The sequence below is a fragment of the Mesorhizobium sp. B3-1-7 genome (assembly GCF_006439385.1).
Lineage (GTDB): Bacteria > Pseudomonadota > Alphaproteobacteria > Rhizobiales > Rhizobiaceae > Mesorhizobium.
Window position 1 is genome coordinate 1 of sequence record NZ_VFTL01000034.1, and the last position, 55,377, is coordinate 55,377.

57 protein-coding genes (1 of these 57 only partly in view) are annotated in these 55,377 nt (G+C 64.2%); 39 read left to right on the plus strand and 18 right to left on the minus strand.

Annotation, left to right across the window (positions count from 1 at the left end; genetic code table 11):
- The 4 genes from FJ417_RS24980 to FJ417_RS24995 all read left to right on the plus strand — a co-directional run.
- The coding region (locus FJ417_RS24980; protein WP_181183293.1) for a YadA-like family protein at positions 1 to 1,061 on the plus strand (1,061 nt) is incomplete at its 5' end.
- An 8-nt stretch (positions 1,062 to 1,069) separates the two neighbouring features.
- Positions 1,070 to 1,639 (plus strand): invasion associated locus B family protein, encoded by a 570-nt coding sequence (locus tag FJ417_RS24985; protein ID WP_140785268.1) that lies wholly within the window; start codon positions 1,070 to 1,072, stop codon positions 1,637 to 1,639.
- 12 nt (positions 1,640 to 1,651) lie between these two features.
- Entirely contained in the window at positions 1,652 to 2,377 is a 726-nt protein-coding gene (locus FJ417_RS24990) for a hypothetical protein (RefSeq protein WP_140785269.1), read from the plus strand.
- A gap of 109 nt (positions 2,378 to 2,486) precedes the next feature.
- Complete coding sequence (locus tag FJ417_RS24995) at positions 2,487 to 2,903, plus strand: DUF4189 domain-containing protein (RefSeq protein ID WP_246687541.1); 417 nt, start codon at positions 2,487 to 2,489, stop codon at positions 2,901 to 2,903.
- 68 nt (positions 2,904 to 2,971) lie between these two features.
- Here FJ417_RS24995 and FJ417_RS25000 read toward each other — a convergent pair whose 3' ends face one another.
- Positions 2,972 to 4,006: a LacI family DNA-binding transcriptional regulator gene (locus FJ417_RS25000; protein WP_140785271.1), complete on the minus strand. Its 1,035-nt coding sequence runs from the start codon at positions 4,004 to 4,006 to the stop codon at positions 2,972 to 2,974.
- Positions 4,007 to 4,187: 181 nt separating this feature from the next.
- Between FJ417_RS25000 and FJ417_RS25005 the strand changes: the two genes are divergently transcribed.
- The 10 genes from FJ417_RS25005 (at position 4,188) to FJ417_RS25050 (ending at position 13,354) form a co-directional block, all read left to right on the plus strand.
- A complete protein-coding gene (locus tag FJ417_RS25005; RefSeq protein ID WP_140785272.1) occupies positions 4,188 to 5,234 on the plus strand; it encodes a sterol desaturase family protein in 1,047 nt (348 codons plus the stop codon).
- Between the two features lie 128 nt (positions 5,235 to 5,362).
- Entirely contained in the window at positions 5,363 to 6,295 is a 933-nt protein-coding gene (locus FJ417_RS25010; protein WP_140643663.1) for a sugar ABC transporter substrate-binding protein, read from the plus strand.
- Positions 6,296 to 6,503: 208 nt separating this feature from the next.
- Positions 6,504 to 7,448, plus strand: coding sequence for an ABC transporter permease (locus FJ417_RS25015; protein ID WP_246683221.1), 945 nt, complete (start codon positions 6,504 to 6,506; stop codon positions 7,446 to 7,448).
- Positions 7,448 to 8,467 (plus strand): ABC transporter permease, encoded by a 1,020-nt coding sequence (locus FJ417_RS25020; protein ID WP_140785313.1) that lies wholly within the window; start codon positions 7,448 to 7,450, stop codon positions 8,465 to 8,467. The genes FJ417_RS25015 and FJ417_RS25020 overlap by 1 nt, the downstream gene beginning before the upstream one ends.
- Positions 8,468 to 8,543: 76 nt before the next feature.
- Complete coding sequence (locus FJ417_RS25025) at positions 8,544 to 9,377, plus strand: ATP-binding cassette domain-containing protein (protein WP_140658831.1); 834 nt, start codon at positions 8,544 to 8,546, stop codon at positions 9,375 to 9,377.
- A 90-nt stretch (positions 9,378 to 9,467) separates the two neighbouring features.
- Positions 9,468 to 10,472, plus strand: coding sequence for a Gfo/Idh/MocA family oxidoreductase (locus tag FJ417_RS25030; protein WP_140785314.1), 1,005 nt, complete (start codon positions 9,468 to 9,470; stop codon positions 10,470 to 10,472).
- A complete protein-coding gene (locus FJ417_RS25035) occupies positions 10,469 to 11,428 on the plus strand; it encodes a sugar phosphate isomerase/epimerase (RefSeq protein WP_140785274.1) in 960 nt (319 codons plus the stop codon). The genes FJ417_RS25030 and FJ417_RS25035 overlap by 4 nt, the downstream gene beginning before the upstream one ends.
- A gap of 10 nt (positions 11,429 to 11,438) precedes the next feature.
- Positions 11,439 to 11,747, plus strand: a complete 309-nt coding sequence (locus tag FJ417_RS25040) for a MocE family 2Fe-2S type ferredoxin (RefSeq protein ID WP_140785275.1) — start codon at positions 11,439 to 11,441, stop codon at positions 11,745 to 11,747.
- A gap of 1 nt (position 11,748) precedes the next feature.
- Positions 11,749 to 12,531 carry a hydroxypyruvate isomerase family protein gene (locus tag FJ417_RS25045; protein WP_140785276.1) on the plus strand — a complete coding sequence of 261 codons (783 nt, stop codon included), beginning with the start codon at positions 11,749 to 11,751 and terminating at the stop codon, positions 12,529 to 12,531.
- Positions 12,532 to 12,541: 10 nt separating this feature from the next.
- Entirely contained in the window at positions 12,542 to 13,354 is an 813-nt protein-coding gene (locus tag FJ417_RS25050; RefSeq protein ID WP_140785277.1) for a 3-methyl-2-oxobutanoate hydroxymethyltransferase, read from the plus strand.
- Positions 13,355 to 13,415: 61 nt separating this feature from the next.
- Here the strand turns inward: FJ417_RS25050 and FJ417_RS25055 are convergent, their stop codons facing one another.
- The 3 genes from FJ417_RS25055 to FJ417_RS25065 all read right to left on the minus strand — a co-directional run bounded on the left by FJ417_RS25055 (position 13,416) and on the right by FJ417_RS25065 (position 15,708).
- Positions 13,416 to 14,255 carry a 3-keto-5-aminohexanoate cleavage protein gene (locus FJ417_RS25055; protein WP_140702878.1) on the minus strand — a complete coding sequence of 280 codons (840 nt, stop codon included), beginning with the start codon at positions 14,253 to 14,255 and terminating at the stop codon, positions 13,416 to 13,418.
- Between the two features lie 130 nt (positions 14,256 to 14,385).
- Positions 14,386 to 15,036 carry a LysE family translocator gene (locus tag FJ417_RS25060; protein WP_140785278.1) on the minus strand — a complete coding sequence of 217 codons (651 nt, stop codon included), beginning with the start codon at positions 15,034 to 15,036 and terminating at the stop codon, positions 14,386 to 14,388.
- A 48-nt stretch (positions 15,037 to 15,084) separates the two neighbouring features.
- Complete coding sequence (locus FJ417_RS25065) at positions 15,085 to 15,708, minus strand: FMN-binding negative transcriptional regulator (RefSeq protein WP_140785279.1); 624 nt, start codon at positions 15,706 to 15,708, stop codon at positions 15,085 to 15,087.
- Between the two features lie 76 nt (positions 15,709 to 15,784).
- Between FJ417_RS25065 and FJ417_RS25070 the strand changes: the two genes are divergently transcribed.
- On the plus strand, positions 15,785 to 17,212 hold the full coding sequence (locus FJ417_RS25070) for a PLP-dependent aminotransferase family protein (protein WP_140785280.1): 1,428 nt from the start codon (positions 15,785 to 15,787) through the stop codon (positions 17,210 to 17,212).
- A gap of 12 nt (positions 17,213 to 17,224) precedes the next feature.
- Here FJ417_RS25070 and FJ417_RS25075 read toward each other — a convergent pair whose 3' ends face one another.
- Both FJ417_RS25075 and FJ417_RS25080 read right to left on the minus strand, forming a co-directional pair.
- On the minus strand, positions 17,225 to 18,046 hold the full coding sequence (locus FJ417_RS25075; RefSeq protein WP_140702888.1) for a L,D-transpeptidase: 822 nt from the start codon (positions 18,044 to 18,046) through the stop codon (positions 17,225 to 17,227).
- Between the two features lie 172 nt (positions 18,047 to 18,218).
- Positions 18,219 to 18,881, minus strand: a complete 663-nt coding sequence (locus FJ417_RS25080) for a haloacid dehalogenase type II (RefSeq protein ID WP_140702890.1) — start codon at positions 18,879 to 18,881, stop codon at positions 18,219 to 18,221.
- 313 nt (positions 18,882 to 19,194) lie between these two features.
- Here FJ417_RS25080 and FJ417_RS25085 point away from each other — a divergent pair, with 313 nt between their 5' ends.
- The 4 genes from FJ417_RS25085 (at position 19,195) to FJ417_RS25100 (ending at position 22,524) form a co-directional block, all read left to right on the plus strand.
- A complete protein-coding gene (locus FJ417_RS25085; protein WP_140785281.1) occupies positions 19,195 to 20,073 on the plus strand; it encodes a branched-chain amino acid aminotransferase in 879 nt (292 codons plus the stop codon).
- Between the two features lie 210 nt (positions 20,074 to 20,283).
- Complete coding sequence (locus FJ417_RS25090; protein ID WP_140785282.1) at positions 20,284 to 20,886, plus strand: superoxide dismutase; 603 nt, start codon at positions 20,284 to 20,286, stop codon at positions 20,884 to 20,886.
- Positions 20,887 to 21,130: 244 nt separating this feature from the next.
- Entirely contained in the window at positions 21,131 to 21,568 is a 438-nt protein-coding gene (locus FJ417_RS25095; RefSeq protein ID WP_140785283.1) for a cytochrome c, read from the plus strand.
- Between the two features lie 8 nt (positions 21,569 to 21,576).
- Positions 21,577 to 22,524: a cytochrome c gene (locus FJ417_RS25100; protein WP_140785284.1), complete on the plus strand. Its 948-nt coding sequence runs from the start codon at positions 21,577 to 21,579 to the stop codon at positions 22,522 to 22,524.
- Between the two features lie 3 nt (positions 22,525 to 22,527).
- Here the strand turns inward: FJ417_RS25100 and FJ417_RS25105 are convergent, their stop codons facing one another.
- Both FJ417_RS25105 and FJ417_RS25110 read right to left on the minus strand, forming a co-directional pair.
- Positions 22,528 to 22,917, minus strand: a complete 390-nt coding sequence (locus FJ417_RS25105) for an SET domain-containing protein-lysine N-methyltransferase (RefSeq protein WP_140658817.1) — start codon at positions 22,915 to 22,917, stop codon at positions 22,528 to 22,530.
- A gap of 97 nt (positions 22,918 to 23,014) precedes the next feature.
- A complete protein-coding gene (locus FJ417_RS25110) occupies positions 23,015 to 25,126 on the minus strand; it encodes a S9 family peptidase (RefSeq protein WP_140785285.1) in 2,112 nt (703 codons plus the stop codon).
- A 133-nt stretch (positions 25,127 to 25,259) separates the two neighbouring features.
- Here FJ417_RS25110 and FJ417_RS25115 point away from each other — a divergent pair, with 133 nt between their 5' ends.
- Positions 25,260 to 25,604 (plus strand): SH3 domain-containing protein, encoded by a 345-nt coding sequence (locus FJ417_RS25115; protein WP_181183294.1) that lies wholly within the window; start codon positions 25,260 to 25,262, stop codon positions 25,602 to 25,604.
- 413 nt (positions 25,605 to 26,017) lie between these two features.
- Entirely contained in the window at positions 26,018 to 26,443 is a 426-nt protein-coding gene (locus FJ417_RS25120) for a MucR family transcriptional regulator (protein ID WP_027164827.1), read from the plus strand.
- Between the two features lie 80 nt (positions 26,444 to 26,523).
- Here the strand turns inward: FJ417_RS25120 and FJ417_RS25125 are convergent, their stop codons facing one another.
- Both FJ417_RS25125 and FJ417_RS25130 read right to left on the minus strand, forming a co-directional pair.
- Positions 26,524 to 26,952 (minus strand): SufE family protein, encoded by a 429-nt coding sequence (locus FJ417_RS25125; protein WP_140643527.1) that lies wholly within the window; start codon positions 26,950 to 26,952, stop codon positions 26,524 to 26,526.
- A gap of 173 nt (positions 26,953 to 27,125) precedes the next feature.
- Positions 27,126 to 27,521, minus strand: coding sequence for a DUF5330 domain-containing protein (locus FJ417_RS25130; RefSeq protein WP_140785287.1), 396 nt, complete (start codon positions 27,519 to 27,521; stop codon positions 27,126 to 27,128).
- A 555-nt stretch (positions 27,522 to 28,076) separates the two neighbouring features.
- On the opposite strand from FJ417_RS25130, the gene FJ417_RS25135 reads away from it, so the two are divergent.
- On the plus strand, positions 28,077 to 29,813 hold the full coding sequence (locus FJ417_RS25135; RefSeq protein ID WP_140785288.1) for a PAS domain-containing sensor histidine kinase: 1,737 nt from the start codon (positions 28,077 to 28,079) through the stop codon (positions 29,811 to 29,813).
- A complete protein-coding gene (locus FJ417_RS25140; protein WP_140785289.1) occupies positions 29,788 to 30,579 on the plus strand; it encodes a peptidoglycan-binding domain-containing protein in 792 nt (263 codons plus the stop codon). The genes FJ417_RS25135 and FJ417_RS25140 overlap by 26 nt, the downstream gene beginning before the upstream one ends.
- Before the next feature lie 21 nt (positions 30,580 to 30,600).
- Here FJ417_RS25140 and FJ417_RS25145 read toward each other — a convergent pair whose 3' ends face one another.
- A complete protein-coding gene (locus tag FJ417_RS25145; protein WP_140702907.1) occupies positions 30,601 to 30,891 on the minus strand; it encodes a type II toxin-antitoxin system RelE/ParE family toxin in 291 nt (96 codons plus the stop codon).
- A complete protein-coding gene (locus FJ417_RS25150) occupies positions 30,884 to 31,144 on the minus strand; it encodes a type II toxin-antitoxin system ParD family antitoxin (RefSeq protein ID WP_181175226.1) in 261 nt (86 codons plus the stop codon). Before FJ417_RS25150 ends, FJ417_RS25145 begins: the two co-directional genes overlap by 8 nt.
- Before the next feature lie 89 nt (positions 31,145 to 31,233).
- Between FJ417_RS25150 and FJ417_RS25155 the strand changes: the two genes are divergently transcribed.
- On the plus strand, positions 31,234 to 31,581 hold the full coding sequence (locus FJ417_RS25155; RefSeq protein WP_140643537.1) for a DUF1491 family protein: 348 nt from the start codon (positions 31,234 to 31,236) through the stop codon (positions 31,579 to 31,581).
- 5 nt (positions 31,582 to 31,586) lie between these two features.
- Here the strand turns inward: FJ417_RS25155 and FJ417_RS25160 are convergent, their stop codons facing one another.
- The 5 genes from FJ417_RS25160 to FJ417_RS25185 form a co-directional block, all read right to left on the minus strand.
- Positions 31,587 to 32,591 carry a DUF2336 domain-containing protein gene (locus FJ417_RS25160; RefSeq protein ID WP_140785290.1) on the minus strand — a complete coding sequence of 335 codons (1,005 nt, stop codon included), beginning with the start codon at positions 32,589 to 32,591 and terminating at the stop codon, positions 31,587 to 31,589.
- 397 nt (positions 32,592 to 32,988) lie between these two features.
- Positions 32,989 to 33,537, minus strand: coding sequence for a DUF1254 domain-containing protein (locus tag FJ417_RS25170; protein ID WP_140643543.1), 549 nt, complete (start codon positions 33,535 to 33,537; stop codon positions 32,989 to 32,991).
- Positions 33,530 to 34,114, minus strand: a complete 585-nt coding sequence (locus tag FJ417_RS25175; RefSeq protein ID WP_140785291.1) for a DUF1214 domain-containing protein — start codon at positions 34,112 to 34,114, stop codon at positions 33,530 to 33,532. Before FJ417_RS25175 ends, FJ417_RS25170 begins: the two co-directional genes overlap by 8 nt.
- A gap of 80 nt (positions 34,115 to 34,194) precedes the next feature.
- Positions 34,195 to 36,351, minus strand: coding sequence for a penicillin-binding protein 1A (locus tag FJ417_RS25180; RefSeq protein ID WP_140658810.1), 2,157 nt, complete (start codon positions 36,349 to 36,351; stop codon positions 34,195 to 34,197).
- A gap of 165 nt (positions 36,352 to 36,516) precedes the next feature.
- The gene (locus FJ417_RS25185; RefSeq protein ID WP_140643549.1) at positions 36,517 to 37,155 is read right to left on the minus strand and encodes a TetR/AcrR family transcriptional regulator; all 639 of its coding nucleotides are present in this window, start codon (positions 37,153 to 37,155) and stop codon (positions 36,517 to 36,519) included.
- A 111-nt stretch (positions 37,156 to 37,266) separates the two neighbouring features.
- On the opposite strand from FJ417_RS25185, the gene FJ417_RS25190 reads away from it, so the two are divergent.
- From FJ417_RS25190 to FJ417_RS25200, 3 genes are all read left to right on the plus strand, one after another.
- Entirely contained in the window at positions 37,267 to 39,678 is a 2,412-nt protein-coding gene (locus FJ417_RS25190) for an FAD-dependent oxidoreductase (protein WP_140785292.1), read from the plus strand.
- A gap of 12 nt (positions 39,679 to 39,690) precedes the next feature.
- Complete coding sequence (locus FJ417_RS25195; RefSeq protein ID WP_140785293.1) at positions 39,691 to 41,244, plus strand: trimethylamine methyltransferase family protein; 1,554 nt, start codon at positions 39,691 to 39,693, stop codon at positions 41,242 to 41,244.
- A 143-nt stretch (positions 41,245 to 41,387) separates the two neighbouring features.
- Positions 41,388 to 41,795, plus strand: coding sequence for a DUF3168 domain-containing protein (locus FJ417_RS25200; RefSeq protein WP_140658806.1), 408 nt, complete (start codon positions 41,388 to 41,390; stop codon positions 41,793 to 41,795).
- Positions 41,796 to 41,809: 14 nt separating this feature from the next.
- Here the strand turns inward: FJ417_RS25200 and FJ417_RS25205 are convergent, their stop codons facing one another.
- Positions 41,810 to 42,196 (minus strand): ester cyclase, encoded by a 387-nt coding sequence (locus FJ417_RS25205; protein WP_140658805.1) that lies wholly within the window; start codon positions 42,194 to 42,196, stop codon positions 41,810 to 41,812.
- A 346-nt stretch (positions 42,197 to 42,542) separates the two neighbouring features.
- On the opposite strand from FJ417_RS25205, the gene FJ417_RS25210 reads away from it, so the two are divergent.
- The 12 genes from FJ417_RS25210 to FJ417_RS25265 all read left to right on the plus strand — a co-directional run.
- Entirely contained in the window at positions 42,543 to 42,842 is a 300-nt protein-coding gene (locus tag FJ417_RS25210) for a hypothetical protein (RefSeq protein ID WP_140785294.1), read from the plus strand.
- 64 nt (positions 42,843 to 42,906) lie between these two features.
- Complete coding sequence (locus FJ417_RS25215) at positions 42,907 to 43,572, plus strand: response regulator transcription factor (RefSeq protein WP_027164846.1); 666 nt, start codon at positions 42,907 to 42,909, stop codon at positions 43,570 to 43,572.
- Positions 43,556 to 44,983, plus strand: a complete 1,428-nt coding sequence (locus FJ417_RS25220) for an ATP-binding protein (protein WP_140659447.1) — start codon at positions 43,556 to 43,558, stop codon at positions 44,981 to 44,983. Before FJ417_RS25215 ends, FJ417_RS25220 begins: the two co-directional genes overlap by 17 nt.
- 128 nt (positions 44,984 to 45,111) lie before the next feature.
- On the plus strand, positions 45,112 to 45,549 hold the full coding sequence (locus tag FJ417_RS25225; RefSeq protein WP_140659446.1) for a hypothetical protein: 438 nt from the start codon (positions 45,112 to 45,114) through the stop codon (positions 45,547 to 45,549).
- Positions 45,550 to 45,653: 104 nt separating this feature from the next.
- On the plus strand, positions 45,654 to 46,790 hold the full coding sequence (gene ccmI / locus FJ417_RS25230; RefSeq protein WP_140785295.1) for a c-type cytochrome biogenesis protein CcmI: 1,137 nt from the start codon (positions 45,654 to 45,656) through the stop codon (positions 46,788 to 46,790).
- 4 nt (positions 46,791 to 46,794) lie between these two features.
- Positions 46,795 to 47,235: a cytochrome c maturation protein CcmE gene (gene ccmE / locus FJ417_RS25235; RefSeq protein ID WP_140785296.1), complete on the plus strand. Its 441-nt coding sequence runs from the start codon at positions 46,795 to 46,797 to the stop codon at positions 47,233 to 47,235.
- Positions 47,235 to 49,226: a heme lyase CcmF/NrfE family subunit gene (locus FJ417_RS25240; RefSeq protein ID WP_140785297.1), complete on the plus strand. Its 1,992-nt coding sequence runs from the start codon at positions 47,235 to 47,237 to the stop codon at positions 49,224 to 49,226. Before ccmE ends, FJ417_RS25240 begins: the two co-directional genes overlap by 1 nt.
- A complete protein-coding gene (locus FJ417_RS25245; protein WP_140785298.1) occupies positions 49,223 to 49,687 on the plus strand; it encodes a cytochrome c-type biogenesis protein in 465 nt (154 codons plus the stop codon). Before FJ417_RS25240 ends, FJ417_RS25245 begins: the two co-directional genes overlap by 4 nt.
- 339 nt (positions 49,688 to 50,026) lie before the next feature.
- On the plus strand, positions 50,027 to 51,583 hold the full coding sequence (locus tag FJ417_RS25250) for a Do family serine endopeptidase (protein WP_140785299.1): 1,557 nt from the start codon (positions 50,027 to 50,029) through the stop codon (positions 51,581 to 51,583).
- Positions 51,584 to 51,950: 367 nt separating this feature from the next.
- Positions 51,951 to 52,625 carry a response regulator transcription factor gene (locus FJ417_RS25255; protein ID WP_040991372.1) on the plus strand — a complete coding sequence of 225 codons (675 nt, stop codon included), beginning with the start codon at positions 51,951 to 51,953 and terminating at the stop codon, positions 52,623 to 52,625.
- An 8-nt stretch (positions 52,626 to 52,633) separates the two neighbouring features.
- Positions 52,634 to 54,115 (plus strand): HAMP domain-containing sensor histidine kinase, encoded by a 1,482-nt coding sequence (locus FJ417_RS25260; protein WP_140785300.1) that lies wholly within the window; start codon positions 52,634 to 52,636, stop codon positions 54,113 to 54,115.
- Positions 54,116 to 54,127: 12 nt separating this feature from the next.
- A protein-coding gene (locus FJ417_RS25265; protein ID WP_140785301.1) for a bifunctional [glutamine synthetase] adenylyltransferase/[glutamine synthetase]-adenylyl-L-tyrosine phosphorylase crosses the window boundary here: on the plus strand, positions 54,128 to 55,377 show its beginning. It continues 1,708 nt past the right edge of the window; the window shows 1,250 of its 2,958 coding nt (coding positions 1–1,250); the start codon lies at positions 54,128 to 54,130; its stop codon lies beyond the right edge, outside the window.

Below are 55,377 nucleotides of genomic sequence, written 5' to 3' on the forward strand. Positions count from 1 at the left end.
CGGTGACCGGAAGCATGTACTTCCACGCCAACTCGACCGCGTCGGACTCGCTGGCGGTCGGCGCCGATTCGGTGGCGATCGGCCCGCGCACGACCGTCAATGGCGACAACGGCATCGGCATGGGCAACGGCGCCATCGTCCAGCAGACGGCGCCAGGCGGCATCGCGATCGGCCAGACCTCGACTGTCAATGCGGCAGACAGCATCGCGCTAGGCACGAACTCGACCGCCAACGGCGCCCAGTCAATGGCGCTCGGTGCCGGCGCCACGGCCAACGAGCCGGGCAGCGTCGCTCTCGGCGCCGGCTCGACGACGGCGGCTGCCGTCGCCACCACCGGCACGACGATCAACGGCGTCGCCTACACCTTCGCCGGAACCAATCCGACGAGCACGGTGAGCGTCGGCAGCGTCGGCAACGAACGCACCGTAACCAATGTGGCCGCGGGCAGGATCAGCGACACTTCCACCGATGCCATCAATGGCAGCCAGCTCTACGCGACCAATCAGGCTGTCGAAGCGGTGCAGGGGAGCGTCGGCAACCTGAATGAGTTCGCCGTTCAATATGACAAGAACCCGGACGGCACCAAGTCGAACTCGCTGACGCTCGTCGGCGGTGACGTGAATGCGCCCGTTGTCATCCACAATGTCGGCGCCGGCACTGCTGACACCGATGCAGTCAACGTGCTGCAGCTCAACAACGGGCTGGCGACAACGTTCGACAACTCCAAGACCTACACCAATCAGGTGGCGGCCACCACGCTGCAGCAGGCCAATGCCTATACCGACTCCAAGCTCAGCCAGCTCAACATGGACATGGGCGAGGCGCGCGGCGAGGCGCGGCAGGCCGCCGCGATCGGCCTGGCAGCCGCCTCGCTGCGCTACGACGACCGCCCCGGCAAGCTGAGCGTCGCGGCCGGCGGCGGCTATTGGCGCGGCGAGGGGGCGGTCGCGTTCGGCGCCGGTTACACCAGCGAGGACGGCCGAGCCCGGGCGAACCTCTCCGGCACGACGGCGGGCGGGCACTGGGGTGTCGGCGCGGGCGTCAGCTTTACACTGAACTGAGTCTGCTGATGACCAGGCAAACAGTCCTTGCCGTAATATCGATGGTTTGCCTCCTTCTGTCCGGCCCGCACGCGGCCGGGCAAGGGGCGGCCCCTGCCTACAGGATAAAACCTTCCGACGTCGCGGTACCTCCGGACGTGAAGCTTGGCGAATATCAACGCATCACGCGTCCGTTCGAGAACTGGACGCTGATCTGCGACGAGAACCTGCAGGCCAGGAAGAAAGTATGCAACATCAGCCAGTCCTTCATCGACCAGGGCCAGGCAATAATCTTCAGCTGGTCGCTTGCGGCCGACGAGAAGGGCAAGCCGTTCATGATATTGCGCGCGCCCAGCGCGGCAGGGGCAGGCAGCAAGCTTTCGCTCAGATTTGCCGGCCGCAAACAGCCGGTCGACGTTCAAATGCAAGGCTGCGACGCGTCGGTTTGCGTCGGTTACCTACCCGTCGGCCCGGTGCTTCGCGAGCAGATCGGCAAGGAGACGATGGTCCAGGTTTCCTATTCCCTGCCGTCGGGAGCGACCGTCAGCCTCGATGCCCCGTTCAAGGGGCTCAAGACCGCGCTGTCGGCCATCAACTAGAAAGACTTTGAGATGACACGCCAATCCATCGAGGACAGAATCCTGACGCACTCCCAGCCGGTCGCGCTGCCGGAGCCGCCGGCAAATGCGCCGCCACAGCGTTCGCCAGGCTGGCGCCTGGTGCGAAACACGGCGCTGCTCGGCGCGTTCGCGGTCTTGGTCGCGTCGGCGGTGATCCTGTCGCTCCGTCTCTATCCCGCGCTCGGCACATTCGTCGCCGGCACGGCTTCCGCGCAAGCACAGGCGCCTGTGCAGGGCGAGCCGGCGCAAGCCGCGCCTGTGCCGGCGGATATCGCGGCGAACAAGAATCCGTTTCAGGCGCATGTCGCTCAGGCGGGCGTGCGCACCTGCGCCAATCTCTTTACCACGCTCGGACAGGCGCTGACGGCAGGATCGACCTATGCGGTGCAGACACAGTGGGACAAAACTTCGCCGGATGCCCATGCGGTGCAGGCCGTGGCCGGGATGAGCTACGATCTGCCGGACTACAAGACGCAGGCCGCGGGCGTCGTCTTTGCTTCGCCCGTCGGCCAGACCTGCGAGGGCGGCTTCGTGCGCGTGGCGCCGTTCCAGCGCTCTTGCCAGGAAGTTGCCGGAACGCTCCCGAAAGGCAGCCTGCTGGCGGACAATCTTTCGAACACGATGCTTTTCAACCTGGCCAACAATGGCGGCCAGGCGCTGCTGGTCCCCACCGGCAATACCTGTGTCGTCGTCTCGGTCGCCCGCATGGGCGGCTAGCGGCCAACCGTGATGGTCGATTCCTGGAGAGCTGCAATTGGGAGCTACGAAAATGCTGATCAACCGTCGCCTCTCATTACCGCTGCTGGCGGCTTTTGTCGGACTGACAATGGCGAGCCAGGCCGCTGACCTGGTGGCGCCGCCGCCGGCGCAGACCGGCGAGGAGAGGGGAATCTGGGGCGCGATCGCCTACTCGCCGGGCGACGGCAGGCACGGCTTCTTCTGGGGCGCCGACAAGCGGCAGGAAGCCGAAGACATCGCGCTCAAGCACTGCGAGAATGCGGACGGCGCGGGCTGCAGGGTGGTCGAGGTGTTTCGCAACCATCGCCATTGGGACGATGATGACGGCACCGGCTTTCCCTATGAGCATTGCGCGGCGCTTTCAGTCGGCAAGAGCCGTGGCCCGGCGACCCGGTTCTGGGGTGTCGCGTCCGCCACGACGCGTCGCGAAGCCGAGGACAAGGCCAAGGCCGAATGCGGCGGTGAGGAGAAGCAGTGCAAGATCCGCGAATGGGTCTGCACCTGAGCGTCGACAACGCTGCAGCCTGCATTAGATGTTCTGCCGCGTGAAGCGGAAGGCAGCGGCCCGCTGCCTCAGATATTCTCCGGTGTGACTATTTCGAAAGGTATCGACCGCTGAAGGGTCGCGAATGGTGCTTGTGGTCCAATGACATCGATCATGGTCTGCACGAGAAGGGCGGAGGTCGCTTCAAGGGGGTGGCAGAGAGCTGCCGTGATCAATCCTTCGGACAATCCTTTGCGCGTCTCGGGCCCAATGTCGCGGCATACCACCTTGATCCCCGATCGCCTCTCGGAAGACACTTCCCTCAAGGCGCGAAGCACGCCTGTGATGCCGCCGCCGACAATTAGAATCCCCACCAGATCGTCCGTCGTCTTCAGCAACTCGGCCACCATGCGGTAGGCCTCGCTCGATTCCTCGTGAGTGGGGCGGCTCTCCTCCACTGTGAGCCGAGGCGCGTGCTCGCGCAGATAGGAGCGGAAGCTGGCGTCCGAGACATCCTGGCATTGGTAGCGATGATTGCCGATGAAAACAGCGATTCGACCAGCCCCTTGGGTCGTTTGCGTGATCAGGAATGCTGCGGTGCGCCCCAGCTTCCAGTTGTCGGTGCCTACATAGGCCGCCCTTTCCGGTGCGGATTGATCTGTGATGTAGGAGACAACCGGCTTACCCATCTCCTTCAGGGAACGGATGGCCTGGCCAATGATCGGGTGATCCGCCGCGACCACCGCCACAGCGTCGCATGCATCGCCAAGCGCGATGAGCCGGCTCGATATCGTCTCCGGCGTCAAAATATCCACGAAGTCGACGACAGGGTCGATGACCTCGTCCCGCCGCTCGCGGCAGGCGGCGACAATCTTCTTCCCAAATAGCTGGTAGAGGTCGCGGGTCGACTGCTGGAGCAGGAAACCCAGCCGGTAATGCGGCGAGATTTTTCGCGCCCGGTCATCGATCGCGCCGATGCCGTAAAAGCCAATTTCTTCCGCGGCGCTTTGCACGCGCTGGACTGTTTTCGGCCGCACGGCAACGGTGCCGCCCAGAATTCTGTTCACCGTCGCCACCGACACGCCTGCCGCGGTAGCAAGATCGTGGATTGTCGGCCGCTTCATGAACGCCCACCCTTCTCTGTATCATCATGATTGAAACTAAATGATACAAATGCAATTTTGATATTATTTCTGCCTTCTCCGAATATCAACCCTCCGATATGAATTGCGCCGAGTGAGGCCTCGATCGGATGTCGAGAGCCCACAGACCCCAGACCGATCCGGGCACGGAGGCGCTGTCACGATGGATGATCTTCAGTATGGAACGCGCGACAAGCGCGGTAACTGGGCACCACATCACCGTGCCGAGCCGGCGCCGATCTGGCACCGTCCGTTCAATGTGAAGAAGGTGGTAGCCTGGATTCCAGAATTCTTCTGGCCGTGGAACACCTTCCACCTCGCCACGTCGCTCATTTGGGTCAACCTGCTGATCCCGAGCTGGCAGAGTCTAGCGAGCCTCTCGCTGCTCAACTACCTTTGGCTGTACGGCCTCAACGCCGCCGGGATCTTTCTTTTCTACGGCTTCTTCGAGCTGCGCTACTACGTCCAGCGCAAGCAACAGAACCGCTTCAAGTACAATCCAAAGTTTCCCTCGGACGCGCCGTCCGACGTGTTCTGGTTTCAAAGCCAGAACGTCGACAATTTCACCCGCTCGTTTTTCGTCACCATACCGCTGTGGACAGTGGTCGAGATCGTGATGCTGTGGGTCTACGCGAACAGCTGGGCTGTCTGGCTGCCCTGGACGACGAACTGGCTATATCTGTCGTTCCTGGTGCTTATCGCGCCTGCGGTGCATGAGGTCTATTTCTTCTTCCTGCACCGGGCGATCCATTGGCCGCCGCTCTACAAATGGGTGCACTCGGTCCATCACAATTCGATCAATCCGAGCCCGTGGTCGTCGCTGTCGATGCATCCGGTCGAGGGCTTCCTCTATCATGCCGAAGCCTGGCTGCACCTGTTGATCCCGTCCAACCCGGTCTGCGCTTATTTCACGCTGCATGGAGCCGGTTTCGGCGCCGTCAACGGCCATCTCGGCTTCGAGACCTTCGAGATCACCGACAAGGTCAATCTCGATAGCCATTCCTACGTGCACTACCTGCACCACAAGTACTTCGAGGTGAATTACGGCGGCGACGGGCTGGTGCCACTCGATAAGCTGTTCGGCACCTGGCACGACGGCAGCAAGGATGCCGACGAGGTCATGAAGGCCCGCTTCCGCAAGAAAAAGGAAAAGGTGCGGAGCCGGCAGGAAGGCCGCGGCGATCCGGCATCCGGAATGCCTGCGGAATAACGAACCAGGCGCCGTTTCGGCTGGGTCCGTGAGGAGTGGGCCCGGAACAGGAAGACTTTTGTTGAAACCCTATGGGGTAATCTGGGAGGAATACCATGAAGCTTTTCAAGACACTCGTCTCGACGGCGATGCTGATCGGGTTCAGCACCGGCGCGACGCTCGCCGCCAACATCTTCGTCGTCGGCGGCAAGCCGGACGATCCGTTCTGGTCGATCGTCAAGCGCGGTGCCGAAGACGCCGGCAAGGTCGTCGAGGCTCAAGGCGGCAAGGTCACCTGGCTCGGACCGCAGAACTACGACAATCTGGGTGTGGACGCCGCAGAGCTGATCCGTCAGGCCATCGACCAGAAGGCCGATGCCATCGTCGGCCCGGACTGGGTGCCGGAAGCGATGGATCCTGCGTTCAAGGCGGTAAGGGACGCTGGCATTCCGCTGCTTATCTACAATGCCGGCGGGTTGAAGGCGGCCGATCGTCTCGGCGCCATGAACTATGTCGGCTCCGATGATTACAAGGGCGGCGTCGCGGCGGGCGAGTACCTTACCAAGGCCGGCAACAAGAAGGGCGTCTGCATCAACACGCTGCCGGGCGCCGCCAACATCGAGGCGTTTTGCGGTGGCTTCAAGGAGGGTATGAAGAACGGTGGTGGCGAAGCCGACGTGCTGCCATTGCCCGCCACATCCTTCGGCTCGGCAACCGCCGTAGCCCAGGCGGTGAAGGCCTATCTGTTGCAGCACCAGGACGTGAACGCTGTCTTTACGATCGGCAACGTCGACGCCAACTCGGCCATGAACGGCATCACCCAGGCCGGCAAGGTCGGAAAGGTGCACCTGTGCGGCATGAATTTTGACGAGACGATCCTGAACAACATCAAGGGTGGCCAGCAGGATTGCGCCATCGACCAGCAGGGTTACCTGCAGGGATATCTCGCCGTGGCGATCCTCAATGGTCACGTCAATTACGGCCTGTCGGTGCCCACCCGCGAGATCCTTACGGGACCAGGCATCATCGACAAGACGAACGTCGACGCCACCATCGCTGGCGTGAAAGCAGGGACACGATAATCCTCCCGCCTGGGCCGCCCGCGTTTTGCGGCGGGCGGCCCTTTTTCCCTTTCTCTGCGGCGGCACATTACGGCCAGCCGCGTGCTCGCGGATTACCCTAATGGCACATCCCGCCGCATCCACATCAACGCCTGCGCTCGAACGCTCGCGGTCCGGACTGGCGCTCGGCCGGTTGGCACGTCGACCGGAGTCGGGCTCGTTCCTTGGCATGGTCGCAGTCCTGCTTTTCTTCGGCCTATTCGGCGGCAGCAGTTTCATGTCGGCAGCCGGTGCGGCAAGCTGGCTGAACATCGCTTCCGAGATCGGGATCATTGCGCTGCCGATAGGGTTGCTGATGATCGCCGGGGAACTGGACATCTCGGTCGGCGCGGTGATCCCCGCGGCGTCGCTCACCGCTGCCATCGTCTCGGGTCACTACGGGCTGCCCGATTGGCTTGGCATAACGGCAGCGCTTGGCCTTGGCCTCGCTGTCGGCCTCGTCAACGGCCTGTTTGTGACGAGGACAACCATCCCGTCGCTTATCATCACTATCGGAACCATGTTCGGCACGATGGGTCTGACGCTGGGCCTCACCGTCAAGATCGCCGGCAGCACCGGCGTCTCGCTCGTGCCGGACCCGCTTACCAAGCAAATCTTGGGTGACTATCTCGGCGGCATGTTCCAGGTCACGATCCTGTGGTGGGTCGTGTTCGTGGTTGGCCTGTTCTGGCTGTTGCACATCTCGCCGATGGGCAATTGGATCTATGCGCTCGGCGGCGACAAGGAGAGTGCGCGCAACGTCGGCATCCCAACCAAGCGCCTGACGATCGGCCTCTTCATGCTGTCCGGCTTCAGCGCCGCGTTCGTCGGGGTCAGCGAGGTGATGGTCTACCAAAGCGCGCAGGTTCTGGCCGGCCAGTCCTTCATCTTCAATTCCATCATGTGCGTGGTCATCGGCGGCGTCTTGCTCACGGGCGGTTTCGGCTCGATCGTCGGCATCGTGTTCGGCACGCTCACCTTCTCGATCGTGAACCAGGGCATCTATTTCACCAGTCTCGATCCCAATGTCGGCAGCGTCATCATCGGTGCGCTTCTCCTGATTGCGGTGTTGACCAACGACACGTTCCGGCAGTTGGCGCTCAGCTATTCGTCGAAGAAGGGAGGACAGTCATGATGGACGCAATCAAATCATCACTGCGCCGTCCCGAAGCCGGATCGGTCCTCAGCCTCATTGGCGTGGTGCTGTTCTTCGTTCTGTTCGGCGGCGCCAATCTGGGCACGCTGGTTGGCGCGGCGAGCTGGGTCAATTTCGCGGCCAATCTCGGCATCGTCGCCATTCCCGTCGGCCTGCTGATGATCGCGGGCGAACTCGACATTTCCATCGGCGCCTTGATCCCCGCCGGTTCGATGACCACGGCAATCCTGACCGGCTACTACGGACTGCCCATAACGGTAGGGATCGCCGGCGCGCTGGCGGTCGGCGTGGCGGTTGGGCTGATCAACGGCCTGCTGACGATCCGCACCTCCGTGCCCTCGCTTATCATTACCCTGGCCACGCTGGTCGCCATGCAAGGGGTGGTGCTCAGCGGGTCGGTGCTTCTGACCGGCAACGCCAGCGTTGCGCTCACTGCGCCGGACTGGGCCAAATTCCTGTTCGGCCAACTGATCGGCGGCAGTCACCAGGTCATCATCGTCTGGTGGGTCGCCTTCGCCGCCATCATGGGTTTCGTTCTGCACAAGACCCGCTATGGCAATTGGCTTTTTGCAATGGGCGGCGACAAGGTCAGCGCCCGCAATGCCGGCATTCCGACGAACCGGATGACCATTGCGCTGTTTGTGTTGTCCGCGGTCAGCGCCACATTCGTTGGCATCTGCCAGGCGATCCTGTTCAACTCCGCCCAGGTCTCCGGCGGCATGAGCTTCATCTTCAACGCGATCGTGTCCGTGGTGGTGGGCGGTGTGCTGCTGACCGGCGGTTTCGGGTCGGTCGTTGGTATCTTCGTGGGAACCGTCACCTTCGCCATCGTCAGCCAGGGCATCTACTTCACCCAGATCGACCGAAACTGGTCGAACCTGATCATCGGCGCGATGCTCCTGCTGGCCGTGCTGATGAACCAGTCGTTCCGCGACCTGGCGCTGTACTTCAGACCGCGGCGCAAGCGAACCGCGCCGCGGGAGCCAGCCAACCCATGAGATGAGTTTGAGATCACTTCCCGCTTCGGTGAAGGCCACCCTGGCGCAGTCGAATTGCAGATGAAGAGATGACGCCATGAACGACAAACCTGCCATTCTCGAACTGAGGAACGTCAACAAGTCCTTTGGACCGATCGACGTGCTGCACGATATCTCGCTAAGGGTGCGCGCCGGCGAAGTGCTTTGCCTGCTCGGCGACAACGGCGCCGGCAAGTCTACCCTCATCAAGACCCTGGCCGGGGTCCACAAGCCAACCAGCGGCCAGATATTGATGGATGGTCAGCCCGTTACATTCACCGGCCCAAGCGATGCGCAGGGGCGCGGAATTGCCACCGTGCATCAGTTCGGCGGCACGTTTCCGCTGATGAGCATCGGGCGGTCTTTCTTCGTCGGCGTCGAGCCGACCAAGGGTTGGGGGCCGTTCAGGATCTACGACCGCAAGCGCGCCAACGAGATCGCGGTGAAAGCGGTCCGGGATTTCGGCATCACCCGCATCGACGACGGCGACCGGCTGGTGGGAGGCCTGTCGGGCGGCGAGCGCCAGTCGCTCGCGATTGCCCGCGCCGTGCATTTCGGAGCGCGCGTGCTGATCCTGGATGAGCCGACCGCGGCACTCGGCGTCAAACAGGCCTCGCATGTGCTGCGCATCGTCAACGAGGCCAAGAAGCGCGGCCTGGCGGTGGTCTTCATTACCCACCAGGTCATGCACGCCATGACCGTCGGCGACCATTTCGCGGTGCTGATCCGCGGCGCCATCGCCGCCGATTTCCGCAAGGGCGAAAAGTCACGCGAGGAGATTACGGATCTGATGGCAGGCGGCGAGACCATGGCCGACCTCGAAGCCCAGGTCGAAGGCTACATGGAAACCCATGCGGGCCATCCGCCGTCCCTGATCCCAGCCGCTCACTAGACTTTCCTTGGGAGGTTATCCAGTCCGCGCGTGGCTTCATCTCGCCGCTCACCGCGATCCGGTAAACCCGAAAAGCAAAACAGGACAGAAATGACAATTCGCATTGCAGTGATCGGCGCCGGCCTCATGGGCGCGGATCATGCCAGGATAGTCGCCGAGGAACTGCCAGGCGCAAGCCTCCAATTGGTTTGCGACATGGATGAGCAGCGCGCTCGTTCCGTCGCCGATGCATGCGGCGCCAACGACATTGCCACCGACCCCAAGGGCGCCATCGCGCGTCAGGATGTGGACGCCGTGATCATCGCCAGCCCCGATTTCACGCACGCGCCGCTGTCGATGGCCTGCATTGGCGCCGGCAAGCGGGTTCTATGCGAAAAGCCCCTTTCACAAGCCCCGGCCGACTGCATTGCGGTGATGGCAGCCGAACAGAAGGCCGGAGCGAAATTCGTCCAGCTCGGCTTCATGCGCCGGTACGACCGCTCCTACCAGGAGATGAAGCGGGCGCTGGAAGACGGCCGTCTCGGCCGGGCGTTGATGGTGCACAATTTCCACCGCAACGTCGAAACGCCGGCCGCCGATTTCACCGGCGCGATGGCCATCACCAATTCCGCCCCGCACGAATTCGACGTTGTGCGTTATGTGCTCGGCACTGAATACACCGCCATCTCCGCATTCCAGCCGAGACGCTCGGACGCGCGTGTTGCGCCCGTCGTCATGGTGTTGGAAACCGTGGATGGCCAGCTGGTCAACATCGAGATCAACAACAACGCCGCCTATGGCTATGACGTGCGTGCCGAACTGGTCGGCGAACGGGGCACTGTTGCGATCAACAATGTTGCCTATACCCGCACTGAGTCCGCGCTTACCCAAAGCACCACCTGCGACGCCGACTGGCGGACCCGGTACTACGATGCCTACCGCCGCCAGAACCGCGACTTCCTGCGCTTCGTCATGACTGGCGATTTTCCCGTGACAGCGTCGGATTGCTGGGACGGCTATTGCGCCGCCGTGGTTGCTGAAGCTGGCGTGGTGGCGCTGAAGGAAGGCCGTCGAACGCCTGTCCGGATGATTGCAAAGCCGGAGTTCTACGCGTGAAGCTCGGTTTCGTTTCAGACAGTCTCGGCAACCTGCCGTTCGAGGCGCTGCTCAATCATGTCCAGCGCATGGGCGTATCCGGTATCGAGGTGAACACGTGCGGCTGGTCGACCGCCCCCCATTTCCGGCTGTCGTCGATGCTGGGCAATAAGGAAGCACAGAGACGCTTTATGGGAGCGTTCGAGGAACGCGGGCTGGAGATCATCAGCCTGAATGCGAATGGCAATCCGCTGCATCCGACCGATCGGGCCCAGGGCGAGGGGCTGAGAGATACCATCCGCGTCGCCGGCGAGATGGGTATCCGCACCGTCTGCACCATGAGCGGTCTGCCGGCTGGTAGTGCCGGCGACAGCATGCCGAACTGGGTTGTCTCCTCCTGGCCGCCGGAAACGCAGACCATCCTCAAATATCAATGGGAAGAAAAGCTGATCCCGTTCTGGACCGAGATCGCTGCGCTGGCAAAGGCAAACGGGGTCGAGCGCATCGCGCTCGAGCTGCATGGAAATCAGTGCGTCTACAACGTGCCCTCGCTGTTGAAACTGCGACAAGCGGTCGGGCCGGTCGTGGGCGCCAATCTCGACCCCTCGCACCTGTTCTGGATGGGCGCCGATCCACTCGAGGCCGCCGAAGCGCTGGGCGAGGCCATCTATCACGTGCATGCCAAGGATACGATGCTGAACCGGCCCGTTCAGGCAACGACCTCGCTGCTCGAGAATGGCAGCCTGATGGACATCCCGGCCCGCTCCTGGAGCTATATCACGCTCGGCTTCGGTCATGGCGAGGAGTGGTGGCGGCGGTTCTGCTATCGGCTGAAGATGGCCGGCTATGATGGCTGGCTCTCCATCGAGCACGAGGACGTGCTTCTGAATTCGCTGGAGGGGCTCGAAAAGTCGGTCGCGCTGCTCCAGGGCGTGATGCCGTCGACTCCCGCAGACTTCAAACCGCAAGATATCTGAGGAGACGTATATGCCCTGGGTCGACGCTTGTGCCGCTGACGAAATTGAAGCCGAGGAAGCCAAGCGTTTCGAGAATGGCGGCCGCACCTTCGCGATCTTCCGTAACGACGCGGACGAATACTACTGTACGGACGGATTGTGCACACACGAGGCGATCCACCTTGCCGACGGTCTTGTCATGGGCAATACGGTGGAGTGTCCCAAGCACGCGTCCGTTTTCGACTTCACCACCGGCGAAGTCGAGACGCCACCGGCCTGCGAGAACCTCAGGACATACAAGACCAAGGTCGAGAACGGCCGCGTGCACATCGAGATTTGACATGTCCGACACCTTTATCCTCGCCGCCTGCGCCGAAATGCTGTGGCGCGACAGGCCGATGGAATTCCGCGTCAGGCGGTTGACCGAACTGGGCTTCCAGATCGGGCTGTGGAACTGGCCGGAGCATGATCTCGCCATGCTCGAAAAATCCGGCGCCACCTTCTCGATCATGAACGGCTATCTGCGCGGCCGGCTCGCCGACGATGAAGGCGCGGAAGAACTCCTGAAGACAGCTAAGGAGACGGCCGCCGTCGGCAAGCGCCTTGGCGTGGCGCGCCTCAACCTGCATGGCACCGGACTAGGCGAGGGTGGTCTGCCGGTCAGCCCGTGCGAGACGGTCACCGGCGCGATGTGGCTCAAGGCGCGCGATACGCTTAACCGCGTCGCCGATCTTGCCGAAGCGGAAGGCGTTACCTTCACGCTGGAGAACCTCAACCTGCCGGTCGATCATCCCGGCGTGCCCTTCGCGCGCGCCGAGGACACGCTGGCGCTGGTGTCGAGCGTCAACCGGCCGGGCCTGCGCCTCAACCTCGACCTCTACCACGCACAGATCGGCGAGGGGAATTTGATCGAGCTCTGCCGCGCCTGCCTGCCATGGATCGGCGAGGTCCAGGTGGCGGACGTGCCGGGGCGCATGGAGCCCGGCACCGGCGAGATCAACTATCGCGGCATCGCCGGCGCGCTGAAGGATATGGGCTATCGCGGGCCGGTCGGCATGGAAGCGTTCGCTTCCGGCGATCCCGAAGCGGCGCTCGAGGCCTTCCGCAACGCTTTCACTATCTGAGGGAACGAAAATGGTCACCAAGAACAACCGTCCGACCGTCGCCGACATCCGCGCCATGAAGGCGCGCGGACAAAAGATTTCGATGCTCTACGTCACCTCGCTCGAAGAGGCGGCGGCGGCGAACGCGGCCGGCGTCGACATGCTGTCGATCGAAGGACGCTTCTTCTCGCCTGAGATGCGCGAGGCCGCGGGCCGCTGCTTCGTCCAGGTCGGGCTTCCCTATGGCCCCGCCGGCGATCTGGTCTCGGCGCATGACTATCTCGGCGCCGCCTATCACTTTACGCGCATGGGCGGCGACTGCTTCTACTGCGCCGCCTCGCTCGATATCCAGAAAACGCTCTGCGACAACGCCGTGCCGATCATCGCCCATGTCGGCCTGATCCCCTCGCAATGCACCTGGACCGGCGGCTTCAAGGCCGTCGGCAGGACGGCCGAGAGTGCGCGCCGGGTGTGGGACCACGTGAAACGCCTCGAAGCCATCGGCTGCTTCGGCGCCGAATTGGAAGTGGTGCCGGACCGCATCGCCGAACTGATCACCAGGAACACGCCGATGATCATGCTCGGCATGGGCGCCGGCCCCCATGCCGACGCGCAATATCTTTTCAGTGAGGACGTGCTTGGCCACACCGCCGGGCACAAGCCGCGCCACGCCAAGACCTATCGCAACTTCGCCGCCGAATTCGAGCGGCTGCAGCGCGAGCGCATCGCCGCCTATCGCGAGTTCATCGCCGACGTGCGCACCGGCTCCTATCCCGAGCCGCAGCACGTCGTGCCGATCGCCGACGAGGAGCTTGCCGCTTTCAAGGCCGCGGTGGATCTCTAGCGTTGAAGTGCGATCAGCCGATCTCGATGTCCATTTTGGCGATCAACCGCTCGCGCGCCCTTCAGGCGGCGTCCCACTGGCCTCTAAGCGTGTCCGCATTGGCGAGGGTGAGCCCGCAGGCTTCGACTGATCGCTTGGTGGCCGCGACAAGGTCCTGATTTCCCGAAGCCGGTGTTCCATCGGGCAGGAAAAGATTGTTCTCGAACCCGACGCGCGCGTTCCCGCCAAGCAGCGCGGCTGCCGTCACGCACGCCGTCTCCTGGTTGCCGAAGGCGCAGACCATCCAATGGCTTGCAGCGGCAGTGCCCGGGGCCAAGAAAGGCAGCAGGTCGGCCGGGCGGGACGTCTGTCCAACCGCGTAGCGGCCGAGCACATAGAGAACCGGCAGATTGTCGAAGGGGATCAGGCCGCGGCCCGCGAGCATCGCGAGATAGGTTGCCTCCTCGGGAGTGTAGAGGATGATCTGCGGTGTGATCTTCTCCCTGCGCAGCGTTTCAAGGAATGCGGCGAAACCCGCTTCGTAAGTTTGGTCGGGCAACAACTCGCGCAGGGCCAGTGAAACCGCCTCGGGCCGCGCTTCCAGCACCACCCGCATCTGCTGTTCGGGCCGATAGATGCCCAGTGCCTCGCTGGTGATCTGGACGACGAGCCGTTCGTCGACACTGGCCCTGATCGCCGCGGTTGCGGTCCGGTAGGCTTCGGCGTCGAGCAGGTGATGTCCGTCGCGGTCGCGGACATGGACATGGATCATGGCGGCGCCCGAGTCGAGCGAAGCCGCGGCCACATGCGCCAACTCATCTGGTGTGATCGGCAAGGCGGGATGATCGGCCTTCGTGCGCCGGCCACCATTTGGCGCCACGGCGATCGCGACCGGATCGGGGCGGCTGGCAACCGGTTGCATGGAATTCCTTTCGGCCCGAATGGCTGCTTCATCTGTCGCATAAGCATGCGTTGTGCAACACATGCGACGTCATGGCCATCGACGCGATCGTCGAGGCCTCGTCGACCGTCCGCTGAACGTCGCCGGGCAATCAAAGGGCGGGGCGCTTGGCTATGGCCAGGCCCATGCCGAGCGCGATCATAGCGCCGCCGGAGGCCTCCCGCAGCCGGCGTATGGTGCTGGCGCGCCCGGCCGCGCCTTGCCGGATGCGGCTCGCCGCAAAAGCGACCACGACATCGGCCACTGTATTGAGCGTCACCGATATGAAGCCAAGGACCATGAATTGCAGGGCGACGTGGCCGGCGCCCAGGTTCACGAATTGCGGAATGAAGGCCAGGAAGAAGGCGGCCGTCTTTGGGTTCAAGGCCTCGACCAGCACGCCTTCGCGAAACGCTCGGCCAGTGCCGACGGCAGGCGACAGCGTCTCGCCTTCCAGCATCGTCTTTGCCTCGCGGCGCGCGGACTGGAAGGTGCGGAAGCCCAGCCAGACGAGGTAGAGGGCACCGATCAGCTTCAGCGCCGTGAACAGCTCCGCGCTGGCGAGCACGATAGCTGAAACACCCAGGCTGCCGGCAAGCACATGGACCATGCCGCCGAGGCCCGTCCCGACACTCGAGGCAATGCCTTCCGCGCGTCCTCCAGCCAGCGTGCGTGCGGCGACATAGAAGATGCCCGGCCCCGGTGTAATGGCAAGCAGGAATGCCGCGGCGAAGTACAAGGCGAATTGGGTCAAATCCGGCATGATGGACTCTCTTGAAAGCGCAGGGCCGGTCTTCACACCGGCCAGTCTTCACACCGGAATGAGCGGAGCGACCGCGCGGTCGGACGGCCGCTCGCTCGATGACAGGCCGGACACGACGCCGGCGCGATCGGCCGCGTTGCGGTTCTGGCTCATCTTGCGCTTGCCTTCGAGCTTCGTAATCAGCATGCGCAGGCCGACAATGCCCTTCAGCTGCGACTGGATGAAATCCGCCGGTGCGTCCGACACGGCCCAGGGTGCTGCGCGCTCGCCCTCATGCAGGTTGGTCAGGCGGGTCACCACCTCGAGCAGCCTGTCGGCATCCTCGAAGAACTCGATCGGCCCATGGGCGTGGACGGCGACATAGTTCCAGGTCGGCACCACCTTCCCGGTCTCCTGCTTGGTCTGATACCAGGCCGGCGTCACATAGGCGTCCGGGCCCATGAACATCGCCAGGCCGTCGCCCAGTGGTGGCATGCGCCATTGCGGGTTTGCCTTTGCGACATGGCCGTAGATCACGCCGTGCTCGCCCTCGTTCTCATCGAGGAAAAGCGGCAGAGGCGTCGCCAGCGGGCCATCGGCCGTGGCGGTGACCAGGATTGCCAGCCGCGCGGCGCGGATCGTGGCGGTGAGGCTCTCATGATCGTCGTCGCGAAAGGCGGGCGGTGTGTACATGGCAAAACTCCTTGCGTTCCAAGAAAAGATGCCGGATGTCTGGCTTGCTTGGAATATCCAGTTTTGAAGGTTTTTGGTGGTCCAGTCGGAGCAGGACGGCGTCGCGCGGCGGATCATCGCGGCGATCAAGGAGCAGATCCACAGCGGCGCCTATCGGCCAGGCGATCGCCTTCCGTCGACGCGGGCTTTTGCGACCGAGTGGGGCGCCTCGCGAACCACGGTGACGGCCGCTTACAATCAGCTCGACGCCGAAGGCTATCTGATCATCCGGCATGGTGCGCGCGCCATCGTTGCTCCGGGGTTGGAGAGGGCGTCGGGAGAGGCGCCCGTCGCAGCCGCTTCGCCACGCAACCTCTCGGCATTCGCACGACGGTTGCTGGCCTTGCCTGCGCCTACGGAAGGGCAACCAGCCAAGCTCGCGGATTTCCGCTATGGCGAGTTGTCCGGTGCGGACTTCCCGGTGCTGGCCTGGCGGCGCGCGTCGAACAAGGCGATCCTGCGGCGCGCCGCGCGGCTGCGCTATGGCGATCCTCAGGGGTCTTCCGTTCTGCGCAACGCGCTTCAGGCCTATCTCTGGCGGGCTCGCGGCATCAGTTGCACGCCGGACCAGATCGTCATCGTCAACGGCTCGCAGCAGGGGTTGGACCTCTGCGCGCGGCTGCTGCTCGACCCCGGTGACCCCTTTGTGATCGAGAACCCCGGCTATCCGCTGGCACGCCACGCCTTCGTGGCGGCCGGAGGCGTCGCCGTGCCCGTTGCCGTCGACGCGGAAGGGCTAAGGACGGATACGCTGCCGCCGGCCCGTCTCGCCTATGTGACGCCTTCGCACCAGTTTCCGCTCGGTGGCGTGCTTTCGGCGACGCGGCGGCGTTCGCTGCTGGCCTGGGCCGCCGGCACAGGGGCCTATATTGTGGAAGACGATTATGACGGCGAATACCGTCACGACATCAGCCCGATCCCGCCTCTGCAGGCCCTCGACGCGGATAGCGTCATCTATGTCGGAACGCTGTCCAAGACGCTCTCGCCGACCTTGAGGCTCGGCTATCTCGTCGTCCCCGCCAGCCTGCGCCGGGCGTTCGGCGAGGCCAAGCGCCTGACCGACCGGCATGCTCCGATGCTGGAACAGGACGTGCTGGCCGAGTTGCTGGCGAGCGGCGCCTACGAGCGCCACGTGCGCAGCATTCGCAGGAAGAACGCCGAGCGCAGGGGCATCCTGCTGCAGGCTTTGACTGAACATCTGGGGTCGCGGGTTACCGTCGCCGGGGCCGAGACTGGCCTGCATGTCGTTGCTTGGATGAACGGTATCGATGCTGGACGCGAAGCGGCGATCATCGCTGCGGCGCGCACCGCCGGTATCGGCGTTTATGCGGTGTCGCCACTCTATGATCCGGGCGGGCCGCGTCCGGAAACGGCCGGCTTCATTCTTGGCTATGCCGGGCTCGATGCGGATGCGTTGCGGCGCGGCGTTGCCGTGCTGGCCACCATATTGGCCGAGCACCGCTGACGAACCAACCGCTTAGAAAATCTCGTTGGTAAGTTTCTTCACCGGACCGAGCAGGATCGAGCCCGTCGGCACCCCGTTGTCGATCGGGATCGCCTTGCGCTCCGGCATGTCCTCTTCCGGCGCGCCGATATTGGCCGTCACGATGACCGGCGTCTTGGTCGGCACGCGGTCGTAGAGGTCGATGATGTCCTGGTTGATCAGGCGCACGCAGCCTGACGATACCGACTTGCCGATCGACCACCATTCGGGCGAGCCGTGCAGGCGGTAGAGCGTGTCCTGGTTGCCTTGGAACAGATAAAGCGCACGCGCCCCGAGCGGGTTCTTCAGGCCGCCCAGCATGCCGCCATTCTTGGCGCTGTATTGGGTCAGTTCCGGCTGGCGGGCAACCATCTCGTCCGGCGGCGTCCATTTCGGCCACTTCTGCTTCCACTGCACGACGGCGTCGCCCGACCATTCGAAGCCGGCGCGGCCGAGGCCGACGCCGTAGCGGATCGCCTGACCGCCCTCGCGCACCAGATAGAGGAAGTGGCCGGTGGTATCGACGACGATGGTGCCCGGGCGCTGTCCGGTCGGATCGGGGACGATCTGGCGCAAGAATTTGTGATCGATCTTGTTGACCGGGATGGCCGGCAGGTCGAAGCCATTGTCCGACATCGCGCCATACATCGTCTCGTAATCGCCGAGGGGCGGCTCGACATAGGCCGGCGGTGGCGGCTGGATGGGAGCGGGGCCCGGACCGGTGGTGGTGCACGCGGACACGGCGGCCGAAGCAGCGCCAAGGGCTGTGAAATTGAGGAAGCCACGGCGGCTGAGGCGGAAGGAAGCGTCTGACATGGTTGCCTTTTCTAGGTCTTAATTCGCAAGAAAGCATGAATCCGCGGGCACGTCGCCGACGGCATTCATAACAGTCGGCGGCGATAGGCGGTTCCAATTCTGGCCTGAGGGTGGACAGAAAAAGGCGAAGCTGTGACCGCGCCACAGCTGTTGCGCTGCAGCAACAGAGGTCTCAGGCGCCTGCCAGGAGACCTTCGAGCGAAGGCAGGATCAAGCCCGGCTGAAAGTCGCGGTATTCATCCGGCTGGTCGGTCCGGTTGATCCAGACCGTACGGAAACCGAACTTGGTCGCGCCGGCGATGTCCCAGCGGTTCGACGACTGGAACGACACCGCGCCCGGATAGAGCCGCCAGCCAGTGACCACCAGGTCGTAGACCGACGGGTCGGTCTTGAAGCGTTTGACCTGGTCGACCGAAAACACGTCGTCGAGGATCTGGTCGAGCGCCGCGGACTTGACCGCCGCGTCGAGCATTTCGGGCGAGCCGTTGGAGAGGATCGCGAGCTTCGCGCCCGAGGCCTTGAGCGCTTTCAGCACGGCGGGCACTTCCGGATAGCAGTCGAGCCGCCAATAAGCTTCGAGCAGTTTCGTCCGCAGCGCCGGATCGGCCGAGGGCACCTTGCGCAAAGCGAAATCCAGCGCCTGCTCGGTCAGCTGCCAGAAGTCGGCGTATGAGCCCATCAGCGTCCTGACCCAGGAATATTCGAGCTGCTTGGCGCGCCAGATTTCGGAGAGAAGCTGGCCGTTCGGCCCGATCTCGCCAGCATGCCGGCGCACGGCGGCGTGCACGTCGAACAACGTGCCATAGGCGTCGAAGACATAGGCCGCATGATGCATAACGAGAGTTTTGAGGCGAGGATGCGCCCCGTGCAAGCGCTGATTGCGCTTTTAATGCATGTCGCCCAAAAGTGTGTCGCGGTTTTGGGAAACCGACATGCATCAAACAAATAATGCATGTCGCCCAAAAGTGTGTCGCGGTTGGGAAACCGACATGCATCAAACAAAAGAACTTACCGGGCGTTGTCCGATCCGTTTCGGGCGACGCTCTGTAAGTATGGCTGGCCTCAACGATTTTTGGCCATGTCGGTTGACGCCAACCGTCAAAGCATCGTCCTATGGCGGCCTGAAATCACTCATTTGGACGGCAAACATGACACTGGCGGCGGCGGCGCAAACCGCGACTTGGACCTATGTGGACGGCGACTGGTACGAGGGCAACGTCGCCATTCTCGGGCCGCGCAGCCACGCCATGTGGCTGGGCACCAGTGTCTTCGACGGCGGCCGCTGGTTCGAGGGTGTGGCGCCCGACCTCGAGCTTCACTCCGCCCGCGTCAACGCCTCGGCGACGGCGCTTGGCCTGAAACCCTCCATGACCGCCGAGGAGATCGTCGGCCTGACCTGGGATGGCCTGAAGAAATTCGACGGCAAGACGGCGGTCTATATCAGGCCGATGTATTGGGCCGAGCATGGCGGCTATATGGGCGTGCCGGCCGATCCGGCCTCGACCCGCTTCTGTCTTTGCCTCTACGAATCGCCGATGATCCCGCCGTCCGGCTTTTCGGTCGGCGTCTCGCCGTTCCGGCGCCCGACCATCGAGACCATGCCGACCAACGCCAAAGCCGGCTGCCTTTACCCCAACAACGGTCGCGCCATCCTGGAGGCCAAGAACCGCGGCTTCGACAACGCGCTGGTGCTCGATATGCTGGGCAATGTCGCCGAGACCGGAACCTCCAACATCTTCCTGGTCAAGGACGGCCACGTGATGACGCCGGCCCCGAACGGCACGTTCCTCTCCGGCATCACCCGCTCGCGCACCATCAACCTGCTCGGCGACTACGGTTTCAGGACCACCGAAAAGACGCTGTCGATTCGCGATTTCCTTGAGGCCGACGAGATCTTCTCGACCGGCAACCACTCGAAAGTGGTGCCCATCACCCGCATCGAAAACCGCGACCTGCAGCCCGGACCGGTCGCCAAGAAGGCGCGCGAGCTCTATTGGGAATGGGCGCATTCGACGTCCGCCGCCTGAGCCGCCGGAGCGTTTCACCGTTTCACCCAAACGGCGAACAGCTCCGCCTGGTCATTTTTGCGCAATTCCGGGCGGAAAACCATTTCGCACTTTTCCCGGAATTGCTCTAAAAAGTCGCTCGGCGCTCCATTCTGGAGTTGCCCCAACCCATTCCAGACCTATCTTAGCTCGGTAATATCACCGGACTTTTTCCTCGAGGGAGTACCATCCATGGCTTTTGAGTTGCCCGCTTTGCCTTACGACTACGAGGCCCTGCAGCCTTACATGTCGAAGGAGACGCTGGAGTATCACCACGACAAGCACCACAAGGCCTATGTCGACAACGGCAACAAGCTGGCGGCCGAGGCCGGAATGGGCGACCTGTCGGTCGAAGAGGTCGTGAAGCAGTCCTTCGGCAAGAATGCCGGGCTCTTCAACAACGCGGCCCAGCATTACAACCACATCCATTTCTGGAAGTGGATGAAGAAGGGTGGCGGTGGCAACAAGCTGCCGGGCGCGCTGCAGAAGGCGGTCGACAGCGATCTCGGCGGCTACGACAAGTTCAAGGCGGATTTCATCGCCGCCGGCACCACCCAGTTCGGCTCCGGCTGGGCCTGGGTTTCGGTCAAGAACGGCAAGCTGGAAATCTCCAAGACCCCGAACGGCGAGAACCCGCTGGTCCATGGCGGCTCGCCGATCCTCGGCGTCGACGTGTGGGAGCACTCCTACTACATCGACTACCGCAACGCGCGGCCGAAATATCTCGAAGCCTTCGTCGACAGCCTGATCAACTGGGACCACGTCCTGGAGCTTTATGAAAAGGCCAAAGGCTAAAAGATTTTGATGAGAAGCCCCGGTTCGCCGGGGCTTTTCTTTTTCGGTAGAGAAATCCGGCAAAATCGTCACGGCGACGGGGAATAATCCCACCGCCACGCCCGTTAACGTCCAGAGCAATTCCAGGAGAAGTGTGGAACGGTTTTCCGTCCGGAATTGCCCCAACCAGGAGATAGAGCATTTCACCTTGAACGGTGAAATGCCTCAGTCGCGTACCCTCTTCCTTCACCGTGGAGCCAATTGAATGAGAAAGCTTGTCATCGCCATCTTTTTGCTCGCCTTCGCCGGTTCGGCCGCTTATGCCGATCCGATCAAGGATCGCCAGGCCCTGATGAAGGAACGCGGCAAGCTCGCCGGGCAGATCTCGAAAGTCGTCAAGGGCGAGGAGCCTTTTGACGCCGCCGCGGTGCTGACGGCATTGCAGGCCCTGGAGGCCAATGCCGAGAAGTTCGACGCCGACAAGCTGTTCCCGGCCGGCTCCGACAAGGGCGACACCACGGCCGCGCCGAAGATCTGGGAAGACATGGCGGGCTTCAAGGCGGCCGGGGACAAGTTCCTGGCCGATGCCAAGGCCGCGGTCGCTTCCCCGCCGGCCGATGTCGACGCGCTGAAGGCGCAACTCAACACGCTGGGCGGCGATTGCGGCACCTGCCACCAGACCTACCGGATCAAGAAGAGCTGATCGCCTAAATGGCCTGGCTGAAGAAGCTTGTCGGCGCCGTCATCGTGCTTGGCGGCGCCGCGGCTGCCGCCGGCTGGGTCCTGTCGGCGCCGGCCAGGCTTGACGCCGCGACCGTCGCTGAGCTCGGCCCCGGCGACGCCGCCAAGGGCAAGCGCATCTTCTACGCGGGGGGCTGCACCTCCTGCCACGCCAAGCCGGGCGCCCAGGGCGACGCCCGTCTCGAACTCGTCGGCGGTCTGGAACTCAAGACGCCTTTCGGCACCTTCGTTCCGCCCAACATCTCGCAGGACCAGAAGGACGGCATCGGTGCCTGGAGCGAGGAGGACTTCGCCAACGCCATGCTGAAGGGCGTCTCGCCCTCGGGCGAGCATTTCTACCCGGCCTTTCCCTACGCCGCCTACGCGCGCATGAAGCCGGCCGACATCGCCGACCTCTACGCCTTCATGAAGACGCTGCCGGCGGTTGCCGGCAAGGCGCCCGATCACAGGCTTTCCTTCCCCTTCACCATCCGTCGCGGCATTGGCCTGTGGAAGCTTGTCTATCTCAGCCCCGAACCGGTGATCGTGCTGCCAGAGGGCACGCCGGACAAGGTGCTGGCCGGCCGCTACCTGGTCGAGGGACCCGGCCATTGCGGCGAATGCCACACGCCGCGCGATTTCGCCGGCGGCGTCAGGAAAGGCGAGTGGCTGGCAGGCGCCGTGGCGGCCGAAGGCTCGGGCGTCGTGCCCAACATCACCCCCGACGGGAAGAGCATCAAGGACTGGTCCGAGGCCGACATCGCCAATTACCTCGAGACCGGCTTCACGCCCGATTTCGATTCCGTCGGCGGCGCCATGGTCGATGTGCAGCGGAACATGGCGCAGTTGACGGCCGATGACCGCGCCGCGATCGCCGCCTATCTGAAGGCCGTCCCGCCGCACCCCAACGGCTATCCGGCGCGCAAGCCGGCGAGTTAACCTTTACAGGTGGCGATCGCCCAGAAAATCGAAGCCGCCTTCGAAGAAGTGGTTGTAGTTGCAGGTCAGTTCTTCGCCTGGCGCGATGTCGCGTAGCGCGTAGGTCTCCTCGGGCGAGGAGACGTCGCAGTTCGGGTCGTCGTCGTGGTTCATGTAGCGTGCGTCGTCAGCCTCGAAGACGATGAAGCTCGGATCGTGCCGGTCCGGATAGGAATAGCGGTCGAGATAGGATTTCACCGGGCCGATCTGGGCCTCGTAGGTGTCGACCGGGATACGGCGGTCGAACCTCGGGTCGAGCTTCCAGACCAGCGTGCCCTTGGCGATGTGGCTCCTGGCGAAGACGCCGATGCCCTGAATGGCGGATTTGTCGAGATACGTGTCGACGAGGAGCATGAGGATCCTTGCGGGTGAATGGTCGCGGCCGGGAGAAGCCATGTCGAAAAAGGGCGGCATTGGGTAACGCGCGCCCTAGCCAATTGCGAGCGGAAAATCAGGCCTTGCCGGTCACTTTCAAGGCATAGGCGTAAATGTAGGCGATCTCCTCCAGCCGCGAGAAGCGGCCCGACGCGCCGGCATGGCCGGACTCCATGTTGATCTTGAACAGCACCGGGTTGCCGCCTGCCTTGCGGTCGCGCAGCCGCGCCACCCATTTCGCCGGCTCCCAATAGGTGACGCGCGGATCGGTCAGGCCCGCCAGCGCCAGGATCGGCGGGTAGTCGTGCGCCGCCACATTGTCGTAGGGCGAATAGGCCGCGATCGTAGCGTAGTCGGCGGCGGAGGCGATCGGGTTGCCCCATTCCGGCCATTCCGGCGGCGTCAGCGGCAGGCTGGCGTCGAGCATGGTGGTGAGCACGTCGACGAACGGCACCTCGGCGACGATGCCGCCGAAATCCTCCGGCGCCATGTTGGCGATCGCTCCCATCAGCATGCCGCCGGCCGAGCCGCCTTGGGCGACGATGCGGTCGTGCTTTGTGTAACGCTCGGCGACGAGATGGCGGCCGCAGGCGATGAAATCGGTGAAGGTGTTCATCTTCTTCGCCCGCTTGCCGTCATCGTACCAGCCATAGCCCTTGTCCTTGCCGCCGCGCACATGCGCGATGGCATAGACGAAGCCGCGGTCGACCAGCGACAGGCAGTTGGTGTTGAAGGCGGAAGGAACGGTGATGCCGTAGGAGCCGTAGCCGTAAAGCAGGCAGGGCGCCGAACCGTCCAGCGGCGTGTCGCGGTGGTAGAGCAGCGAGATCGGCACCAACTCGCCATCGGCGGCGGGCGCCATCAGCCGGCGCGTGACATAGTGCTCTGGATCGTGGCCGGAGGGCACTTCCTGCGTCTTCAAGAGCACGCGCTCGCGGCTGCGCATATTGTAGTCGAACACCTGCGCCGGCGTCGTCATCGACGAATAGGTGAAACGCATCGTCTCCGTGTCGTACTCGTAGGAGCCGGACAGTCCGAGCGAGAAGGCCTCCTCGTCGAAGGAGATGAAATGCTCCTCGCCGCTGGCGCGCTCCCGCACCACGATGCGCGGCAGTCCGTCCTTGCGCTCGAGCCTGACCATATGATGCTTGAAGCCGAGCACCGAGAGGATCAGCCGGCCGGGCTCGTGCGGCACCAGTTCCTGCCAGTTGGCGCGCACCGGATTGTCGACCGGCGCGGTCATGATCTTGAAGTCCTTGGCGCCGTCGGCATTGGTGAGGATGAAGAAGACGTCGCCGCCCTCTTCCAGGTCGTATTGCAGGCCGGTCTCGCGCACCGCCACCAGCTTGGGCTCGGCCGCTGGATCATTGGCGGGCAGCAGGCGGTATTCCGAAGTCTCATGGTCGTTGATGCCGATCATGATCCAGTCATTGGCGCGCGTGCCGCCGACATCCATGAAGAAGCCTGGATCGGTCTCTTCGTAGATCAGCCGGTCATTCTCCGATTTGTCGCCGAGCGCGTGGAAGAACACTTTTGACGGGCGATGATTGTCGTCGAGACGGGTGTAGAAGAAGCCGCCATCGCCGGCATTCCACACCCCGCCGCCGCCCGTATCCGGGATCTGGTCGGCAAGTTCTTTGCCGCTCGCAAGGTCGCGCACGCGCAGCGTGAAGAACTCCGAACCCTTGTCGTCGAAGGCCCACAGCAGCTTCCCGTGGTCGGCCGAATGGTCGACGCCGCCGAGCCTGAAATAGGCCTTGCCCTCGGCTTCCTTATCGCCGTCGAGCAGGATCTCCTCGGCGCCGCCGCCGCACGGCGTGCGGAAATAGCGCGGCTGCTCGCCGCCCAGCCGGAAGGAAGAGCCATAAGCATAAGGCCCGTCCTTCATGGGCACCGTCGAGTCATCCTCCTTGATGCGCCCCTTCATCTCGGCAAACAGCTTGCCGCGCAGATCCGCGGTGCCGGCCATCAGCGCCGCCTGATAGGCGTTCTCGGCATCGAGATGGGCGCGGATGCGGCCGTCGAGGAGGGAAGGGTCCCGGAATACGGCCTGCCAGTTGTCGGCCCGCATCCAGGCATAGTCGTCGCCGCGGGTGATGCCGTGATGCGTGTCGGAAACCGGGTGTTTCTCGGGCGTCGGCGGGTTGGCGGCCGGGAAGGCGGAAGTCAAGGCGGAAGCTCTGGTCATTACGTCTCGCTGCGGAATTTGCTTGAATGACGAATGAACACGCCGCTCAGCGGCGGTTCAAGGGGCGCGGTTCAAGGTGGTCTATAGAAGCTAAGTCGAAGGGGGAAAGATGAAATCCTGTGTTTCTACCGCAATGTCTGTCGCCGTCCTCGCGGCAGGTCTGGCTTTTTCCAGTCAGTCTCATGCAACCGTCTTTGCCGCCTGGCAAGTGGCGGGCGTGCCGTTCGGCGACACGCTCAATGCACGAAAGTATCCGTCCAACGCATCGCAAAAACAGGCCGCCTATCCGAACGGCACCGTGCTGCAGATGACCGGCCGCTGCACCGGCGGCGTGAACCTGCTTGATATCGCCCGCCAGCCGCAATGGAAGCAGCGCCAGGCGATCCGCTATCGCTGGTGCGAGATATGGCACGACCCGGCGCAAAATGGCCATTTCGTCACCGGCTGGGTCTACGGCAAATATATCGCGCCTCACTAGGGGGTATCGTTCACCCAGGATCCGGATCGGCAGGGCGGCGTCCTTGCGCTTTGTTGCGCCGCAGGATTTGTCGCGCCGGTGCGACAGGCATCCAAGCATTGGCCAAGCATTGAACGCCGTGTCGAGCGGCGATCGGATGTCTAACACACGGATGACGTGACGTCACGGCATGCTGGTCTGACCAGAAAAATCTCGCGAAGTTACACGGCGCACGAATTTTTGAAGCTGAATCGGCAATATTTGATGAATATCGGTGAATATAAGTCAATATGCGAATTGACTTACTTGCAACGCGGCGTCATTAAGATAAGGCGATGCGAATCGCAGGCTTTCCTGCACGAAATTCGCGCGATGCCCGATCCCACAAAAAGGGCGCAGTTTTAGAAACAAACTCTCGTTGGGGCCTTAGCACTATGGAAATCGTCGAAACACCTTCGAAAAACGGTGATGCGCTGATCGAGCTGACCGCCGATGTCGTCGCCGCCTATGTCAGCAACAACCCGGTGCCGGTTGGGGAACTGCCGAACCTTATCGCCGACGTCCATGCCGCGTTGGGTCGCGTCGGTGGCTCGCCGGAGCAGCCGTCGGCCGAGAAGCAGAAGCCGGCTGTGAACCCGAAGCGCTCCGTCCATGACGACTACATCGTCTGTCTCGAGGACGGCAAGAAGTTCAAGTCGCTGAAGCGGCACCTGATGACCCACTACAATCTCACGCCGGAAGAGTACCGTGAGAAGTGGGGCCTGGATGCCAACTATCCGATGGTCGCCCCCAATTACGCGGCCGCCCGCTCGCAGCTCGCCAAGAAGATGGGTCTGGGCCGCAAGCGCAAGGGCCGTTGATTGGTCTCAGCTCGTCAAGCAGTTCGACGGCGCCCTTGCGGCGCCGTTTTGCTTTCTTGATGGGAGCGATATCGGCCGGATCAGGCCGTCTGCTTCAGCGCTGCTTCGGCGTCGCGCTTGATGCGCTTGACCATCGAACGCAGGCCGTTGGCGCGCTGCGGCGACAGATGCTCGTCGAGGCCGAGTTCCTTCAGGGTCGCTTCGGCGTCCGTGTTCTGGATTTCGCTTGCATGCCTGCCCGAAAACAGCGCCAGCATGATGGCGACGAGGCCGCGCACGATATGGGCATCCGAATCGCCCTGGAAGCTGATCACCGGATCGGCGCCCGCTCCTTGCTCGGTGGTGAGCCACACCTGGCTCACACAGCCAGGCACCTTGTTCGCGGCCGTGCGCTCCGCCTCGGGAAAGGCCGGCAGGCCCTCGCCGAGCTCGATCACATAGCGATAGCGGTCCTCCCACTCGTCGAGCAGGGAAAAGTCGTCGCGGATGGTCTGGATCGGGGTGGCCATTGCCCCGCATATAGTGACCCGGCCCGGCCGCGTCACGGAAAAAGAAAGACGCCGCGGGCGTCGAGAGGTCGGACGGGCCCGCGGCGTTAGAGCAATTCCAGGAAAAGTGCGTAGCGGTTTTCCGTCCGGAATTGCGCCGAAACTGAAGAGCCGAGCGAACGGCTGGAAAGAATTCAGTTCTTGGCGGTCAGCATCACCGGAATGTTGACCTTGGCGGGCAGCACGATGTCCTCGGCGACGCTGCCGGTGGTCGTGACGGAACCATCCGCGACCTTCGTCTCGGGCGCGCCTGCCTGCCCGGGCTGTTGCTGGTCGTCGATCATGGCCGCGGCGATCTTGGCCGTTTCCTTGGCGCGAACGGTGATGGTGTACATGGCCGATTTGCCGGTTTCGCAGACATCGGGCTTACGCTCGCACAGCCCGGCAATGTCGCCGACCGCCTCGCGCGCCGCAAACAGCGCCTGGATCGGTCCGACGCTCTGCTGGCCGTCTTCACTCGGGCCGACGCCGAGCGGCAGCGCCAGCAGCACCAGCGAAAACCAGAAAGCCATCCTGATCAGAAAGCCCATCTTACTTGCCTCTCATCCGCGATGGACGATGCATCCATCCGTGACGGATCATGCATCCATCGGCATGACCTCTTTTATGGGCACGATAGTGGCACGGTCACGCAAAGGACGGCTTGCATCGAAGCCGCGAATTTTCCTCAAATTTTAGGCAAATTCGAAAGGAATTGGTTTTGAAACGGACTTGTCTCGAATCTCATCGACCACATTAACTTTATGATAACCATATATCATATTGTAATTACTCGATTTTATTCCCGACAGAGATTAGTCGTGTCAAGTTTCGGCTCGTTTTGGCACAGGCCTCGCGGCTAACCCGCCGTTTACCATGGCGGCAACTCGGCGTGCTTTGCGGGGTCGGCATCACAATATTTGTCCTGGGCCGGGCGCCGGCTTCGCCAGCCTTATCCATTCCTTAAACGCTGGATGCGAGTTTCAAGCCAATTGATGAGTCACCTGCCAGGCAGGCGTTTTTTACGACCGGGTACGCGTGCGTTGAGTTCGATTTCAGCCAGATACGTTCAATTGCCTGGCGCGGTTGCCGCCGGCTGCGAGCGCATGGTTCACCCGACCGTGACGGGTGAGGCGGAACGCCTGCGCCAGCGTCGCTTCATCGGCGTCATGCTCGCCGCGCCCTTCCTTGCCGCGGGTGCGGCGGTCACGCTTGTCACCGCGAGTCTCGGCGCGGCCGTCACGGTAGCGGCGATCTTTGCAGCTTTTGGCCTGTGCTGGTTCGCAGCGCTTCTGGTGGCCGCCACCGGCCACATGGCGCTTGCCAGCCGCATGGCGGTCGCGCTCGGCGGCCTTGCCCTTGCCGGCGCCGTCGCGGCGGCGGGCGGATTGGCCTCGCCGGCAGCACTCCTTGCCGTCGCATTGCCGGTCGAAACCTGGTGGGTCTCGGGGTCGCGGCGCGCTGCGCTGTGGGGCGCGCTGGCGGCGCTTGCCGCCATCGTGCTGCAGCCCTTTGCCGGGCAGGTCTTGCCGCTCGGCGAAATCGCCACCTGGCATTGGCTGCTGCCGCTCGCCTGGGCGCTGACGCTGGTGCCGCGGGCCGCCACCATCGCCAACCCGGCCGGCTTGCGGATGCCGGAGGCTGCCGGCGATCGTCTTGAGGACGTCATCGACGCTGTCGTGCTGCGCGTCGGTCGCCAGAGCGAAGTGCTTGACGCGTCCGCCCGGGCGCGTTCGACCCTCAAATTGGCGCCGGAGCTCCTGCTCGGCACCGGCCTTTTCGATCGCGTCCATCTTTCCGACCGCGTCGCCTATCTCACCGCTTTGGCCGACATGCGCGAGGGCGCGCCGAAGCGCCGGCTTGATCTGCGCATCCGCTTGCCGCGCGAGGGTTCCGGCGCGACCGACAATTTCCGCCCGTTCAGCCTCGATCTGCTGCGCGGCGAAGTCGACCGCGACGTCTTCACCCTGGTCCTGCGCGAAAACGACGACGTCGCGGCGCTTCGCGACGAGCTTGCGGAAGCCAGGGAGGCCGCTGCGGCCGCCGAAGTGGCCAAGGGCCGCTTCCTGGCGGTGGTCAGCCACGAGCTGCGCACGCCGCTCAACGCCATCATCGGCTTTTCCGACATGCTGCTGCATGAGATGTTCGGCGCCTTCAAGGATCCGCGCCAGAAGGAATATGTCGGCCTGGTCAGGGAATCCGGCCAGCATCTCCTGTCCGTCGTCACCTCGATCCTCGATGTCTCGCGCATCGAGGCGGGTGCCTACGCGACCGAACTGGAGCCGTTCCGCTTCGTCGAGGCCGTCGACATGTGTCGCTCGATGATGCGGCCGCTGGCCGATGCCAAGAGCATAGTTCTTGCCACGCAGATTGCCCCGGATGCGGGCGAGATCAATGCCGACCGCCGGGCGGTCCAGCAGATCCTGATCAATCTCGCTTCGAACGCCGTGAAGTTCACGCCCGATGGCGGCAGCGTGGTGATCGGCGCCAAGCGTGTCGGCTCGCACCTGCATTTCTGGGTGAGCGACACCGGCATCGGCATCGCCGAGGAGGACATGGCCAATCTCGGCAAGCCGTTCATGCAGATCCAGAACGACTACACGCGCCGTTTCGAGGGAACCGGGCTCGGCCTGTCGCTGGTCAAGGGCCTGGTGGCGCTGCACGAGGGCACGATGTCGATCGAGAGCGCGCCGGGTGAGGGCACCACGGTGACGATCGGCCTGCCGGTGAACGGGCCGAAGCGGCGTTCCGGTGCGCCATCCGGCGTGCTGGCCATGCCGGCGGCCAAGCCGAAGGGGGATGCAGATGGGGACAGCAATGGCTCGCTCCGCAAAACGGCCTAAGGTGATCGAACCAGAGCGCGGCGTCCTTGCCGAGGGCGCGTTTGCCGTCGGTCAGCTGATCGCCAGCAATCCGGTCCTGGTCGGCGGCTCGACCGCTTTCCTGGTGACGCTGTTCTACGTCTCGGCCAACGCGCTCTGGTATCAGCCCTTTCCGCATACCGGCGCCTTCTTCGCCACCCGGACCATCGTGAATTTCCCGCACACCGTCTCCGACGAACCGGAAACCACCATCAACATCGTGCGCCAGGCGCCGGCGCAGCCGGTGGCCAAGCCGGATCCGGTCGTCCAGCAGGTGCAGGGCATTCTGAAGGACCTCAACTTCTACGACGGCACGGTCGATGGTCTCACGGGACCGGCCACGCGCAAGGCCATCCAGGCCTATCAGTTGAAAGTCGGGTTGCCCGGCTCGGGCGAGATCGACACGGCGCTGCTCGACCAGCTTGGCGCTCGCCAGACCACGGCGGCCATCCCGCACCCGGCGCCGCGGCCGGCCGACGCGGCAGCCGCGACGCCGTCGGCCAGGCCATCGGTAATTCCGGTCTCGGCCCCGGCCAGTGACCCTACATTGTCTCCTGACGCCCGCATCGTCAGGATCCAGGCCGGCTTGAAGGCTTTCGGCAATAGCGACATGCAGCTCGACGGCAAGGTTGGCGCCCGCACCAAGTCCGCGATCAAGGAATTCCAGGCGCTCTTCGGGTTGCCCGAAACCGGCGAGCCGGACGAGGCGGTCTACGTCAAGATGCGCGAGATCGGCCTGACGAACTGAGCGGCGGCGTCCGAAAGCTGTCTATTCAAGCCAATGGTCGGGGTCTCTCATCCCGTGAACAATGGCCACAGCCAGGATGCCGTAGTCCATTGGCTCGTAGATAACGATATATCGACCCTCCACGAGAATACGTGCCGTGGCGCTCAACTCTGGCCGGGCAACCCCCATATTGGGATGACTGCAAGCGAGCTCCAGTCTGTCGAAAATGCGCTCTACGAGGCCATCCGCCGCCCGTTCGCTGTCGGCCGCAATATGGCGCCAAATGTTCTTGAGGTCTTGTTCCGCGCGAGGTGTAAGTCGATAGCTAGCCACGTTCCGTGCGCTCGGCTTTCAGAGCGCGGAGAAAGGCCCGGCGATCGACGTCCTGACCTTCGCCACTCGCCATCCCTTCGTCGTAAGCCTGCTTCAACTGTGCGAGTTCGCGCACGCGAAGCTCCTCGCGGTGCTCCCACAGCCTGAGGGCCTCCCTGACGATTTCGCTGTTCGAGGCATAGTTGCCGCTCTCGACCGCATCCTGCAGACGGGCGGCCTGTTTCGGCGTAAGCGATATGGTGAGGGTGCGCATTGCTTGGCTTTTCATCGCTATTTATATAGCAGTCTTCACAAACTCTAACAAGATTTGTTAGATGCTTGAGTGGCATCCGGAAACCTCTCATGCGCGTAACCGCCGATCTCTGGGTCTCGGCCCTTGTGCGCCGCGTCTTCGGCGCCGGCGGCTTTGCCGCAATCGTCAAGCGCGGCGCGACCGAGGCCGGCGCTGTCTTCGTGCTTTCGCGAGGTCGAATGGGAGAGGTGGCCCTTTACGGGCCGGCGCCGCAGACGAGCTACGATTCGGCCAAGCCCGATGAGCGCTTCTTCGCCATGCTCGGTGCGAGCGACGATGGCTCGGCTTTCGATGCGCGGCTGGAGCGGGAGAAGAAATTCGATCCCGACATCTGGGTGGTCGAGATCGAGGGCGGGACCATTCCCGTCGAAGAGCTTCTTTCCGTGAAGGCGGATTAACCGCGTCAGGACGCCTTGAGGCCGGCGCTCGCCTCGTCGCTGTTCGAGGCTTCGCGGCTTTCGGTGTCTACCGCAGCGGCAGCATTGCCGCGGATCGCCCGTGAAAGTGTCTCGGCCTTCCAGGCGCGTACCTTGTCCAGCGCCGCCTCGCGATGCAGCAGCCGGTAGCGGTCGAGGAACAGGCGGATCGCCTGCGGATGCGGGAACTCGCCGGGATAGACCGCGACCGCGATCAGGAATGCCATGTCTTCGCTGAGGTCGAGGGCGCGCAGCGCCGCAAGCAGGGCGGCATAGCTCGACTGCCCGGTCACCGAACGGGCCGTCGCGAAGTCGATATCCAGCGCGTCGGCAAGCGCGGTCTGGAAGAAGGCCGCGTTCCCCGTCAGCGCCGTCTCGCGCAGTTTCACATAGGCCGGCTGGCCGAGGAAGGTATTGACGTCGGCAGCGTCACCGGTCGGGCGCATCATCGACCGCAGGCGGCGCCGCGCGTTCTCCGCTGCTTCGCCGTGCGCGGGGCGGTCGTCCGCCTTGGCCATCGCCTCCGGTTTCGGCGCAAGCCTGGTGACCGTCTCGGGCGGCCGCGTCTTGACCAGCGCCGGCCTTTCCAGCGCGCGAATCAGGTCGGCGATCGTCGGGTTGAGCTCCTTGCGGCGCGCGATGGCGCGCGCGTGCGGCAGCCCGTGCCGGCCGATCAGCGCGATGAGGTCGATGTCGCTCAGCGCGTTGGAGCGGGTGAGCAGGGAGGCTGCGATCTCGACCGGCTCTTCGGCCAGCCGCCGCACCAGCGCGGCCGGCGCATATTCGCATTCGGAAAGGGCAGCGGCGACATAGCGGCGCGACTCGACAGAAACCTCGTCGAACAGCGGCAGCGTCAGGTCTTCGAGCTGGGCGATCTCGCGGCGCGACGGGCGCGTCAGCGAGCAAAACGCCGACACGGCGGCGCGGAACAGCCTTTCGGCCTTTCCAGCTTCGGTCCGGATAGCGATTTGCCTGAAATCCGAAGATGACACGGAGGATACGCCCGACACTCGACACACTCCCGAACCGCACGATCCGGCCGGGCCGGTTTCGCACCTTCAGGAAAACAAACATCAAATTAGCCGCGATCCGTTAGCGCTCCGTTAACCCTCTACGCCTCTTAATCAACTTTGGAGGCGTTGCGTTGTGCTCCGGGGAAACCGAGAGGGAATGCGCGAACCATGGGCATGGTCCTGTCTTTTGTGCCGCGAGCGGCACCTGTAAATCGAGCAAGTCACGACACCACGACGGCGGCGGCGGTCATCATATTCCCCGGCGTCCGTTATGAGTTGCATCCGCAGGTCGGTGAGGCACGGCCCGGCGAGAGCGGCCCCGACAGGCCGCGCTCCCCGCCACCTGCCAAGCCGCATCACTGATCGGGCGCCTTTCTCAGTAATCCTGCAATTCGCAGGCGCTCTGCTCGAGGAAGCGCGACACGATCGGCTTCCAGCTCTCGTCCGGCACGAAGGCGCGGACGACGAAGATGCCTTCATCGATCGGCGCCTCGACGAAGATCGCGCCCTGCAGATCCTCCGGAAGGTCGCGCCGCACGTCGATCATCTGCGCCGGCGTCAGCACGATGGCATCGAGTTTTTCGCCATTGGCGTTGTGATCGTTGAAGGAATAGATGTTGTGGCCGCTGCGGTCATAGACCGAGGCCGACCAGAACGGCACGTCGCCGGGCGCCTTGATCCTGACCAGCCCGTCCGTGAGATCGAATCGGCAGGCGGCGGCATAAAACAGCGGATCGACCGATTTCACCACCGGCGCGCCGCCGGCCTCGGCGTCGAGCCGCGTCATCTTGTAGAGGTCAGAAGCCATCGCCAGCCGCGACCAGGCATCGCGTTCGGAAAATTCCGGCACCAGGAACAGCACCACGATGTGCACGATGCCGGCGCCGAGCAGGCCGAGGATGAGGGCGTGCAGCAGGCTACGCATTGCAGCCCGCCTTCAGGATGCGCGGCAGCGTGACGTCCGAGAGGCCGGTGCTCGAGGCGATCGGCGTGTCGTAGAAGGTCAGCACGAAATACATCTTGCCGGAACCGCCGGTCAGCAGCCAGTTGCCGGGAGCCGGGCGATTGCCGACGGAAATGACGACGGAATTGTCGGGCTGGCGCAGCACTTCGTAGGATTGCAGCGCCGACTGCCTCGGCTTGCCTGTGTCGATCACGCCAAGCGACTGGTCGGCGGCATAGAGCGTCCAGAAGCGGGCGGTGGGGTAACCGCCTTCGACCGTGTAGGCGCATTCGCGTTTCAGCGGCTCGCCCGCATCGTCGCGCTCGGCCACGAAGGCAAGCCCCTCGGCCTGGCCGAGCGCCAGCACGCCCTCGCGCGCCACGCGCGCCTTGGAATAAGGGTCGGCCGCCAGCGTCCCGACTTCGGGGAAGGCGGTCCATTGGCCGATGCGGATCGCGCCGACGCCGTCCTGCGCGTTGAGCGCATACCAGACGCTGTAGCCGCCAAGCCCGATGGCCATGGCAAGCGAAAGCAGCGTCAGGATGGCGTTCTTGAGCATGAGAGCCGCAAACAGAGGAGGTTGCCCGGGATATCGCGGCGCGGGGTGCCGTGGCAAGCCGGCTTCACGCGAGGGCCGTGCTAAAGCGCCGAAAGCGTCTCCGGCAGGGTGGGGGCGCCCAGCACGGGGGCGGCCTGGAACGCCTTGCTCATTTCCCTCAGCGTCTGGGTGGTGCGGCCGGAAAGCACCGGCGGGCGTTCGGCCTCGGCCTGCGCCGCCGCCGCGTCGGCTTCCTTCTTCGCCGCTTCCTCGGCCTTGGCCGCGACCTCCGGGTCGACCCACGGATGATCGATGCCCGGGATCGGCTTCAGGTCGATGTTCTGATGCGCGTAGACCATAAGCCGCTGCCAGACCATCGCCGGCAGCGAACCGCCGGTCATTTTATTGGTCGGCGTGAAGTCGTCATTGCCGAGCCAGACGGCGGCGGTGTAGTTGCCGGTGAAGCCGACGAACCAGGCATCGCGGTAGGATTGTGTCGTCCCGGTCTTGCCGGCGACGACAATGTTGGGCAGTTGCGCGCGCCGCGCGGTGCCTATGACCGGCACCGCCGCCAGCATGGTGTTCATATATTTCAGCGCCTTTTCCGACAGCACCCGATGTGGTGGCGGCGCGTCCTTGGCCCAGTCATAGACCACGTCGCCGGTGCGGGTGACGAGCTGGGTGATGCCGTGGCGCGAGCCGACGAAACCGTTCTGCGCAAAGACGCTGTAGCCGGTCGCCTGGTCCATCACCGTCATGCCCGAGGTGCCGAGCACCATGGTCTTGTGCGATTCCAGCGGCGATTCGACACCCATCGATTCGGCCATCGCCTTGATCGGTCCAATGCCCAGATAATCCTTGGCGAGCCGCACCGGCACGGTGTTGATCGACTTGGCGATCGCCGTAAGCAGCGTGACGTTGCCGGCCGAGCCGCCATTGTAATTGTGCGGCGACCAACTGCCCCAGCTGATAGGGCCACCGGAAACCACCGAGTCCGGCGTGAAACCATGTTCCATGGCGGTGGCATAGACATAGGGCTTGAACGATGAACCGGTCTGGCGCAGCGCCTTGGTGGCGCGGTTGAACTGGCTGGTGCCATAGTCGCGGCCACCGACGATGGCACGCACCGCGCCGTTGGTCTCGATCACCACCACCGCGCCTTCGGTGACGTTGTATTCCTTGCCGAACTGGCGAAGATGGAACTCGACCGACTCCTCGGCCGCCTTCTGGATGTTGGCGTCGAAAGTGGTGTGGGCGACCAGCGAGTGCTGGCCGGGCTTGGCGATCTTCTTCACCTCGTCGAAGGCCCAGTCGAGGAAATAATCCGGGCTCTTCTGCTCGCCGCGGTCGACGACGTCGGCCGGATGCAGCCGCGCCTGCAGCACTTGGCCTTCGGTCATGAAGCCGGCATCGACCAGGTTGGACAGCACGACATTGGCGCGGGCACGGGCCGCCGGCAGGTTGATGTGCGGGGCGTATTTGGTCGGGGCCTTGAACAGCCCGGCCAGCATCGCCGCCTCGGCAAGGCTCAGGTCCTTGACGCTCTTGCCGAAATAGAAATCCGCCGCCGCCTCGATGCCGAACGTGCCGCCGCCCATATAGGCGCGATCGAGATAGAGCTGCAGGATCTCCTTCTTGGACAGGTTCGCCTCCAGCCACAGCGACAGGAAGGCTTCCTTGATCTTGCGCTCGAGGGTGCGCTCGTTGGACAGGAACAGGTTCTTGGCGAGCTGCTGGGTGATGCTGGAGCCGCCCTGGACCACCGAATTGGCGCGCACATTCTCGAAGACCGCGCGCGACAGGCCCAGCACGTCGATGCCGTAATGGTCGAAGAAACGCCGGTCCTCGGTCGCCAGCACCGCCTTGATGACGATGTCCGGCATCTCGTCGACCGGCACGGAATCGCGCTGGATGATGCCGCGCTGGCCGATCTCGTTGCCGTAGCGATCGAGGAAGGTGACGGCGAAGTCGCCCTGATTGCGCCAGTCGCCGGTGGTGATGTCGAAGGCAGGCATGGCAAGCGCGAGCAGCACCACGAAGCCGCCGGCGCCCATGGTGAAACCTTCGCTCAGCACCTCGATGATGGCGCGGCGCCAGCCATGCACCCGGAACCGCCGGGAAAAGATGGTCGCCGCTTCCCAGAATTCGCGGGCCTTGAAACCGATCTCGTAGAGCGAGGAATCGAGCCAGGCGTCCACAGCGAGCAGAGCCGAAGCGATACGACCTCTTCTCTTGCTTGGTTTCGAAGGACTTGCCATTCCAGACTTCCGCCCCAACGCACTTTCGCCCGGAAACTGCATGGCAGTTTCGGGCGCCTCCCCCGCAAGACTAATCGACCATTTTAGCATCGCTCACAAGGGCAGCGAAGCAACAGCGCAAGCTTTGTTGATTGGTTGCGCCCTGGCCGTGGACGGCAGACTATATCACCGCGCCGCGATGAAGCGCATGAAATGCGCCACATCCGCCTCGGTCGGCTCCTGGCCGGTGAAGGAACGCAGATAGGCGGCGAGATGGCTGACGCGCGCCTCGACCGGTTCCTTGAGGTCGAGCACATAATAGCCGATCTGCATGTAATAGAGGACGCGGGCGCGGATGAAGGCGTCCTCGCCGTCATAGCCGTGCCGGCGGTACATGTCGCGGATGGCGCTGAGACGCTCGTCGTCGGCCTGGTCGATCATGCGCCGCACGTCGGCCGCGCGCCTGGCCCATTCGCGAACGGCGAAATCGAGCCTGGGGTCGAACAGGCGCTCGTCGGCCCAGCATTCGAAGACGTTCATCACGCCCATGATGATGGTCTCCGCCGGCCGGCGGGCACGCTCGACGATCGCCGTGGTGTTGGTGTCGTGCCAATGCGCAAGCAACTGGTCGAGCAGGTCCTGCCGGCTGTTGAAATACCAGTAGAAGCTCGAGCGCGACACGCCGAGCTTCTGGCCGAGCGTCAGCACGCGCACGCTCTCGATACCGTCTGAAATCAGCATATCGAGCGCCAGTTTGATCCAGTCGGAGCGCGTAACCTTGATGTTGCCGGGCGTCGGTTCGGCCTGGGGAGCGGTCATGATCATGGCCGCACAATAGGCATGGCGCGAAACGCAACGCAAGCTCTGGACAGAAGTGTCTAGACACATATGTCCAGAAGGTGTATTGGTGGAGCCTCCAACGAGAGGGAGAGGCTCGTGAAATCGCATTACCGGGCAGTCGTCATCGGGGGAGGCGTGGTCGGCGCCTCGGTGCTCTACCATCTCACGCGGTTCGGCTGGAACGACGTCGCGCTGATCGAGCGCGCCGAGCTGACGGCTGGCTCGACCTGGCATGCGGCCGCCGGCTTTCACGCGCTCAACGCCGATCCCAATGTCGCGGCGCTGCAGGACTACACGATCAAACTCTACCGCGAGATCGAGGCCGAGTCGGGCCAGAATGCCGGCCTGCACATGACCGGCGGCGTCAATATGGCGAGCGACCCGCAGCGCTGGGAATGGCTGAAATCGGCCTGGGCGGTGTTTCAGTCGGTCGGCATCGAGACGGCCCGACTGGTGACGCCCGAGGAGATCAAGGAGATCTGCCCGATCGTCGATGTCAGCGACGTGCTCGGCGGCCTCTATGATTCCAACGAGGGCCATCTCGATCCCTATGGCACCACGCACGCCTATGCCGGCGCCGCCAGAAAGCGCGGCGCCGATGTAATCCTGCGCAACCGCGTCATCGAGCTGGAACCGCGCGCCGATGGCGGCTGGGACGTGGTCACCGAAAAGGGCACGATCGTCACCGAGCATGTCGTCAATGCCGGCGGCCTGTGGGCCAAGCAGGTAGGGCTGATGGCCGGCGTCGACCTTCCGGTGACGCCGATGGAGCATCATTATTTCGTCACCGAGGACATTCCCGAAGTCGCAGCCCTCGACAAGGAGCTCGGCCTGGCCGTCGATCTCGACGGCTTCTCCTACCTGCGTCAGGAGCGCAAGGGCGTCCTGCTCGGCGTCTACGAGCAGAACCCGAAACACTGGAACATGGACGGCGCGCCCTGGAATTACGGCATCGAGCTGATCCCCGAGGACATCGACCGCATCAGCCCGGAGCTCTCCAAGGCCTATCAGCGCTTCCCCTGCCTGGCGAAGGCCGGCATCCGCAAATGGGTGAACGGCGCCTTCACCTTCACGCCGGACGGCAATCCGCTGGTCGGCCCGGCCAGGGGGCTGAAGAACTACTGGGTCGCCTGCGGCGTCATGGCCGGCTTCAGCCAGGGCGGCGGCGTCGGCAAGTCGCTGGCCGAGTGGATGATCTACGGCGAGCCGCAAGCCGACATCTTCGGCATGGACATCGCCCGCTATGGCGCCTTCGCCGCCAACCGCGAGTATCTGCGGCAAAACACGGGCCAGTTCTATGCCCGCCGCTTCGTCATGACCTTCCCCAACGAGCGCCTGCCTGCCGGCCGGCCGCTGAAGCGTCCGGGCGCCTATGACGGCATGAGCGCCGCCGGCGCCGAATGGACGGCATCCTGGGGCCTGGAGATCCCGGCCTATTTCGCGCCGGTGGGATTCCGCGAGGAGACGACGCTGAAGCGCTCCAACGCTTTCGAGATCGTCGGCGACGAGGTGCTGCAGGTCCGCCGCGCCGCCGGTCTCGTCGATACGACGGCCTTCTCGCGCTATGCCGTGTCAGGCCCGGGCGCCGAGGCCTGGCTCGACCGGCTGCTCGCCTGCCGGCTGCCGAAGCCCGGCCGCGCGAAGCTGGCGCCGATGCTTGGGGCCGACGGCCGGCTGAAGGGGGATCTCACCGTGCTCAACTGGGGCGGCGGCGAATACTGGATCATGGGCTCCTACTATTTGCGCGAATTCCACATGCGCTGGTTCGAGGCGCACATCGCCGAAGGCGTCTCCATCACCGACATCTCGGACGCCATGTCCGGCTTCCTCGTCACCGGTCCGAACGCACGTCGGATCGTCGAACGCACTACCCATCAGGACATCTCCGCCAAAACCCTGCCGTTCATGTCCTGCGGCGCGTTCGACATCGGCATGGCGCGAGCCCGGGTGGCGCGGCTGTCCATTGCCGGCGAGCTCGGCTTCGAGATCAACTGCCCGGCCACCTTGCATTCGAGCCTGCGTGAGACGCTGCTTGCCGCCGGCGAAGACCTCGGCTTGGCCGAGATCGGCTATTACGCGCTGAATTCGCTCAGGCTGGAAAAGAGTTTCGGCATCTGGTCGCGCGAATTCACGCAAGGTTACACGCCCGGCCAGACCGGGCTCGACCGCTTCATCGCCTTCGACAAGGGCGATTTCGTTGGCCGCGAAGCGGCGCTGAAAGAGCGTGAGGCCGGTGTTTCCGGGCGCATCGTGACGCTGGAGGTCGACGCTGTCGACGCCGATGCGAGCGGCTTCGAGCCGGTCTGGTCCAAGGGCCGGCGCATCGGCTTCGTCACTTCCGGCGGTTACGGCTACACGCTCGGCAAGAGCGTCGCCCTGGCGTTGCTCGATGACGATTTCGCCGGGGAGGGCACCGAGCTTTCCGTACACATTGTCGGGGTCGAACGGCCGGCGCGCGTCATCGCGGCCTCGCCCTACGACGCTGAAGGCAAGGCGATGCGGCAATGAGGAGGATCTGCCATGGTTGACGAGGCCGCGCGCGATCTGAGGCGCGAACGCCGACGTGGGCGCACGGGCGAGGCGGGCAGCGAATCCAGTCGCCATCCGAATTATCGGTCGCTGAAGAACCCCTTCCTGCCGCAGCCGATCTTTTCCGACGACCAGGTCGCCGCGATCCACGCTACCGCGCTGCGCGTGCTGGAGGAGCTCGGCATCAAGGTGCTGCTGCCCGAGGCCCGCGCGATCTACGCCAGGGCCGGCGCATTGGTCGACGAAGACAGCCAGATGGTCAGGATCGGCCGCGACATGGTCGAGGCAGCACTTGCCGCGGCGCCGCGCGCGATTCCCGCCCTTGGCGGCGACCGCTCGCGGGATCTGATGCTCGAGCTCGGCTCGATGACCTTCCTGGCCGGCTCCGGCGCCCCGAACGTCACCGATCTCGAGCGCGGCCGCCGGCCGGGCACGCTCCAGGCCTTCGAGGAATTCATCAAGCTGATCCAGCATTTCGACGTGCTGCATATGCTCGGCCCCTGCGTCGAGCCGCAGGACATCGACACGCGCTTTCGCCACTATGCCACCGGCCGGGCGCAACTGACGCTGTCCGATAAGGTGCCTTTCGTCTTTGCCCGCGGCACGCCGCAGGTCGAGGACAGTTTCGAGATGATCCGGCTGGCGCGCGGCCTGTCCGAAGACGAGTTTGCCGGCAGCGCCCATAGCTACACGGTCATCAACACCAACTCGCCGCGACAACTCGACATCCCGATGGCGCAGGGCATCATCGACTTCGCCCGCGCCGGCCAGATATCGATCATCACGCCCTTCTGCCTGGCAGGCGCGATGGCGCCGATCACGGTTGCCGGCGCGCTGACGCTGCAGCATGCCGAGGCGCTGGCGGGCCTGACGCTCGCCCAGATCGCGCGCCCAGGCGCGCCTGTGGTCTATGGTTCCTTCTCCTCCAATGTCGACATGAAGTCGGGCGCGCCGGCCTTCGGCACGCCAGAGCATGTCAAGGCCACGCTCGGCGCGGGCCAGCTTGCGCGTTTCACCGGCCTGCCATGGCGATCCGGCGGCGGCAGCGCCGCCAATATCTCCGACGCGCAGGCAGCGCACGAGACGCAGTTCGCGCTGTGGGGCTCGGTGCTGGCCGGCGCGACCGTCTGCATCCATGCCGCCGGCTGGCTGGAAGGCGGTTTGAGCGTTTCCCTCGAGAAGCTGATCACCGACATCGAAGCCTTGCAGACGGTCGCAGAGCTTTGCGCGAAGACCCCGGGCGACGAGGATGCGATCGGCTTCGAGGCCATCGCCGAAGTGCAGCCCGGCGGCCATTTCTTCTCGGCGGCGCATACCATGACGCGCTACCGCACCGCCTTCTATGAGCCGCTGGTGGCCGACTGGTCGAATTTCGGCAATTGGACGCAAGCCGGCGGCAAGACCGCCACGGAGCGCGCGACCGGCATCTGGAAGCGGATTCTTTCCGATTTCCAGCCGCCGGCCTCCGCTGCCGCCACCGCGGGCGTGCTCGACGAGTTCATTGCCAAGCGCACCGAGGAAGGCGGCGCGGCTCCGGTCTCATGATTTGACGAAAACGTAATAAATTCGAGACCTTCGCCCTTCACGCTATAGTCAAACCGATTCGCGATCTGGCATCGGATCGCGAGCGCGGCTACGTTGCCGGAATTGGCTGCGGCGCGGAGACATGTGTTGGCGATGGACGGTAGATGACGGCGCCTAGCGATCTGATGCAGGCCTTGTTCCTGAGGCTTAAGACCGATGCGTCGCTATCGGCGCTTCTCGGCGGCGCTGGCCTGCTCGAACAGGCGAACGACAAGGCCGCCTTTCCACACGTGACCTACGGCCGTACCAGTGCCTTCGACCTGGACACCGGCGCCGACAACGATGGCGACCAACTCATCACCTTGCACGTCTGGTCGAAGGCTCAAGGCGAGGCCGAGACGCGCCTCATCATGGACAGCATCAAGGCGCGCCTCGATGGCGCAGCACTTTCCATCGGCTCGCGCGGTCAGACGCGCCTGTCGCTGGAATTCGCCGAGGCGCGCTATGACGAGGACCTTGCGGTCCATCATGGATTGCTGCGCTTCCACGCCTTGACGCAGGAAGACGCCTGAGAGGCTGGCGGACCTCAGAGCTGCGCCTGGATGGCGGCCTTGTCGATGACCGACCAGACCTCGCGAATCCGTCGGTCGTGGAATTCGTAGAAGACGTTCTCGGCGAAAGAAACCCGCCTGCCGTGCACCGGCAGGCCGAACAGCACGCCCTTGGGCCGGCAGTCGAAATGCAGTCGCGCCGCCACGCGCGGCGGCTCCGAAATCAGGAGTTCGATGTTGAAGCGCAGGTCGGGAATGGCCTCGAAATCGCCTTCCAGCATACGGCGATAACCCGAAAGCCCGATCGTCTCGCCATTGTACTGCACCTCGTCGCCGACGAAGCGGCCGAGATTGTCCCACTCCTGGTCGTTCAGGCAGGCGATGTAGCCCCGATAGAGATCGGCAATATCCTCGCGCGTCATCGCGTGCTCCCATGGTCGTGCGGCGTTCCTACACCGGAGCAATTCCAGGAAAAGTGTGATCGGTTTTCCGTGCGGAATTGCGTTAAATTAGAGAGATAGGGCGGTTCGCCGTTTCCATGAAACGGTGAAACGCTAGGGCTGGATGGAGAATCCGCATCCGAAAAGCGTAGCGGGCCGACTGATTTTCCGGCTATGAATTTGCACCCGGGGCCTGAGGGAGCCCCTGGCGACTGCACTGGCGTCACAGGGTGCATTCATTTGTCTCGCGCAGGGGAATGGCGGGCATGGATTTTCGATTGTTCACCGTTCATTTCACGTTCAGCCCATATGCGTTAGAACCGTGATCATGACCAACCTTGGCTCCCATCTCCGCAAAGCAGTGCTGGCGCTTGCCGCAGCCGGCCTCTTTGCGTCGCAGACGACGGCAATGCCGGTCATCGTCCCGTCGGTCGACCAGCCGGTCGTGCTTGCCGCCGGCGATTGCTACGCCATCGGCCAGCAGGTCGCCGCGCAGAATGGCGGCACGCTGGCCAAGGCCTCGCAGGCGACGCGGGGCGGCCAGCAGGTCTGCGTCATCGTCGTGCTGGTCCCCGGCAAGGACGGACAGCGTCCGCGCCGCTCGGAAATCGTCGTCCCGATGAGCTGACCTCACTCGTTTCCCAGGCCGGCGGAATCGGCCTATACGTCTCCCCAGCAACAGGCTTCAACCCATGCGCGTGCTCGTCGTCGAGGATGACAAGGATCTCAACCGGCAGCTGGCCGACGCGCTGGTCGACGCCGGCTATGTGGTCGACCGCGCCTATGACGGCGAGGAGGGGCACTTCCTTGGCGACACCGAGCCTTACGATGCCGTGGTCCTCGATATCGGCCTGCCGCAGATGGACGGCATCAGCGTCGTCGAGCGCTGGCGCCGCGGCGACCGCAAGATGCCGGTGCTGATCCTGACCGCGCGCGACCGCTGGAGCGACAAGGTGGCCGGCATCGACGCCGGCGCCGACGACTATGTGACCAAACCCTTCCACATCGAGGAGGTGCTGGCGCGGGTGCGGGCGCTGATCCGCCGCGCGGCCGGCCATGCATCATCCGAGCTCACCTGCGGGCCGCTGCGCCTCGACACCAAGGCGTCCAAGGCCGACGTCAACGGCGTGCCGCTCAAACTCACCTCGCACGAGTTCCGGCTGCTCGCCTACCTGATGCATCATATGGGCGAGGTGGTGTCGCGCACCGAACTGGTCGAGCATCTCTACGACCAGGATTTCGATCGCGATTCCAACACTATCGAGGTGTTTGTCGGCCGGCTTCGCAAGAAGATGGGCATCGACATGATCGAAACCGTGCGTGGCATGGGCTATCGCATGCGTGAGCCGGAGGCGTGACGCGGAACCGCTGAAGCCAACCATAGGCGCGGGGCTGTCGAAGCTGCGGCTCTGGCCGCGCTCGCTGACCTTCCGCGTCATCGCCTTTTCCACCATCTGGGCGATCCTGACGCTGGTCGTCATCTTCACCCTCATCACCACGCTTTACCGCCAGGCCAGCGAACGCGGCTTCGACAGCCTGCTTTCGGCGCATCTGTTCAACCTGATCGGTTCCGTCGGCATTTCCGACAACGGCGCGCTGACCGGCTCGCCCGACCTCGGCGATCTGCGCTTTTCCGAGCCGAATTCCGGCTGGTACTGGTCGGTCGAGCCTGCTTCCGAAGGCGTGCATGGCGAAATCCATTCCTCCTCGATGACGACTTCACTCCTGTCGCCGAGCGTCGCGGAAGTGCCCTTCAACTCGAACTTCCAGCGCAGCTATTCGATGGAGGGCATAAAGGGCGAGCAGCTCGAAGTTTTCGAGAGCGAGTTCGTGCTGGACGCGAAGAACCGCGCCGCCCGTTTCCGCGTCATGGGCAATCACAGCGAGCTCGAGCAGGAGATCGCCAGCTTCCAGCGCCGCCTGCTCACCTATCTGTCGCTGTTCGGCGTCGGCATGATCGCCATCAACGCCATCGCCATCCTCTTGGGTCTCCAGCCTTTGCGCCGGGTCCGCAATGCGCTGGCCATGGTGCGCGAAGGCACCGCCCAGCGGCTCGACGGCAGATTCCCGGCCGAGATCGAGCCGCTCGCCAACGAGACCAATGCGTTGATCGAGAACAACCGGCGCATCGTCGAGCGCTCGCGCACCCAGGTCGGCAACCTTGCCCACTCGCTGAAGACGCCGCTCGCCGTGCTGATCAATGAAGGCCGGGCGCTTGGCGGCGCCAAGGGTCAGTTGATCGCCGAGCAGGCCGCCTCCATGCAGAAGCAGGTCGACCACTATCTGCAGCGCGCCCGCGTCGCCGCGCAGCGCGACAGCGTCGTCTTCCGCACGCCGGTTTCGCCGCTGGTCGAGCGCATGGTGCGCGTGCTGCGGAAACTCAACCCGCAGTCCAGGCTGACGCTGTCGCTGCCGTCGGCGGAGATCGTCTTTGCCGGCGAGCGCGAGGATCTGGAGGAACTGCTCGGCAATCTGCTCGACAATGCGATGAAATGGGCTAAGGGCGCCGTCGCCGTGACGATCGCCACTATTTCGGGAAGCGGCAACCTGTTTGAAATCGTTATAGAGGATGACGGCCCGGGCATTCCCGAGGACAGTGCGCGGGAGGTGTTGAAGCGTGGCAAGAGACTCGATGAGACGAAGCCGGGAACAGGGCTCGGGCTCGCCATTGTCGCCGACCTCGTCAACGAGTATGGAGGCTCGCTGGCGCTGGAACGGTCCGGCATGGGCGGCTTGAGGGCGGTGGTGAGATTGCGGAGCCTTCAATGATGTTTTTTTTCGATTTGCGAGCGAGGGCTGGCGGCCAAATTTCCGACAAATGTCAACACTATGGGCTCGATATCCTCCCCGATGACGCAGCCCCCAGCTCATCCTGCTCAAGAGAACCGGTTGTTGGCATGAAGATCCGCGTCGCGCTCGTTTCCGCCCTGCTCGCCGTTTCCGGCTGCACGACGCTCGGCAGGGGCGGTCCAACCTCTCCGGTCACGCCTGTTTCCACGCCGCCCGCCGGCGGCAAGGTCTCGACCAGCATCGTTTCGGCCATGAATGGCGGGCTTATCGGCGGATCGGTCGGCTCGGGCCTCAGCGATGCCGAAAAGCGCAAAGGCCTGGAAGCGGAATACAAGGCGCTGGAATACAACACCAGTGGCCAGAAAGTGACGTGGAAGAGCGACAACTCCTCGCATTATGGCGAGGTCGTCGCCGCCCAGCCCTACCGGGTCGGCTCGCAGGATTGCCGCCAGTACACCCACACCGTCTATACCAGCGGCGCGGGCGTCACCGCGCGCGGCACCGCCTGCCGCAACGCCGATGGCAGCTGGACGCCGCTGACCTGACGGCTTTCGGACGGAATTAGGCCTGCGGCCGACGGCGTCTGCCGTCAAAGCGTCGCACGATGGTCGTGTTGGCAGGGCAGGGCTCTGCCGCTATTGGAATAGGCATGCTGTTCTGGGTCATAGCCGCAATCCTCACGCTGGGCGCCAGCCTGGCGGTGCTGTTGCCGCTCACCGGCGGCATAAAGGGCGCGTCGCCGGCTGGCGATCACGATCTCGAAGTCTATCGCGACCAGCTTTCCGAGCTCGACCGCGACATGGCGCGCGGCCTGATCCAGCCCGGCGAGGCCGAGGAGGCGCGTGCCGAGATCGGCCGGCGCATCCTGCGTCTGGGCGCGGCTTTGCAGCCGGGCGCGGCGACGCCCAGGCCCGCGCGCAGCGCCAGATGGGTCGCCAGCGTGGCCGTGCTTGCGGTTCCCCTGTTGAGCTGGGGGCTCTACGGCATGCTCGGCTCTCCCGATCTGCCCTCGCAGCCGCTGGCCGAACGTCTGGCCAAGAACCCGGCTGATTCCTCGGTCGACGAACTGGTCGCCCGCGCCGAAGCCCATCTCGCCGCCAATCCGTCGGACGGCAAGGGTTGGGATGTGCTGGCGCCGATCTATCTTCGGCTGCAGCGCTTTCCTGACGCCGTGACCGCCTATCGCAACGCCATCCGCCTCGACGGCGACAGTGCCGTGCGCCAGTCGGGTCTCGGCGAGGCGATCGCCAATGCTGCCGGTGGCATCGTTTCGGCCGACGCCCAAAGCGCCTTCGAGGCTGCCCTGAAGCTCGATCCGGCCAACGCCAAGGCGAATTTCTACTTGGGCGTCGGCCTCGCCCAGGAAGGCAAGAAGGCCGAGGCCGTCACCGCCTGGCAAAAGATGCTCGGCCAGCTGGCGCCGGATTCGCCCTGGCGCAACGCCGTTCAGCAGGCGCTTGCCGAGGCGGGCGAACCGGCTGTCGCGGCCGGCACGCCGGCCAACGGCCCGGATGCGCGGCAGGTGGAAGCCGCGCAACAGATGTCGCCGCAGGACCGGCAGGCGATGATCGAGACCATGGTCGCCGGGTTGGACGACAAATTGAAGCAGAATCCGCGTGACGAGGAAGGATGGATGCGGCTCATCCGTTCCTATGTCGTGCTTGGCAAGGCCGACCAGGCGCGGGCCGCGCTCGGCCGCGCTGTCGCCGCCTTCGGGGCGGATAGTGAACAGGCCAGGAAATTCACCGCCTTTGCCGCCTCGCTCGGCATAACGGCGACGGAGTAAGGCAATGACGCGCAAGCAGAAGCGACTGTCGGTGATCGTGGCGGGGCTGGCTTTCCTCGGCGCCGCTGCCGGCCTCACCTTCTATGCGCTTGGACAGAAGGCCTCCTATTTCTACATGCCGGCCGATCTCGCCACGGCGAGTTTGCCGCCCGGACAACGCATCCGGCTCGGCGGTCTCGTCGAGAAGGGCACCATCGTGCGCGGCCATGGCGCCACCGTCGCCTTTTCGGTCACCGACAAGCAGAAATCGGTCAAGGTCACCTATACCGGCATCCTGCCCGACCTGTTCCGCGAGGATCAGGGCGTCATCACCGAGGGCGCTTTCGGCCCGGACGGCGTGTTCGTCGCCGACAGCGTTTTGGCCAAGCATGACGAGCGTTACATGCCCAAGGAAGTCGCCGACGGCCTGAAGGCCAAGGGCGTCTGGCAAGAAAGCACAAATTGATGGTTGAGACCGGACATTTCGCGCTCGTGCTGGCCTTCGCTCTGTCGCTGGTGCAGATGCTGGTGCCGCTCGTCGGCGCCCGCACCGGCAATCAGCGCCTGATGGCGGTCGGCGGTCCGGTCACGGTCACCGGCTTCGCGTTGACCGCGCTGTCCTTCGCTGCCCTCGCCAGCGCCTATGCCGGCTCCGACTTCTCGGTGGCGAGCGTGTGGGAGAACTCCCATTCGCTGCAGCCGATGATCTACAAGATCACCGGCACCTGGGGGAACCACGAAGGCTCGATGCTGCTGTGGGTGCTGATTCTGACCTTCTTCGGCGCGCTGGTCGCGGTCTTCGGCAACAACCTGCCGTCAACGCTCAAGGCCAATGTACTGGCCGTGCAGGGCATGATCGGCGCTGCCTTCTTCCTGTTCATCCTGGCGACGTCCAACCCCTTCATCCGCCTCAACCCGGCGCCGATCGAGGGCCGCGACCTCAACCCGATCCTGCAGGATCTCGGCCTCGCGATCCACCCGCCGATGCTCTATCTCGGCTATGTCGGCTTCTCGATCTGCTTCTCCTTCTCGGTCGCGGCGCTGATCGAGGGGCGCATCGACGCCTCCTGGGCACGCTGGGTGCGGCCTTGGACGCTTGTCGCCTGGATGTTTTTGACCGGCGGCATCGCCATGGGCTCCTACTGGGCCTATTACGAGCTCGGTTGGGGTGGCTTCTGGTTCTGGGATCCGGTCGAGAACGCCTCTTTCATGCCCTGGCTTGCCGGCACCGCGCTGCTCCACTCGGGGATCGTCATGGAGAAGCGTTCGGCGCTGAAGATCTGGACGCTGCTGCTCGCCATCCTGACCTTCTCGCTGTCGCTGCTCGGCACTTTCCTGGTGCGTTCCGGCGTGCTGACCTCGGTGCACGCCTTTGCCACCGATCCGGCGCGCGGCGTCTTCATCCTGTGCATCCTCACGCTGTTCATCGGCGGCTCGCTGGCGCTGTTTGCGCTGCGCGCCTCGCGGCTGACGGCGGGCGGCCTGTTCCATCCGATCTCGCGCGAGGGCGCGCTGGTGCTGAACAACCTCTTTCTCACCACCGCCACGGCGACGGTGCTGGTCGGCACGCTCTACCCGCTGGCGCTGGAGGCGCTCACCGGCGGCAAGATCTCGGTCGGCGCGCCCTTCTTCGACCTGACCTTCGGCCCGCTGATGCTGCCGCTGCTCGCGATCGTGCCGTTCGGCCCCTTGCTCGCCTGGAAACGCGGCGACGTCATTGCCGCCTCGCAGCGGCTGATGGCGGCCTTCGCCCTGGCAATCGCCGCGATGCTGGTCACTGGCCTGTTCATCGACGGCGCCTCGGTGTTCGCGGCACTCGGCGTCGGCCTCGCCGTCTGGCTGGTCGCCGGTGCACTGACCGACCTTGCGGTCAAATCCGGTTTCGGTTCGGTGGCGCCGGGCATCATGCTGCGCCGCTTCGCCGGCCTGCCGCGCTCCGTCTTCGGCACGGCGCTGGCCCATCTTGGCCTCGGGCTGACCTTGCTCGGCATTGTCGGCACGCTCTGCTTCGGCACGGAGAAAATCCTCTCGATGCATCCCGGCGAGACGGTGGAGCTCTCCGGCCACACGCTGCGCTTCGAGGGGCTCTCCCCGCAGAAAGGCCCGAACTTCACCGAGGATCGCGGCCGCTTCCTGCTGGTAGGCGCCGACGGCAACGCCGATGACGCAATCACCTCCGCGAAACGCTTCTATCCGGTGCGCCAGACGGTGACGACGGAGTCCGGCATCAGGACGATTGGGTTGAGCCAGCTTTATCTGTCGCTCGGCGACGAGAACAACGACGGCTCCGTCGTCGTGCGCCTCTGGTGGAAGCCGCTGGTGACGCTGATCTGGGGCGGCGGACTGGTGATGATGGCGGGCGCCGCCATGTCGCTGCTCGACCGTCGCCTGCGCGTCGGCGCGCCGGCCAAGCGCCGCAAGCCGGCTGCCGCCACGGTATCGGCGAGCTCGACATGAAGGCGAAGTTTTCGCTCGTTCCGCTGGTCCTGTTGCTGGCGCTGTTTTTCGCCGGCCCAGCCCAGGCGGTGAAGCCTGATGAAGTGCTGCAGGACCCCGCATTGGAGGCGAGGGCGCGCGCGCTGTCGGAAGGCCTGCGCTGCATGGTCTGCCAGAACCAGTCGATCGACGAATCCGACGCCGATCTTGCCCGGGACCTGCGCGTCCTGGTGCGCCAGCGCCTCGTTGCCGGCGACACCGACCAGCAGGTGATGGACTATATCGTTTCGCGCTATGGCGAGTTCGTGCTGCTCAAGCCGCGCTTCAGCCTGCGCACCGCGCTTTTGTGGGGTACGCCGGTGCTTCTGCTTCTGGCCGGCGGTCTGTTCATCGTGCTCAGCGCCCGCTCGCGCCGCCCGACATCGGGTAGCACTCTGAGTGCCGAGGAACAGGCGGCGCTGGACAAGATGCTAAGCGATTAGCGCCATCGCTGACGTCGATAAGTGGCCACGGCCGCTCGCGGGTCGTCATTCTATGGCGGAGCAAGGAGCGAAGCGACGCGCGCAGACCATAGAATCCATTCCGTTACGCCGACGCGCCGCGAACGGTGCAGAATTCTGCTCCGCTGCAACCTTCGGCGAAGGTAACGGCCTGGATTCCAGCGTCTCCGCGACGGAGCTTCGCCCTGCAATGACGAACTCGGCCAACATTACAAAACTTTCATGTACCGGAAATGGCGCCGTAATGTGCGGCTCTCTAATCCTCTTGCCCGAGGATGCTTCGCCTGAGCGCATCCACGTCGATAGAGGATAAGAACCCCCATGAATAACGCCCCCAATTCATTTTCCCGCACCCGAAAGCGCCTGATGGCCGCCGTCGCTTCTCTGGCCCTTGTCGGCACGGTTGGCGCGGGCATGATCGCAACCGGCACCGCCCCCGTGCTGGCCGATGCCGTGCGCGTCGAAGCCCCGCAGGTGCCGAGCTTCGCCGATGTCGTCGAGCATGTCTCGCCGGCGGTCGTCAGCGTCAAGGTCAAGGCCAAGATCCAACCGACGGCCGACAACGGCTCGGACGATCAGGACGGTTTCGATAACCTGCCCGACAATCCGCAGCTGCGCCGCTTCTTCAAGGAATTCCGCGGCTTCGGCGACCAGGGTCAGGGCGGCCAGTTCGGTATGCGCCGCTTCAACCATCGCGACCATGGCAATGGCGAGCCGCGTCCGGTCGCTCAGGGCTCGGGCTTCTTCATCTCGGAAGACGGTTATCTCGTCACCAACAACCATGTGGTTTCGGAAGGCTCGGATTTCAGCGTCGTCACCAATGACGGCAAGGAACTCGACGCCAAGCTGATCGGCACCGATCCGCGCACCGATCTCGCCGTGCTCAAGGTCGATGGCGGCGGCAACAAGTTCACCTATGTCGACTTTGCCGACGACTCCAAGGTTCGCATCGGTGACTGGGTGGTTGCGGTCGGCAATCCCTTCGGTCTCGGCGGCACCGTCACCGCCGGCATCGTCTCGGCTCGCGGCCGTGACATCGGCGCCGGCCCCTATGACGACTTCATCCAGATCGATGCTTCGGTCAATCGCGGCAATTCGGGCGGTCCGACCTTCAACCTCAACGGCCAGGTGATCGGCATCAACACCGCGATCTTCTCGCCGTCGGGCGGCAGCGTCGGCATTGCCTTCGACATCCCGGCCTCGACCGCCAAGCAGGTCGTCCAGGACCTGATGAAGAGCGGCTCCGTCCAGCGCGGCTGGCTCGGCGTCGAGATCCAGCCGGTCACCTCCGACATCGCGGAGTCGCTCGGCCTGAAGTCGGACAAGGGCGCGCTGGTCTCGAGCGCCCAGGATTCCGGTCCGGGCAAGAAGGCGGGCATCGCCGCCGGCGACGTCATCACCCAGGTCGACGGCAAGGATGTCGCTTCGCCGAAGGAGCTCGCCCGCATGATCGGCGCATTCGCGCCGGGCAAATCGGTCGACGTCACCGTCTGGCGCAGCGGCAAGAACGAGACGGTCAAGGTCGATCTCGGCACGTTGCCGGCAAGCGACAAGCAGGCCTCGAACGACGACAACAACAAGCAGTCGGCGCCCGCCGCCAAGGCCGACACGCTGGCCGATCTCGGCCTGACCGTCACCAAGGCGGAAAACGGCAAGGGCCTCGTGGTCACCGACGTCGATCCTGACAGCGACGCGGCCGACCGTGGCATCCAGCCGGGCGACGTCATCACCTCGATCAATTCGAACGACGTGAACACCACCGACGACGTCTCCAAGGCCATGGCCGATGCAGCCAAGGCCGGCCGCAAGGCGGTGCTGATGCAGATCACCCGCGACGACTCGAACCGTTTTGTGGCGCTGCCGGTCGGCAAGGGCTGAGATTTCAGCGTTCAGATTTTCCCTGCGGCGGTATCAACACCCCCGAGCCGCCGCCGGGAAAACATGGGGCCGAGCACGTAAGTCAGTCACCGTGTTTCGCTCCTGGCGGCAGCGGGTTTCCCATGACCCGCTGCCGCTTATCGCATGTCGCCCAAAAGTGGGCACCGGTTTTGGGATCACGACATGCGGAACGAAATGCATGTCGCCCAAAAGTGGGCACCGGTTTTGGGATCACGGCATGCGGAACGAAATGCATGTCGCCCAAAAGTGGTCGCCGGTTTTGGGAAGAAGACATGCGACTAATGAAGGCAAGGCCCGAAGAATGACTGCCTCTCAAACTTCCGATGAAATCGCGTATAACGGTCCCATGAAGATTCTCGTCATGGAAGATGATCGCGAGGCGGCGGATTATTTGCAGAAAGCCTTCGCCGAGGCGGGCCACACCGCCCATGTCGCCGGCGACGGCGAGACCGGCTTCGCGCTCGCCGATGCCGGCGACTATGACGTGATGGTGGTCGACCGCCTGATGCCGCGCCGTGACGGCCTGTCAGTGATCGCCGCACTTCGCTCGCGCGGCAACACCACGCCGGTGCTGATCCTTTCGGCGCTGGGCGAGGTCGACGACCGCGTCACGGGCTTGCGCGCCGGCGGCGACGATTATCTCACCAAGCCCTATGCCTTTTCCGAATTGCTTGCCCGCGTCGAGGTGCTGAACCGCCGCGCCAGCGCGCGCGAATCCGAGACCGTCTACCGTGTCGGCGATCTCGAGCTCGACCGGCTGTCGCATTCGGTCAAGCGCGCCGGCCGCGAGATCACGCTGCAGCCGCGCGAGTTCCGCCTGCTCGAATATCTGATGCGCCATGCCGGACAGGTGGTGACGCGCACCATGCTTCTGGAAAATGTCTGGGATTATCACTTCGATCCGCAGACCAATGTCATCGACGTCCACGTCTCGCGCCTGCGCGGCAAGATCGAAAAAGGCTTCGACAAGCCGATCCTGCACACGATCCGCGGCGCCGGCTACATGCTGAAGGGCGGGTGAAGCCACAGATGGCTCTCTCACTGCCGGCCATCATGAAGACGACGGCGGCCCGGCTTTCGGCGCTTTATCTTCTGCTTTTCGCGCTCTGCGCCGTGCTGCTCGTCTTCTACATGACGTCGCTGTCGGCGCGCATGCTGACCGCGCAGACGCAGGAGACCATCAACGACGAGGTGCTGGGCCTGGCCCGCGCCTATCAGCGCGGCGGCCTGCCGGTGCTGGTGCGCGTCGTCGAGGCCCGCTCGCGCCAGCCCGGCGCCAATCTTTACCTGATCGCCGACGCCAATGGCCAGATCCTGACCGGCAATGTGCAGAGCCTGGAGCCAGGGGTCATAGAGACCGAGGGCTGGACGACGGAACCGTTTTCCTACCAGCGCTTCGGCGAGGGCGAGCTCGATCGGCTGCGCAGCGGCGGTTCGGACCAGTCCACGCCTCCGGCCAACGAGGGCAGCAACAGCCCCCAGTCCACGGGGGAAAAGGGCCACAACGCCATCGCGCTGGTGTTGCGACTGCCCAACCAGATGATCATGCTGGTCGGCCGCGACCTTGGCGAGCCCGAGCGCTTCCGCGCTGTCATCAGCCGCGCGCTGACCCTGGCGCTCGGTATGATGGGGCTTGGCGGCATCCTGATCTGGTTCTTTGTCGGGCGCGCGGCGCTGAAGCGCATCGACAGCGTCTCGGACGCCAGCCGCCGCATCATGGGCGGCGATTTGTCCGGACGGCTGCCGGTCACCGGCGCCGGCGACGAATTCGACCGCCTGTCGGCGAACCTCAATTCGATGCTGGCCAGGATCGCCATGCTGAACGAGGGGCTGAAGCAGGTCTCCGACAACATCGCCCATGATCTGAAGACGCCGCTGACCAGACTGCGCAACCGCGCCGAGGCGACGCTCGCCGGCAGGCACAAGACAGAAGATTACCGCCAGGCGCTGGAAGGCACGATCGCGGAGTCCGACCAGCTCATCAAGACATTCAACGCCATCCTGATGATCTCGCGCCTGGAGGCTGGCTATTCCTCGGAACAGACCGGTCCCGTCGATCTCGCCGCGACGGTGAGCGACGTCGTCGAACTCTACGAGCCGGTGGCGGAAGAGGCGGGCGTCGCGCTGGAAACGACCGTGCCCGAGGCCTTTGCGATCAACGGCAACCGCGAACTGATCGGCCAGGCGCTGTCCAACATCGTCGACAACGCCATCAAATATTCAACCGACGCCGCCGAGACGCCGAAAGTGCGTGTGGCGCTGGAGCGCCTCGGCAACGAGATCAAGCTTGCCGTCAGCGACAACGGCCACGGCATTCCGGACGACGCCGATCGTGCCCGAGCCACGGAGCGTTTCGTGCGCCTGGAAAAGAGCCGCTCGCAGCCGGGCTCGGGCCTGGGTCTCAGCCTGGCCAAGGCAATCATGACTTTCCACAACGGAAAGCTTGATCTTTTGCCTGCCAATCCCGGATTGTCCGTAGTCATGAGTTTCCCATTGCGGGAGACGCATTGATGGCGCGGATAAATGGCGAAGAAGAAAATCGAATCCGAATTCCGGCTTAGCCCGACACTGGCGCTCCGCTCCCTGGACGCGAAACATGCCCGGCGCGAATTGTCGGAAATCGCCGACGCCGCCGAGGAGGAGGGGTGTTCCCGACTCGCTGCGTTCCTGGCGGGCGAGGGGCCGCTGCAGGATCTGCTGGCGGCCGTCTTCGACCTCTCGCCCTTCCTGCGCGACGTGGCGCGCCGGCGGCCGGCGATCCTCGATACGCTGTTCGACCTGACGATCGAAGCGCGGCTCGATGCCATCGGCGAAGCGATCGGCGGCGCGGCCAAGACGGAAGACGCTTCGGAAGCGAGCCTGATGATGGCGCTCAGGCAATGGAAGACCGAAGCGCATTTCCTGATCGCGCTGGCCGATCTTTCAGGCGAGGCGGAGACCTCCGTGACGGTGCGCCGGCTCAGCGATCTTGCCGACGCCTGCACATGCGCCGCCGTCGATTTCCTGCTGCTCGACGCGCATCGGCAAGGCAAGCTCAAGCTACCGCATCCGGCCGAGCCTGCCAGGGATTCAGGCTGGATCCTGCTCGGCATGGGCAAGCTCGGCGCGCATGAGCTGAACTTCTCCTCCGACATCGATCTCGTCGTCTTCTTCGAGCCGGAGGCGCCGGCCGTCATCGATCCGCTCGACGCGACCGAGCTGTTCTCCAGGCTTACCCGTCGTCTCGTGCGCATCCTGCAGGATCGCACCGAGCATGGCTATGTCTTCCGCACCGATCTGAGGCTGCGCCCCGATCCCGGCTCGACGCCGCTGGCAATCCCGGTCGAGGCAGCGCTTCGCTATTACGAGGCGCGCGGCCAGAACTGGGAGCGCGCCGCCATGATCAAGGCGCGGCCGGTTGCCGGCGATCTTGCTGCCGGCGCCGCCTTCCTCAAGGAATTGCAACCCTATGTCTGGCGCAAATACATGGACTATGCGGCGATCGCCGACGTCCATTCGATCAAGCGCCAGATCCATGCCCACAAGGGCCATGGCGAGATCACGGTGAAGGGCCATAACGTCAAGCTTGGCCGCGGCGGCATCCGCGAGATCGAGTTCTTCGTCCAGACCCAGCAGCTCATCGCCGGCGGCCGCTTCCCGGAGCTGCGCGGCCGCGAGACCGTGCCGATGCTCGCAGCGCTTGCCGCGCGCGGCTGGATCACCGCCGACGCGCGCGATGCGCTCACCCGTCAGTACTGGTTCCTGCGCCGTGTCGAGCACGCTATCCAGATGGT

Bases quoted from the DNA above. Each gene is read 5' to 3' on its own strand.
- FJ417_RS24985 (WP_140785268.1), top strand. From the start codon at position 1,070: ATGACCAGGCAAACAGTCCTTGCCGTAATATCGATGGTTTGCCTCCTT.
- FJ417_RS24990 (WP_140785269.1), top strand. From the start codon at position 1,652: ATGACACGCCAATCCATCGAGGACAGAATCCTGACGCACTCCCAGCCG.
- FJ417_RS24995 (WP_246687541.1), top strand. From the start codon at position 2,487: ATGGCGAGCCAGGCCGCTGACCTGGTGGCGCCGCCGCCGGCGCAGACC.
- FJ417_RS25000 (WP_140785271.1), bottom strand. From the start codon at position 4,006: ATGAAGCGGCCGACAATCCACGATCTTGCTACCGCGGCAGGCGTGTCG.
- FJ417_RS25005 (WP_140785272.1), top strand. From the start codon at position 4,188: ATGGATGATCTTCAGTATGGAACGCGCGACAAGCGCGGTAACTGGGCA.
- FJ417_RS25010 (WP_140643663.1), top strand. From the start codon at position 5,363: ATGCTGATCGGGTTCAGCACCGGCGCGACGCTCGCCGCCAACATCTTC.
- FJ417_RS25015 (WP_246683221.1), top strand. From the start codon at position 6,504: ATGGTCGCAGTCCTGCTTTTCTTCGGCCTATTCGGCGGCAGCAGTTTC.
- FJ417_RS25020 (WP_140785313.1), top strand. From the start codon at position 7,448: ATGGACGCAATCAAATCATCACTGCGCCGTCCCGAAGCCGGATCGGTC.
- FJ417_RS25025 (WP_140658831.1), top strand. From the start codon at position 8,544: ATGAACGACAAACCTGCCATTCTCGAACTGAGGAACGTCAACAAGTCC.
- FJ417_RS25030 (WP_140785314.1), top strand. From the start codon at position 9,468: ATGACAATTCGCATTGCAGTGATCGGCGCCGGCCTCATGGGCGCGGAT.
- FJ417_RS25040 (WP_140785275.1), top strand. From the start codon at position 11,439: ATGCCCTGGGTCGACGCTTGTGCCGCTGACGAAATTGAAGCCGAGGAA.
- FJ417_RS25045 (WP_140785276.1), top strand. From the start codon at position 11,749: ATGTCCGACACCTTTATCCTCGCCGCCTGCGCCGAAATGCTGTGGCGC.
- FJ417_RS25050 (WP_140785277.1), top strand. From the start codon at position 12,542: ATGGTCACCAAGAACAACCGTCCGACCGTCGCCGACATCCGCGCCATG.
- FJ417_RS25055 (WP_140702878.1), bottom strand. From the start codon at position 14,255: ATGCAACCGGTTGCCAGCCGCCCCGATCCGGTCGCGATCGCCGTGGCG.
- FJ417_RS25060 (WP_140785278.1), bottom strand. From the start codon at position 15,036: ATGCCGGATTTGACCCAATTCGCCTTGTACTTCGCCGCGGCATTCCTG.
- FJ417_RS25065 (WP_140785279.1), bottom strand. From the start codon at position 15,708: ATGTACACACCGCCCGCCTTTCGCGACGACGATCATGAGAGCCTCACC.
- FJ417_RS25075 (WP_140702888.1), bottom strand. From the start codon at position 18,046: ATGTCAGACGCTTCCTTCCGCCTCAGCCGCCGTGGCTTCCTCAATTTC.
- FJ417_RS25080 (WP_140702890.1), bottom strand. From the start codon at position 18,881: ATGCATCATGCGGCCTATGTCTTCGACGCCTATGGCACGTTGTTCGAC.
- FJ417_RS25085 (WP_140785281.1), top strand. From the start codon at position 19,195: ATGACACTGGCGGCGGCGGCGCAAACCGCGACTTGGACCTATGTGGAC.
- FJ417_RS25090 (WP_140785282.1), top strand. From the start codon at position 20,284: ATGGCTTTTGAGTTGCCCGCTTTGCCTTACGACTACGAGGCCCTGCAG.
- FJ417_RS25095 (WP_140785283.1), top strand. From the start codon at position 21,131: ATGAGAAAGCTTGTCATCGCCATCTTTTTGCTCGCCTTCGCCGGTTCG.
- FJ417_RS25100 (WP_140785284.1), top strand. From the start codon at position 21,577: ATGGCCTGGCTGAAGAAGCTTGTCGGCGCCGTCATCGTGCTTGGCGGC.
- FJ417_RS25105 (WP_140658817.1), bottom strand. From the start codon at position 22,917: ATGCTCCTCGTCGACACGTATCTCGACAAATCCGCCATTCAGGGCATC.
- FJ417_RS25110 (WP_140785285.1), bottom strand. From the start codon at position 25,126: ATGACCAGAGCTTCCGCCTTGACTTCCGCCTTCCCGGCCGCCAACCCG.
- FJ417_RS25115 (WP_181183294.1), top strand. From the start codon at position 25,260: ATGTCTGTCGCCGTCCTCGCGGCAGGTCTGGCTTTTTCCAGTCAGTCT.
- FJ417_RS25120 (WP_027164827.1), top strand. From the start codon at position 26,018: ATGGAAATCGTCGAAACACCTTCGAAAAACGGTGATGCGCTGATCGAG.
- FJ417_RS25125 (WP_140643527.1), bottom strand. From the start codon at position 26,952: ATGGCCACCCCGATCCAGACCATCCGCGACGACTTTTCCCTGCTCGAC.
- FJ417_RS25130 (WP_140785287.1), bottom strand. From the start codon at position 27,521: ATGGGCTTTCTGATCAGGATGGCTTTCTGGTTTTCGCTGGTGCTGCTG.
- FJ417_RS25135 (WP_140785288.1), top strand. From the start codon at position 28,077: ATGGTTCACCCGACCGTGACGGGTGAGGCGGAACGCCTGCGCCAGCGT.
- FJ417_RS25140 (WP_140785289.1), top strand. From the start codon at position 29,788: ATGGCTCGCTCCGCAAAACGGCCTAAGGTGATCGAACCAGAGCGCGGC.
- FJ417_RS25150 (WP_181175226.1), bottom strand. From the start codon at position 31,144: ATGCGCACCCTCACCATATCGCTTACGCCGAAACAGGCCGCCCGTCTG.
- FJ417_RS25155 (WP_140643537.1), top strand. From the start codon at position 31,234: ATGCGCGTAACCGCCGATCTCTGGGTCTCGGCCCTTGTGCGCCGCGTC.
- FJ417_RS25170 (WP_140643543.1), bottom strand. From the start codon at position 33,537: ATGCGTAGCCTGCTGCACGCCCTCATCCTCGGCCTGCTCGGCGCCGGC.
- FJ417_RS25175 (WP_140785291.1), bottom strand. From the start codon at position 34,114: ATGCTCAAGAACGCCATCCTGACGCTGCTTTCGCTTGCCATGGCCATC.
- FJ417_RS25180 (WP_140658810.1), bottom strand. From the start codon at position 36,351: ATGGCAAGTCCTTCGAAACCAAGCAAGAGAAGAGGTCGTATCGCTTCG.
- FJ417_RS25185 (WP_140643549.1), bottom strand. From the start codon at position 37,155: ATGATCATGACCGCTCCCCAGGCCGAACCGACGCCCGGCAACATCAAG.
- FJ417_RS25195 (WP_140785293.1), top strand. From the start codon at position 39,691: ATGGTTGACGAGGCCGCGCGCGATCTGAGGCGCGAACGCCGACGTGGG.
- FJ417_RS25200 (WP_140658806.1), top strand. From the start codon at position 41,388: ATGACGGCGCCTAGCGATCTGATGCAGGCCTTGTTCCTGAGGCTTAAG.
- FJ417_RS25205 (WP_140658805.1), bottom strand. From the start codon at position 42,196: ATGACGCGCGAGGATATTGCCGATCTCTATCGGGGCTACATCGCCTGC.
- FJ417_RS25210 (WP_140785294.1), top strand. From the start codon at position 42,543: ATGACCAACCTTGGCTCCCATCTCCGCAAAGCAGTGCTGGCGCTTGCC.
- FJ417_RS25215 (WP_027164846.1), top strand. From the start codon at position 42,907: ATGCGCGTGCTCGTCGTCGAGGATGACAAGGATCTCAACCGGCAGCTG.
- FJ417_RS25225 (WP_140659446.1), top strand. From the start codon at position 45,112: ATGAAGATCCGCGTCGCGCTCGTTTCCGCCCTGCTCGCCGTTTCCGGC.
- ccmI (WP_140785295.1), top strand. From the start codon at position 45,654: ATGCTGTTCTGGGTCATAGCCGCAATCCTCACGCTGGGCGCCAGCCTG.
- ccmE (WP_140785296.1), top strand. From the start codon at position 46,795: ATGACGCGCAAGCAGAAGCGACTGTCGGTGATCGTGGCGGGGCTGGCT.
- FJ417_RS25240 (WP_140785297.1), top strand. From the start codon at position 47,235: ATGGTTGAGACCGGACATTTCGCGCTCGTGCTGGCCTTCGCTCTGTCG.
- FJ417_RS25245 (WP_140785298.1), top strand. From the start codon at position 49,223: ATGAAGGCGAAGTTTTCGCTCGTTCCGCTGGTCCTGTTGCTGGCGCTG.
- FJ417_RS25250 (WP_140785299.1), top strand. From the start codon at position 50,027: ATGAATAACGCCCCCAATTCATTTTCCCGCACCCGAAAGCGCCTGATG.
- FJ417_RS25255 (WP_040991372.1), top strand. From the start codon at position 51,951: ATGAAGATTCTCGTCATGGAAGATGATCGCGAGGCGGCGGATTATTTG.
- FJ417_RS25260 (WP_140785300.1), top strand. From the start codon at position 52,634: ATGGCTCTCTCACTGCCGGCCATCATGAAGACGACGGCGGCCCGGCTT.